Origin of the sequence: Paenibacillus sp. IHBB 3054 (assembly GCF_051594305.1) — a bacterium.
In the GTDB taxonomy this organism is placed as follows: domain Bacteria; phylum Bacillota; class Bacilli; order Paenibacillales; family Paenibacillaceae; genus Paenibacillus_AQ.
Window position 1 is genome coordinate 57,672 of record NZ_JBOFBG010000005.1, and the last position, 57,671, is coordinate 115,342.

Genomic DNA, 57,671 nt, shown 5'->3' on the forward strand with positions numbered 1-57,671 from the left:
TATCGGAACTGGACAGCCTGGCGTCGGGAACCCGGATGAAGTTCCGGAGCTGGCTTGAGGCTGCGGAGAGCTAACGACTGCTGATATCCATAACGGTGAATTTGATGGTATGCCAAGTCCCCCCGGACGCCTGTTACGGGGGGCTTGGTTTGTTATAAAAGATCTAAAATTCCGTTACATCCTGCCGGTTTGTATATGTCCCTCTGTTTAGCTCAGCAGCTTCCATTCACTGCGCAGCAGGCCGTATACCGCATGGTTCACATAGCCCGTAGGCAGCTTCTCCGCCTGGCGCAGAACCCCTTCGAATACGAAACCCAGCCGCTCGGGAATCGCCCGGCTGGGCTTGTTGCCCGTGGCGCAGCGGATTTCAATGCGGTTCAGCTCCATTTCCAGCAGCGCATAATCTACGAAAACCCGGCAGGCGCTGGTCATGTAGCCTTTGCCTTCATATCCTTCGCCAAGCCAATAGCCGATTCCGACGGAGCGGCTCTGCCAATCTATCTCATGATAGCCGATAATGCCGGCCAGTTCTCCCCGGACCCACAGTCCGGCGGTGAAGCCGCCGTTGTCGCTGCCCTGCTTGACGGCATTTTTGATAAATGTGGCGATGTGGTCCTGCTCGGTGACTCCGTCAACCCAAGGCAGCCACTGCCTGAGCCTGCTCCGCGAGCGCTCTACCAGCGCGAACATCTGGCGGGCCTGCTCCGGCATCAACAGTTTCAGGACAAGCTCTTCATCAATGACATAATTAAACAAGCGGCTGCCTCCCTCTGTGCCACTAGGGCCGGATGTTCTGATTAACGCTTCTTCCATTCCAGAGCGTAAATATCTTCTTCCAGCGACTGCATCCGCTGTCCTACAAGGGCGCGGCAATCGCTCAGCGCTCCATTGTATAGGGCCGGTCCCAGCTCCTTGAGGAAGAAATCCAACAAATTGTCGGCTGCGAGATGGCCGATGGTCTCCCCGCGTTCGGCTTCGAAGTAAGTGCGGATGTTCTCTGTAATAATGTCGCGCTGCTCTTTAGGCAGTTTCATCGGTTTCATAAGAAGGAGTCCCCCATTGTTAAGTTATTCGTTAATCATGCCTTATAATTTCCATGCTACTCTATCGCCGGGAGAGAAGTCAAAGCGTCCGGCAAGGCTGAGTGAGTCACCCATTTTATTGAACATTCTACGGTTAACGGGTATATTAGTAGGAAACATGTTCATACAAGGAAGTAGAACAATACAGAACGAGAGGTTGATAGCTGTGGAGAACCGTGGAACACCCTCCAATTTTATTAAGAATGTCATTACTGAAGATCTGAGCTCGGGGAAGGTTAAGGAGATCGTCACCCGTTTTCCGCCGGAGCCGAACGGTTACTTACATATCGGACATGCCAAGGCGATCTGGATTAACTTTACGCTGGCTGATGAATTCGGCGGAAAGACGAATCTGAGATTTGATGACACCAATCCGCTTAAAGAGGATACAGAATATGTGAATTCCATTCAAGAGGATGTAAAGTGGCTAGGCTATGAATGGGATGAACTGCGTTTTGCCTCCGATTATTTCGGAGAAATGTACGAGCGGGCAGAACTGCTTATCCAAAAAGGCAAAGCCTATGTCGATGACCTCAGCGCTGACGAAATCCGCCAGCTGCGCGGTACGCTGACCCAGCCGGGGCAGAACAGCCCTCACCGTGAACGCGGAATCGAAGAGAACCTGGATCTGTTCCGCCGTATGCGGGCAGGGGAATTCAAGGACGGCGAAAAGGTGCTCCGTGCCAAAATTGACATGTCCTCGCCGAACATCAACCTGCGCGATCCGGTCATTTACCGTATTTCCCACTCGCATCATCATAATACCGGCGATGCATGGTGCATCTATCCGATGTATACCTTTGCACATCCGCTGGAAGATGCTATTGAGAGTGTAACCCACTCCCTCTGCTCACTGGAATTTGAAGATCAGCGCCCGTTCTATGATTGGGTGGTAGCAGAATGCGAGATGCCGGCTGTGCCGCATCAGTATGAATTCGGCCGGCTGAACCTGGCCCAGACGGTAACGAGCAAGCGCAAGCTGAAACTGCTGGTGGACGAAGGCCATGTGGACGGCTGGGATGATCCCCGTATGCCGACAATTTCCGGGCTGCGCCGCCGCGGGTACACTCCGGAAGCCATCCGCAGCTTTGTGCACGAAACAGGCATTTCCAAAAGCCAGGGTCTCGTGGACCTGCAAATGCTGGAGCATTTCATCCGTGAAGACCTGAAGCTGACCGTTCCCCGGACGATGGCCGTGCTGCGGCCGCTGAAAGTGGTCATTACCAACTATCCGGAAGGTCAGACCGAATACTTCGAGATTGAGAACAACGTGGAGAATCCGGAAATGGGCAACCGGCAGATTCCGTTTTCCCGTGAAATCTACATTGAGCGCGATGACTTCATGGAGATTCCCCCGAACAAATATTTCCGTCTCTTTCCCGGCAACGAAGTGCGCTTGAAGAACGCCTATTTCATTAAGTGCAACGAGTTCATCAAGGATGAGAACGGCGAGGTTGTGGAGCTGCACTGCACGTATGATCCCGAGACGAAGAGCGGCAGCGGATTTACCGGCCGCAAGGTCAAGGGAACACTGCACTGGGTGGATGCCAGCCAGGCAGTACCGGCTGAATTCCGCCTCTATGAGCCGCTGATTTCCGCTGAAGAAGCGGATGCGGAGGCTGAGATCGAAGGAATGGAGCCTGTGGCCGACAAACCGGAGCCGAGTTTCCTCGATCAGCTGAACCCGCAATCCATTGAGATTTTGCAGGGCTTTGTAGAACCGGGTCTGAAGGACAGCGTGCCGCAGGACAAGTTCCAATTCTTCCGCCATGGCTATTTTAACGTGGACAGCAAATACTCCGCGCCGGGACATCTCGTGTTCAATCTTGTGGTATCCCTCAAAAGCTCATTTCAGCCGCCTAAACAGGGCTAATTCATAGCATTGTAATCTGGCAGGCTAACACAAAAGCAGGCTTGGCTTCCTTATCGGGAAGTCCAAGCCTGCTTTTGTGTTATGTCCTATGGGGTGTATCCGCTGCTTATGAGACTATTACTCGTGGCCCGCCAGCTCTTCCTCCTGCTCCGCCGGGTTCAGGTAGTCACCGCGGCTGACGAACAGCCACATTAAGCCGAAGCCAAGCGTTCCAATGAACGAGAGGAATACACCGGACTGGTACATGCTCTGGGCCCCGAGGGTCTGATACAGCCAACCGCCGAGAACACCGCCCAGAATGCCGGAAATGCCGCTCCAGGTCAGAGTGTAGAGGGCTTGTCCAGAGGAACGGTAGGGGCGTGGAACCAGCAGCATGGTCAGCTGCGTTCCCACGTAGAAGAAGCCGCCGAACGTAATGCAGTGCAGAATTTGAATAAAAGCCACCTGAAGCGGTGTTGTCGCACCGGCCATCAGCCACCAGCGCAGGACAAATAAGACGCTCACGAGTGCCAGCCAGCCCAGCAGCACCGAGACTTTGCGTTTCAGGAAACGGTTGCACAGCAGCAGCACACCCACCTCCAGGATAGAGGAGAGGAATACGGCAAGGCCGATCATTGTTTTGCTGCCCCCAAGCTCAGTAATGTAGAGCGACACGAAGGTGTTGTTCATCGTATTGGGGATGGAGACCAGAATGCCGAAGAAGATAAAACATAGAAAAAACGGATTATAAAAGATTTTTTGGAAGCCCTTGAACGGCAATGGCGCAACGCCTATGGAATGATCGAGCCTCGGCAGGGCAACCAGCGAGAGCATGGCCGCGCAGAGCAGTGCAGCAAAGAGATAAGACAAGATAGATACGCCGGCCCACTCAATAACGGGCCCGGCCAGGATCGCGGTCAGCGCCCATCCGAGCGAGCCCCAGAGCCGGAAAGAGCCGAACTTGTGATTCGTGCCGTCAATATAACTAAGAATCATTGTGTTGCTCTGGGCGAACAGCGGACCCTGGAAGAAATAGAAGAAAAGGATGGAAACATAAATCATTTCATATGTATGCGCCTGAAATACAAGCTGAGACAATACCAGTGTTCCCGTCAGCATGACGAGGACAATCCGCCGCATATTCTGATAACGGTCACTCCATATGCCCCAGAAAGGATTGGCGATAATTGAAACGAGTGCGCCTACCGACATTAAGCTCCCGATCTCCAACTTATTCATCCCTACATCCTGCAGATATAGTGGGAAGAAGCTGGTGAAGAGGACCACGGTTCCATATACGAAAAAATTGAACCATTTCAGAGAGCTGAAGGATGGATGCTTATTAAGGTACTCCCGCAAATTGGGCACTCCTTTCCCGCCAGATGTCTTGCATTCCTTGCTTCAGCCTTAAAATAGGCCGTTTCTAACACTGTAACACTTGTTGAAAAGGGATACAAACCAAGTTTTGAATGATTTTCCAGCCAGCTGTCTAATTTCTGCTCCCGTCAGCTTTTTAAGTGGAAAAAAGCCGATATCCTGGGATATCGGCGAGGAATTTAGCTTAGATATGGAAATGGTCAAAGTCCGCAAAGCCCCCGGACTGGACCGGGGCAAAGGAGGCTGCGAACAGGCCAACTTTGGCTCCGACCCACCGTCCTTCGGCAATCGTGAACGGCTCACCGAAATCGGTGTATTGTGAACCGTCCTTACTGAAGCTGAACCGGCAAAGGCAATCTTCCCCCAAGCTGAACCTTAAGTGCAGGCTGTCTGCACCGGTGAGTATCTCAGCTTTTTTAATATCCCCGGCTTCCGTGAGGTTCTCTGTAACATCACGGCTCTCATACTGGGTCAGTCGGAGCGCTCCGTCCTGGTCCATAGACAAGGCCAGATAGAAGGCCCGCTGTCCCAAGACCACGAGGCCCGCCCGTTCGTCGGAGGTGGCAAAGCTGGGTGTAATCTGTGCGGCTGCCGAAAAAACGGGAGCGGCGAACTTCTGCATGAGCAGCTGCGGGGCGTCATAAAGAGTGCGGCAGCCCTCTGGAAGTGCTGCGGCATACAGTCTCAAGCCGCCCCAGGGATTCAGGCTGTACCAGCCGGTGGCCGGATTGGCCTGCCACTGCCATTGCAGGCCGAGCGACGGTCCGCGGAAGTCATCTGCAGTTTGGGGAACGGCAATTTCTCCGGCGGCACGGATATTGGGCTTGCTCCAGAGCTCTACCGGCTCTCCGATGTCCTGCCCGGGTGCAAGCCGGCCCATCAGCGGCCAATCCTCCTGCCATTCCATGGGCTGCAAATGGACGATCCGCCCGTGGGCGCCTTTATCCTGGAAATGAATAAACCAGGATTCGCCGGACGCAAGCTCAACCCATCCTCCCTGATGCGGGCCGTTCACCGGGGTATCCCCTTGATGCAGCACGATTTTATCCTCATAAGGCCCTTCGATGGAGCTGGAGCGGAAGACCGCCTGCCAGCCTGTGGGCACTCCGCCCGCCGGTGCAAAGATATAATAATAGCCATTTCTTTTGTACAGCTTCGGACCTTCCAGTGTAGGATGCTTTACTGTCCCGTCGATGATAATCCGGCCTTCATCCAGCAGGCTTCTGCCGTCCGGGGACATCCTGCAGAGGCTCAGAATATGCTTCAGGCCGGAACGGCTATGGGCAAAGGCATGGACCAGATAGGCCTGCCCGTCTTCATCCCAGAAAGGGCAGGGGTCGATCCAGCCTTTGGCGGCCTTCACCAGATGCGGCGGTTCCCAGGCACCAAACGGGTTATCCGTCTTGGTCATAAAGATGCCTTCGTCGGGTGTTGCGTAGAAGATCCAGAACTGCCCGTCATGAAAGCGCAGGCTGGGCGCCCACACGCCTTTGCCATGCTGCACGCGCTCATAGCCGGGAAGCTCCAGCTGCGGCAGCGCATGATTGACGATGCTCCAGTTGACCAGATCCCGGGAATGAAGGATCGGCAGACCCGGCGTATGCGCAAAGCTGGAGGCGGTCATAAAGAAATCATCGCCTGCACGGATAACATCGGGATCAGAGTAATCGGCATAGATGATCGGATTTCTGTAAGTTCCGTCTCCCTGATCGGGAATCCAGCGTCCGGAACCTGTAACAGCATGAGTATTCATTCCAGCCCTCCCATTCGCGGCGGCGTATTATTTTTGAGTCTGATCATAGGACTGTTTCTCTGCCTCAAGCAGTTTAGCCCATTCGTCCAGCATTTCCGTTCCGGTCATTTTTTTAGCCATCACCTTTTGAATCATAGGCTCAATCTTTTTCTGGATATTGCTGTAGCCCGGTAGATAATACGGAGTGCCGGCAAAATGCGTATCGGCTGAATTCAGCAGCTCCGAAGCGGATTTCATATAAGGAATGTCCTGAATCCAGGCATCGGCGGCCGCCTCCTGATTGGCAGGGATTTCACCATAAAGCTTGGCGTACTGGCTGTTGATGTCATGGGACAGGTAGAAGGTCATGAATTTCCATACCGCGTCTTTGTTTTCGGCGGTTTTGGTCATGGTCAGACCCAGCGGCATGAGGCCGGGATGTTCACGATAGCCGTTGACACCCTTCGGAAACGGAACGGCTTCAAACTTGGTATAGTCTCCGTTGAATGCTTTTTCATGGGAGCTTGCCGAGCCGAGGTTATGCACAACAACAGCCGCTTTGTCCGATTGGAAGGTGGCGGCGAGCTCGCTCCAGCCCTTGTTGAGATCATCCTCTGGAGTATAGACATTATAGGCGCCTAAATATTTCTCCAGAAACTCTGCGTGAAGGGGATCATTGATCGTTGCTTTTCCTTCAGGCGTAAAATAATCAGCAATTCCGGAGTAGGAGTACATCAGCATTTCCAGCGTATTGGCACTTCCGGCACCACCGCGGATACTGAGCCCGTAGCGGTCTTTGGATTTATCGGTAAGCTTGGCAACATCCTCGAAGAATTGATCCCAGGTATCGGGGAGCGCAAGGCCGGCTTCTTTGAACCAGTCAGGGCGCAGCCAGAGATTCCAGGTCTGGGAGCTGTATGGTAGCGCATACAATTTTCCTTCTTTGGTATCCAGCTTGCGGTTGCTGGCAATCAGCTCAGCGGAAATCAGATCCTTGTCGGCCCAGCTGTCATAATAGGCATCGAGGGGCTCCAGCACATCTCTGGCGAGCAGGTCGGCCTTGAAATCATTCATGATATCCGGTGCCTGTTCTGCGGAGATCGCGACATTTACCTTTTGCTCGTAAGCGGACAAATCGCCGGGAACCCCGAGATAATCCACCTTAATGTCCGGGTTCTCTTCCTCAAACTGCTTGATGATCTTCTCGAAAAAAGCGTTGCGCTCCGTAGTCACCGCAGCTGCCCAGAAGCTGATGGTTGTCTGCTTAGCCTTATCCCCGTTCTTGCTGCCTTCGCCTGATGAGGCGGAGTTCGTTGTCTTGTTCGAGCCGCAGCCGGTCAATGCCAGTAGAAGCGAGGCGCCCACCAATACGGAACTCCGTAATTTTCTTGTCTTCATAAATCTTTAGACCTCCCTGAAAGTTATATTGTTGTATATATTAAGGACGTTTCCGGGAAAAGCCGGCCCGTCCCCGTCCTTAATGACTGGAGCCGGATTCAGCCCTTGACGGCACCGCCGAGGCCTTCCACCAAATAACGCTGGATGTACATGAACAGCAGCACAGGAGGGATCAGCCCGATAATGCTTCCCGCTGCCAATGAGGCATACTGTACACTGAATTCGCCGATCATAAATTTCAGCCCGATAGGAATTGTGAAGCGGTCCGGCGTTGTGATAAACGAGAAAGCGACCAGGAATTCATTCCAGACGCCGATGAATGCGAAGGCGCTGGTTGCCACGATGCCCGGAAGTACGATCGGCGCGATGATGGCGAAGATAATGCGGAATCTTCCCGCACCGTCGACCATGGCCGCTTCGTCAATCTCCTTCGGGGTGGAGGCGATGAAGCCGCGCATCAATATTGTATTGAACGGGACCTGCAGCACGATATAGAACAGGACGAGCGAGTAAGGCGTGTTGATTAGCCCGAGGTTCTTGAAAATCAGGAACAGCGGAATTACAAACAGGATGACGGGCATCATCTGTGTAGCCAGCAGGATCAGCATAAAGGCGCTTTTTCCCTTGAACTTGAACCGGCTCATCGCATAACCGTTCATCACCGACAGCAGTGTAATGACGATCACTGACAGGATGGAGACCAGCACACTGTTGAGGAAATATTGCGAGAAATTATTATCGTTCCATACATTGATATAATTCTCGAAGGTCAGCGGAGACGGAAGATATTGAATCGTCGAGCTCATAATATCCGTTTCTTTTTTTAGAGAGGTGGAGATAGCCCATAGAAAAGGAACGAGTACAAAGATCAGCGTTAAGGCCAGCGGAATGTAAAAGAGCAGCCTGCTGCCTATTTTGCGGCCGGTAGTCTTATTCATCCTGCATTCCTCCCCGGTTGAGTCTCAGGTACAGAATGACAAAGAGCATCAGGAACAGGAAGGTGACGACGCCAAGCGCCGAGCCGTATCCGTAATTTCCCTCAAGGATCGAGGTCTTCATCATATAAATCGGCAGCGTTGTCGTCATATCCATCGGGCCGCCGTTCGTCATCGTAAAGATCATGTCGATGGAGTTGAATTCCCAGATGGCTCTGAGCAGGGTGGCGAAAATAATGCTCTCCTTCAGATAAGGCAGAGTGATATGAAACAGCTTCTTCAGGGGCCCGGCACCGTCCACCTCGCAGGATTCGTACACTTCGTGCGGAATGGTCTGCAGCGCGGCGAGCAGTGTGATCGCAAAGAACGGAATGCCCCGCCACAGCTCGGCGAAGACTACGGAGCCGAACACAGTGCTCGGATTAGCCAGCCAGGCGATGGCTTCATCAATGATGCCAAGCTTCATCAGGATGTCGTTGATGATCCCGATATGCTGGTTGAACATGAGCGACCACAGCATGGTCGTTAACACGCCGGATACGGCCCAGGGAACCAGCACCAGCGAGCGGACCAGGCCGCGTAGCCGGAAGGACTGGTTCAGCAGCAGGGCAACAATCAGCCCGAAGACCAGCTGAAGGGCCACCTCGGAAAACACCCATTTTAGCGTAGTAACCAGTGTGGTGTAGAACAAATCGTCTTCCGTGAAGATATGGCGGAAGTTCTCCAGTCCGATATAGCCTGCTTCCTGCAGACGGGAGAAATCGTAGCTTTGAACACTCAGGTCGAATACCCGGAATATCGGAAAGATCAGGATGCCCGCAATGAGCAGGACCGTGGGGGCGATAAGCAAATAGGGAAGCCACCCGTCCCCTTTGATGCGTTTTCTTTTTCCCGGTTTGGATAAGGCAAGCTTGCCCCCGGTTTGTCGCGTAATATCCATAACTGCACCTCCAAAACAATCGTAATTCAGATAGCGGATCAGCTGAATAAGATATATTTCAAAGGTTGTTTGTTTTCTTTAACAGTTTGCGTATAAGTTAGCGGCTGCCGGCCTAACCCTGCTGAGCCTTACGGTAGTCCGAAGGGGACATGCCGAAGTGCTTTTTGAACAGCACGCTGAAGTATTGAGGATTAGGGTAGCCTACCTTTTCGCTAATTTCATAGGATTTGTAATCTGTCTGCTTCAGCAGCTCCGCCGCCTTTTCCATCCGGATGCCGGCGATATATTCGATTACGTTGATCTCTCTGTATTTTTTGAAAAGAGTACTTACGTACGATGGTGAGATATGAACTTCACCGGCAATTGCCGCGAGACTCAGCTTCTCATCAGCGTAATGTTTGATAATATACTGCTCCATTTGCTTCAGCAGCATGTGATGCGAATGCTGTGAATGGCGCATTTCATCACAGAAGAACAGGCCGGGTTCGCCGGCAACATCCTTCATATGCGCAGCCGTCAGGGCTTTATTGTAGGAGTAGGGGATCTGGGCGAAACCTTCGCACACGCTGCCTACACCGATGCTTACCGGAATTTTAAGACAGGCCTCAATCGTATTCCTCTTCTCCTCCAGCAATTGGGCAAAAGAACCGTCCGGTTGATCCGTCTCGCCCGGGTTCTCCAGGTTAAAGAGAATATTTATTCTGTGATTGTAATGGACGAAAAAAGGCTTTGGAGCCCGGCCGCTGAACTGTTCAACGCCTATATTGCGGATGGAGAACAGCAGCAGCTCAGCGTTCTCCTCAATGCCGGGCCGGGAGAAGCGCCGCAGATCTTCGGGCTGGATTACCGCGACCCGGAAGTAGTTGCCCTCCCAGCGGATGCCGAGAAGATCCATTTCGCGGCGTGCCCAGTCGATGCTGGGAACACCGGACAGCAGATCGGAGAAGAACTTGTTTTCAATCAGGGTTTGGCTTTTTTGAGCCTTCTCAGATTCCCGCAGCTCCTGTAGCAGACTGCGCCCGGCAGCCGCCACGGACTTCAGGATGGTATCATTGTCCTCGTATTTCAGAATGTAGTCGGAGGCCTGCAGGTGGAGAGCTTTCTTGGCATAGGAAAAATCATCATAGCCGGTCAGAAAAATAATCCGGGTCAGCGGATACGCCCTGTTCACCTTCTCCGCCAGCTGGAGCCCGTCCAGCAGGGGCATCTGAATATCGGTCAGCAGGATATCCGGACGGAGCTGCTGAACAAGCAGCCAGCCCTCTTCCCCGTTCGCGGCGGTTCCGGTCACCTCGATGTCTTCAGTACTCCATTTCACATTGGCCCGTATGCCTTCCCGGATCCATTTATCATCATCCACAATCAGCAGTTTCAGCATTATAATCGTTCTCCTTTCGTATCGCCTGTATAAGGGAGGTACACCTTTACCTGTGTGTACAGGCCCTCTTCGCTGTCGAGCGTTAATCCATAGCGGCTGCCGAAATGCAGGACAATCCTGCGGTGGGCGTTCCACAGCCCGTAGGTGATGGCTTCATGTCCTACCGTCTCTGATTCCAGCGAGGCGCGGAGCTGCGAGAGCTTGTCCCGGCTGATCCCGTGCCCGTTGTCATACACTTCAAAGACGGCATAGTCCCCCTCACGGCGGCCGGAAATGGAGAGGAAGCCGTGGCCGTGCTTGTTTTTGATTCCATGGTAAATGGCATTCTCCACCAGCGGCTGCAGCGTAAGCTTGAGAATGGGAAGCTCAAGCAGCTCGTCTTCGACTTTAATCTCGAAGTCAAATTCCTGGCTGTACCGGATGTTGAGTATCATCAGATAGCTGCGCACATGCTCCATCTCCTCACGGACCGGAATAATCTCACGGCCTTTGCTGATGCTGATCCGGAAATAGGAGGTCAATGCGCTGACCATGGTGGAAGCGCGCTGCCGCTCATTCATATCAATCAGATGTTTGATGGAGCTTAGCGTGTTGTAGAGAAAATGGGGCTGGATCTGGGCCTGCATAGCCTGCAGCTCGATCTGGCGTTTCTTCTCCTGCTCACTGCGTACTGTCTCGAGCAGCTGGGCTACCGAAGCCACCAGGCCGGAGAGCCCGCGGGCCAATACGCCGATTTCATTATGCTGGTCCAGCTCAAAGCTGACGCCGAGGTCTCCCCGCTCGAAACGTTTGACCTGCTTGGACAGGTAGCGGAGCGGGTTGCTGAGATTGCGGGCGACAACCGCCGCAGCCACGATGAACACAATTAGGATAAACAGGATCAGAACCAGGGAGATGTATTTGATGCGGGTCGCCCCCTCCAGAATATCCTTCTCCGGCACAACTGCTGCAAGCACCCAATGATTGAGCGGCAGGGTATTGTAGGCAATGGCCATTTTCCGGCCTGCCTTGCTGTCGGCTGTCAGGCTGCCGCTGTCCTGTGATCCGTTTCTTAGTGCGTTAATGGTTTCCCCGCTGAGTTCATATTCGGCATCCAAGGTCTTGGAGTAGAGCTCACCCTCCGGGCTGATCAGCATCAGCGTCCCGCCCGGACTGATCTTTACATTCTCCATAATCTCGAGAAAATAGCTTTCGCGTAAATTAATAAGGACAATGCCGCTGGCCGGGGAGTGTTCGGTGCCGATCATTTTGAAGCTGCTCATAACTCTCCGCTGCTCCACCGTCTCAAAGATCGTATCCTTATGGCTGTTTAGCCAATAGTAGCCTTTCTGCGAGGTATTATAGCGTCTGAGCCAATCGTTCAGATCAATATGGACCTGCCGGGGAACATATTCCTGCTGCAGGTTGAAGGATCTTCCGTTATTGAAAGCGACGAAGATGGAATCGATCATCTGGAAATAGGAATGGTACACATCGTCAAGCTGGTCGTGCAGCTTAATGAGATCGTCATACCGGTTCTGGTCGGCCGCCTGGCCTTCTCCCGAGAGAATGCTCTGCAGGGCATCATTATCCTCCAGGCGCACCAGCTGTTCGAAGATTGTGAGAAACTTGTCGTTCATGAACAGGGCTGTCTGATGAGTGGTGTCGGCGAGGGCGTAGAAAGCGTTTTCTTTTAATTGCCGACTGGACGAAAGATAAGAGAAGAATCCGGTCAGCACGACGGATAAGACCAAAATGGGCAAAAAGCAGATTAACAGCTTCGATTGGATAGGCCTATCTACGAGGTAACGTTTCATGGAATAACTCCTTTTTGCAGATAAGATTTCCATAATGTTTACGTGAACATTTATGGAATGAGCCTCGCTTATCCTTAGGCAGCTGCCGGAACCGGCGCTTAGGAGGCCTTGAATTTAGAGTCTAGCACAGACCTCCGCAAAATCAACCAGTGTCTATATTTTTTCGAATTTTGAAAAAGTTCGCCCGCGTAATAAATTTCATTTCTTTCCTGCAGCAAAGGATATTTGAAGTGATAACACGTCAGGCTTGCTGTTTTCGCGCTGTAAAGTTTGATACGATACCCATAGAGAACAGGAGATTTCAGCGGGAGGAAAAAAATGACACATTACACGGGGATTATTCTGACAGGGGGGGCTTCGAGGCGGATGGGCAGCGATAAAGCGCTGCTTACACTTGCCGGAGAACCTGTGATTGCCCGGCTGGCGGACGAACTGGCGAAGCTCGCCGAAAGTACGGTCATTGCCTGCGGCCCCCGGGAGCGCAGGGAGTACGACTTCTTGCAGCTTCCCCAGATCACGGACCATTATCAGGGCTGCGGCCCTCTGGCCGGTCTTCATGCGGCGCTCAGCCATTCACCGACGGAATGGAATCTGGTGGCGGCTTGCGATCTGCCGTTTGCTTCGGCGTTATTTCTGCAGTACATACTCAGCTGCCATGCGGCAGCGTATCCCGAGACAGTGAGTCATAGGGCCGATTTCGGCGCGTCTGCCGCTGTTCCGGTGTCCGCCTCCGGCCGGACGCAGCCCCTGCTCGGGCTGTACCATAAGCGGACACTTCCGGCGCTGGAAGCAGCGCTGAGCGGTGGAAGATTCAAAGTCATGGAGTGCCTGGAGAAGCTGGACGTTCTATATGTTCCAGAATCCGGCTTTACGCCTAGCCAGCCGATGCCCTCCCCTTTGTACAATATGAATACAACGGATGATTATTTGGCTGCCGTCAAGCTGCTGTCACAGCTCAAGGATCCTTGCTGAGAGCACTAATTTTTCCTTCGTTTAACTTCAGTTTACAAAGCGGCGTTAATGTGGAGAGGAAGACGGACAGGAGCGGAACAGCTCCGAGATCTATCCGTCAGAAAAGAGGAAGTTCTATGAATAAATCCAAATCTTCACGGAAGCAGGGAGCGGCCTTGAAGCCGTTCCTGAAGCTGCTGCATGAGACGAAACCCTCCTACGGGCTGCTTGCTCTGGCGGTAGGGCTTAGTATGATATCGACGCTGGTGGGCCTGGTCATTCCTATGTTCACCAAGAATCTGGTGGACGGCTTCTCGCTGGCCTCCATCAGCAAGCTGCAGATTGCGGGAATTGCCGGAGCTTTTGTAGCCCAGACGATTGCCGGAGGCGTCTCCATTTATTTGCTGAACTATGTAGGGCAGAAGATTGTCGCGGGACTGCGGGACCGGCTGTGGCGCAAATTTCTCGTGCTGCCGGTGGCCTACTACAATGATAACCGCACAGGTGAAAGCGTCAGCCGGATGACGAACGATACCGGAATTCTCAAGACGCTGATCTCCGAGCATTTGGCCAGCTTGTTTACCGGGGTAATCTCCATCGTCGGTTCGATATCGGTGCTGCTGTATCTGAACTGGAAAATGACGCTGGTGCTGTTCACGGTGCTTCCGCTGTCCGCACTCATTCTGGTGCCGCTGGGCCGGCAGATGTACAAAATCTCCAAGGGCACTCAGGATGAAACAGCGTCCTTTACCGCTACACTGAGTGGTGTGCTGTCCGAAATCCGGCTGGTGAAATCATCGGGCGCGGAGCAAAGGGAATACGAAGCCGGACGGACCGGAATTATGAATCTGCTGTCCTTCGGCATCCGGGAGGGCAAAATCAGTGCGATGATCAGTCCGCTAGTCTCGTTTGTGTTCATGATGCTGCTGGTCGTCATTATCGGCTATGGCGGCATGCAGGTATCCTCGGGTGCCTTGACTGCAGGTGAATTGGTAGCCTTTATTCTGTATTTGATCCAGATCGTAATGCCGCTCACCCAGCTGACCCAATTCTTCACCCAGGTGCAGAAGGCCAAAGGTGCCTCGGAACGGATCATTGAAACACTGGCTGCGGAAGAGGAGATTTACGAAGGGGCAGAGGAAGCGGATGGATTGCAGGGACCGATTGCTATAGAGGATTTAAGCTTTGGCTATAAAACAGGTGAGCAGGTGCTGGACAAGGTCAGCTTTTCCATGCTGCCGGGTCAGGTTACGGCGATTGTCGGACCAAGCGGAGGCGGCAAAACGACGTTATTCTCAATGCTGGAACGGTTCTATGAACCGCAGCATGGCGTCATCAAGCTGGGCGGTAAGCCGGTGTCGGCGTTTTCCCTGCGTTCCTGGCGCAAGCTGATCGGGTATGTCTCGCAGGAAAGCCCGCTGCTCTCCGGCACGATTGCCGATAATCTCGGCTATGGGCTGGACCGGAAGATCAGCGAGGAGGAGATGCGCCGTGCTGCAGCCATGGCCTATGCCGACGGCTTTATCCGTGAGCTTCCGGACGGCTATCAGACGGATGTGGGGGAACGGGGCGTGAAGCTGTCCGGCGGACAGCGCCAGCGGATTGCCATCGCGAGAGCGCTGCTGCGTGATCCGAAGATTCTGATGCTGGACGAAGCTACCTCCAGTCTCGACAGTCAATCCGAAGCAGTGGTGCAGAGTGCGTTATCGAACCTTATGCAAGGCCGGACCACGATTGTGATTGCCCACAGACTGGCAACCGTGGTGAATGCGGATCAGATTATCTTTATAGAGAAAGGCCGGATCACCGGCAAAGGAACGCACGAAGAGCTGCTGCGCAGTCACGAGTTGTACCGGGAATTCGCGGAACAGCAGCTGCAAATGAACACACCGCAGCTTTTGGAGGGCGGCAAAGAGGAGGCTACAGCAGAATATGGCCAAAATACTGGTAGTGGACGACGATCCGCACATCCGCGAATTGGTGGAGCTGTTTCTGAGAGCTGAGGGGATGGATGAGGTCTACGGCGCTTCCGATGGGGTGGAGGCGCTGCGGCTGCTTGAGGACAACAGCGTGGATCTGGCGATCATCGATGTGATGATGCCGAAGATGGATGGCTGGGAGCTGTGCCGCGCGCTGCGGGAAAGCTATGATTTTCCCATTCTGATGTTGACAGCCAAAGGGGAAACCTCACAAATTGTTAAAGGCTTCGAGCTGGGTACGGACGATTATCTGGTGAAGCCGTTTGAACCGCTGGTGCTGATCGCCAGAGTTAAAGCGTTGCTGAAGCGGTACCAGATTTCCTCCGCACAGAGTGTAAACGTCGGAAATTTGCGGATGAACCGCAAGACTTATGAAGCCTCCTCGGAGTTTGGGGAAATCACGCTGCCGTTGAAGGAATTCGAGCTGCTGTTCAAGCTGGCAAGCTATCCCGGGCAGACATTGACGCGCGACAGGCTGATTGAAGAAATCTGGGGTTATGATTTTGGGGGCAATGAACGGACGCTGGATGTGCATGTAGGCCGTCTGCGCGAACGTTTCCCCCGGGAAAAATATGGCTTCAATATCCGTACCATCCGTGGGCTGGGCTACCGTCTGGAGGTGGTTAATGGATGAGAAGACTTGGTAGGATTGTGAGAGAGATCCTTGGAATGGGGATATTGATCGCTGCCCTCTATGTTTCCTGGAATGGAGGATATTACGGAGTAAAGCTGCTGTCGGGACATTTTGAATGGTCCCTGTCCCCTTATAGATCGGGGCTGCTTATTATGGCGCTGCAGTTTCTCATTTTTTTCGTTGTGGGCGGTATCGTAGCTCTTATCGGACATGCCAGGGGGGATGAGAGAGCTTTCTATATTCCCATCCTGACAGCAATGCGGCAAATTTCCAAAGGCAATTTCAAGGTGGAGCTGGAAAACAGCAAGCGTTACGGGCAGTTTGGCGGAATCGTGGAGGGGATTAATGAAATGGCCAGCGAGCTGGGCCGGATGGAGATTATGCGCCAGGATTTCATCTCCAACGTCTCACATGAGATCCAGTCGCCGCTGACCTCGATTCGCGGATTCGCCCGTGCGCTGCGGGAAGAGGGCCTTAGTGCAGACAACCGGAGACATTATCTGGACATCATCGAAGCAGAGGGCAGCCGGCTCTCCGGGCTCAGCGACAATCTGCTGAAGCTGTCGGCATTGGAGGCGGGCAGCTTTCCGTTTGAAGTGAAGTCATACCGGCTGGACAAACAGCTGCAAGATATGATTCTGGCCTCGGAGCCGCAGTGGCTGGATAAAGAGATCGAGTTGGAAGCCGAGCTGGAGGAGGTTTCGGTGGACGCTGTGCAGGATCTGATGAGCCAGGTATGGACCAATCTGCTGCATAACAGTATCAAGTTTACCCCTGAGGGCGGGCATATCACCATACGCGTGCATCACGCAGAGGGTCAAGCCATTGTGGAAATCAGGGACAGCGGCATAGGCATCGCCGAGGAGGAGCTGCCCCGCATCTTTGAACGATTCTACAAGGCCGATAAAGCAAGAAGCGCCAGCGGAGGCGGGAGCGGACTGGGATTGTCACTGGTGAAGAAAATCGTAGATTTGCATAACGGGACGATAAACGTAACAAGCCGTCCCGGTGAGGGGACGGCTTGTACGGTGAGCCTGCCATTGCGGCTTAAATAAATCCGCCGTTTACGCGCAGCGTTTGTCCAGTAATCCACTGGGACTCTTCCCCGGCGAGGAAGCTGACGGCTCCGGCAATATCCTCAGGCTGGCCTAGGCGGCCATAAGCATTGGCTTTCTTCAGCCCTTCAAGCTGTGCCTCGGATTTGCCTTCGAGGAATAAATCCGTGGCAACCGGCCCCGGCGCAACTGCGTTGATCGTAATACCTTTGGCCCCGAATTCCTTGGCGAGCTGGCGGGTGAATTGTTCTACTGCACCTTTCGTTCCGGCATAGATGCTGTAAGCCGGGAACATTTGGCCATTGACCGAGGTGGAGAAATTAATGACCCGGCCGCCCTCTTCCAGATGGAAGAAAGCCTGCTGGCAGGAGAAGTAGGTCCCTTTGACATTGATGGCAAACTGCTTGTCGAATTCCTCCTCAGTAGCTGCACCAATGAGGCTGTTTATCATAATTCCGGCGTTGTTGACCACGATATCAATCTTGCCGAACAGCTCCTTGGTATCCTTGAACAACTGCTCAATCTGCGCGGGTTTGCTGATGTCGGCCTGAAGGGCGGCTGCCTTTCCGCCTTTTCCCTGAATACCTTGCACCACAGCCTCAGCTTGTTTAGGACTGCTGGAATAGTTAATGATTACAGCGGCCCCTTGCTCCGCCAATCTCTCCGCAACGCTCCGTCCGATCCCTCTAGAGGACCCCGTAATGATAGCTACCTTACCCTGCAGGTTTTGATTCATGAATTCTTCCTCCTCAAAGTTTTGTTAGCATTACTTCATAAGAATCTGCTTCGGACAAAACTGACATCGGAAGCATTCACTTAGTTTTGTATAAGATACCGGGTTTAACTGGTGACAGCCGCGAGTCCTCTGGCAAGTATTGTCCAGAGCTGTTCGAATTCCTGTCCGATGCTCCCGCTATGCCATTCATAGGCATGGGAGGGATGATGGAACCGGGCCGTCGCGTAAAAAAGTGAACGGGCAATCGCCTCCGTACCGGCGATTGGCGTAATCGTGCCTTCCTGAATGCCTTTGTCGATTACACTGCCCATCTGGCTGATGATCCGCTGAATATGGGTGTCAATGAGCTCGGCGGCTTCTTCCGTAACGGATGCATACATCTTGAACATTTCGCTGTCCTGCTCGGCATAGTGCTGTTTAAGCTCGATTAGCTTCGCGATATATCTCCTTAGCTGCTCCAAGGCATTGCTGGCTGCTGCTCCCGCGATCTCTGTCAGAGGGGCAAGAATCAACTCGTCCAGCCATCTTTCCGTTACAGCCTCCCGCAATGCCGCTTTGCTGGGAAAGTGTCGATACAAGGTACCATGGCTGACGCCCAGCAGCTTGGCTACATCGGTCACTGAGGTTTTGTCGGGTCCGAACCTGCGCAAGGTCTGTTCAGCGGCGTCCAAAATTTCCGTCTTGCTTAAAAAAGCGCTTGGTTTGTTCACGGGTGGATTCTCCCTTCGGTAGGTACAGCTTAACATAGCGAATGACAAATGACAAATATTAAATTATGTCATTTGATTATTTATGATATTTGCCAAGGCTGCTATTCCGTGTTCCATCTCATCCTCAGAGGCATAGGCGAAGGACAGGCGGAGATGTCTGCTGTCGCTGCGGTCATACAGATCCCCTGTATTCAGGAGTACTCCGGCCTGTAGTGCAGCCTTGAAGAGCCGGCGCAGCGAAAGAGGGCCGTTCAGAGAGAGCCAGATGTAGAAACCTCCGGCCGGAATACTCCAGGAAGCCAGCCCCGCAAAATGGATATCAAGCAGCTGCAGCATGAAATCACGCCGCTGACGCAGTTTTCCGCGCAACAGGGCGAGATGCTGCTCATGATAACCGTCTTCCAGCCAGCACGCGGCGGCGAGCTGCGACAGGGAGCTTGCGCCGTAATCAGTCTGCATCTTGATATCGGCCAGCCGGCGGACTACCGGCTCAGGGCCGACAATCCAGCCGATGCGCAGGCCGGGGCTCGCCGCCTTCGACAGCGTGCCCAGATGGAGCACTCTTCCCTCGCGGTCCCGGGCTTTCAGGGGGTTGGGCGGGCGGTCATCCAGCCATAGATCCTGATAAGCCCCATCCTCGAGAATGGGCAGTCCAAGTCCGCCTGCAATGTCCATTAAGGCGTCCCGTCGTCCCGCATCCATCAGAATTCCGGTGGGATTATGGAAGCTGGGGATGGTATAGAGCATGGCCGCCTTGCTCCGGATGGCTGCGGCTGCCAGCTGATCCGGTAAGAGGCCGTCTTTGTCCATCGGCAGGCCGCTGAATTTCACCCCCGCTGACTGGAAGGCGTGGATGGAATACAGGTAGGAGGGCTTCTCCAGCAGCACCGTCGAGCCGCGCGGCAGCAGGCCCAGCGCAATGAGCTGCAGACCCTGCAGCGCGCCCGAGGTAATGAGGATGGAAGACGGATCGGCCTCTATTCCGTTCTTCGACAGCTTCTGGCTGACCGCTCTGCGAAGACTAAGGCTGCCAAGCGGCTCCACGTAGGAGAGCGGCGGAAGCGGGTTCTGTGCCAGCTCGAGCAGCACCTGGCGCATCGACTCGCCGGGCAGCAGCCCGGGCGCAGGCTCACCGGTGCCGAGACGGATCAGCCCCGCTTCATATTCAAGCCTGTTGATGGCTTGTACCGCAGGCAGGTTAGGGTAGTGGATGCCTTCCTCCACGTAGTCATTCCAGTTGCCGCCAAGCTGGCCCGCAGCTCCAGTGGAGCGGGCCGCTGCATCCGGCCCGGAGGCTCCAGCCCTGCTTGAAGCGGCAACCCGGGTTCCTCCGCCCCGACTGCCTTCGATCAGGCCGAGTGCAGCGAGCTGCCCGAGCGCGGTGACAACTGTGCTGCGGTTGACGCCAAGCTGACGGCATAGCTCGCGCTGCGGGACAAGCCGCATGCCGGGAGGCCAGGCGCCGCTGGAGATTTTGCCGATGAAATAGGCCGAGATTTGTCTGTGCAGCGGCAGCGGTGAAGAGGGGTCCGGCTTCCAATGGCCGCTTAAGCTTGCAGAATCATCAAGGGAAGCGGATTGGACAGGGGGAACTGCTGAGGGTGAGGCTGTAAGTGGATGGTCTGATTGGCGTTGGCGCGTCAAAGGACTAGCTCCTTTTTATAGGGTGTAAATGCTGTTGGAACAAGAGTTTTGTTACTTGGAGTATACCACGCTTCGTCCGGGCTTCTATATTTGGTTGGGTAGTATCCTATGGATTTGGAGGGTTACCTGAGCCGTTAGTGGGAGTAGCATCAATAGTGCAGCGAAGGACGTGTATGCTGCTGCCATACGTTGATTTGAAATAGACAGCAGGCTGGAAGGAGCCGGATGATGACGGAAGCAATAGTGCATGGAATAATATTGGCTTTTGGGCTTATTTTACCGCTGGGGGTACAGAATATATTCGTCTTTAATCAAGGAGCACTGCATCCGAAATTTCGAAGTGCCCTGCCCGTTATTCTGACGGCTGGCCTGTGCGATAGTCTGCTTATTGCCGCTGCTGTCGGCGGGTTGTCGCTGGTTCTGCTCTCACTGGATTGGCTGACGCCGGTCGTCTTGGGGGCGGGCATCCTATTTCTTTGCTTTATGGGCTGGAAAATATGGTCCGCCGCTCCGGCAAAAGGAGAAGCAAAACGGCTATCGCTGAAAGGGCAGGTGGGTTATACCTTGTCGGTGTCCCTGTTGAATCCGCATGCTCTGATGGACACGGTTGGTGTTATCGGCACCAATGCACTGCAATATGCCGGGAGTGAACGCTGGGTGTTCGCGGCAGCTGCCGCAGGGGTATCCTGGGTATGGTTCATCGGACTAGCGGCGGCAGGGAGAATGCTCGGGAAAGCCGACTCCTCCGGCAAGGCGGTCAGGCTGATGAACAAGGCTTCGGCGTTGCTGATCTGGGGAATTGCCCTCTATATGGGCTTTCAATTGTGGGAAAGCTTTTAGCTCCGATTCTGCTGTTGTGAGTTGTTTTCTCGAAAAAAAACGGATACCCTGCTGCCTGCAGGGTATCCGTTTTGACTGTGCAATCATAAAGGCTAGCCGCCGATTTGCGACATGCGGCGAACCGTCGGAGTATGGCTCTGCGCCTTTTTCTCCAGCGCCAGCGCCATCTCATGGTTATGCGGCTTGTTGCCGAGGGCCTGGCGGAACAGGGCTTGCACCGCCGCCGGATCAGCGGTCAGAGGCCGTACGTTATACTCATCCGCCCAATACAGGCAGGCTTTGATATGACCGTCCGCAGTGAGCCGTAGCCGGTTGCAGTTATCGCAGAAATGCTCGCTGACCGGGTGGATCAGCCCGAAGGTTCCCTGCGCTCCGACCACCCGCCGGTTCTGCGAAGGGCCGTTGCCCGAGGGCATCTCCGCTTCCTCGGTTGCCCAGCCTGCTTCGGTACAGGCTTCTACGACCGTCTCCAGAGGCAAATAAGTCTGGCGCCAGGAATCGCTTGCGCTGCCGATCGGCATATATTCGATGAACCGCACATTCAGCGGGCTGTGCAGGGTCAGCGAGATGAAATCCTTAATTTCATCATCATTGATGCCTTTCATCAGCACAACATTCAGCTTGATCGGGGAGAGCCCCGCCGCTTCAGCGGCTTCTATGCCTTTCAGCACCTTGGCGACATCTCCGCCGCGGGTAATCATCGCGAAGCGCTCCTGTTTGAGCGAATCGAGGCTGATATTCACCCGCGACAAGCCTGCCTGTTTTAGCAGGGCAGCTTTAGCCGGAAGCATGAGACCATTCGTGGTTAATGATATATCTTTAATACCCGGTATGGCGGAAATCATGGAGACAAGCTTCTCCAGATCCTTGCGGACCAGCGGTTCTCCCCCGGTCAGCCGGACTTTACTCAGTCCCAGGGGCGCCAGCGCCTCCACCACAGCGGTAATTTCTTCATAGCTCATAATCTCGTCCTGCGGTTGGAATTGCATTCCTTCCGCCGGCATACAATAAATGCAGCGGAGGTTGCAGCGGTCTGTAACCGAAATGCGGATATAGTCATGTAAACGTCCAAAAGGGTCCGTCAGCGGTTCCATAGCGTTGCTCCCTTCATTTGTGTATCTTATTTAAATTTTAAAGATTGCTTTCGCTGCCGTCAATGGTGCCATACGTTGTTAGCTCTCTCTCCGTACGCTCTGCGGGAGTGTATCGGTTGTACGGCAGGCAAAAAGGACAACCTAAATAATAGGGGACAAAAGAGGAACGGCAAAGTCTAAATTTGACAATAGTACGACAATTACGGGGAATGGTCATAAAATGCTCACTGAAAGCGTTTTACAATTTCGATATAATTTAGGTGTGAAAGATTCATCTCTATTCTATGTTCACTTTTGCGCAGCTCACAGCTATGATACCGGGGCATGCACGCGGCAATAACAACGGGTACGGCATCCGGTCAAACCAAGTAGGGAGGATTTGCAAAATGACGATAACAACAGTTCCATCACTTGTCGTGCCGGAGGCATTTAGCCGCTGGCTGGAGAGCCGGGGATTAATATATCAGATTTTAGTTGATTTTTACGGGAGAAAACCAACGCTTTCGCTGGTTGCCCAGTGGAGCCGCAACCGCCAGATGAGCGTAGCGGCGGAAATGACGGAGGGCGGAAGAGAGCTGAAGCGTTATCTGTGCAGCCAGGAGCCTGCCCAGCTTCCGCTGATCTGCGAGAAGGAGAACCGCGAATACAAACGGCTGATGAACGAACTGCCGCGTGAAGCTGCCCAGTTGGGCCGTGAGCAAGAATTCTGCAACGTGCTCTCCGATGTGTACGCTTCGGCGGGGATCGTGTTCAAGAAATGCGGCGGCGAAGCCGATGACCATATCGCTATTGAGCTGGAATTCATGGCCGTGCTGCATGAACGGATGTTATATAACAGCTTCTCGGTGAGAAGCGCCATGGAATTGCTGGAAATCCAGGAGAACTTCCTTGAAGAGCACTTACTGAGATGGACACCACAATTCTGCGAAAGACTGAATGCAGCTACAGACAGTCCTTTATATCTGGGGCTCAGCCATATGCTGGAGGAATTTCTGCCGCAGGATCTGCAGATGCTGCGCGCCTGGAAGTCTTCGCTGGAGAGCAGCGCGGCAGCCATGGTTTAGCCTGGACCAAGTAACGGTAACCGGCCGCTATCTATAGACTATGTTTACTTTCATATTAAGCACAAACAAAAGGCGCCTCTCCAATTGTGGAAGGCGCCTTGTTTATGAACTTTTGGTTAGTGTTCTTGAGTTCTATTCAATAACCTTTTTGCTGCGGAATTTCATCAGGAATTCATAGACTACAGGTACAACGACCAGTGTCAGCAGGGTGGAGCTGATCAGACCGCCAATAACGGTCACGCCAAGTCCTTTAGAGATAATGCCGGCGCTGTTCTCAAGTCCTGTAACCAGCGGCAGCAAAGCGCCAATCGTGGCGAGAGCCGTCATTAGAATTGGACGCAAGCGGGTGCCTCCGGCTTCAAGCAGTGCCTGACGGGTAGACATCCCTTCTTTTTCCTTGTGAATTACCCGGTCAATCAGTACGATCGCATTCGTTACGACGATACCGATCAGCATCAGTGCCCCCATCAGTGAAGAGACGTTCAGGGTCTCTCCTGCCAGCAACAGAGCGACGAGTGCTCCGATCACAGTGAATGGCAGTGAGAACAGGATCGCGAACGGTGCCAGACCGCCGCCGAAAGTAACAACAAGCACAAAATATACAATGGCAATAGCGGCCGCCATCGCAAGTCCGAGCTGGCCGAAGGTTTCATTGATTTGTTCGGTAACGCCGCCGAAGGAGATGGTAACTCCGTCAGGCAGCTCCAGGGCTTCGATCTTTTCCTTCACGTCATTTGAAGCGCTGTTTACATCGGTAGCAATGATTTCAGCGGTCACATTAACGCTCATTTTACCGTCAATGCGGGTAATCGAGTCCGGCGATGTGCCGTTCTCAATCTTCGCTACTTCGCCGATCGGCACTGTAAAGCCCAGCGGTGAGGTCAGCGTAGCCTCTTCCATTTCCTGAATACTGCTGTACGTATGAGTGTCGGCTTCAATATAGACATTATAGTTTTTGCCATCCACTTCCACCTCTGTCATTACAGGGCGGGCATTAACCGGACTCAGCTTCATGGCAATCTGTCCGGCAGTGAGGCCAAGCGAACTTAGCTTCGCTTGATCGGCAACCACGGTGTATTGTTCGTAACCTTCAGCAAGGCTGGTTTCCCCATCCTTGAAATTAGCGGTATCTGCATTCACGATGCCTGCTATCTCATCGGCTACCGGTTTCAACTGATCCAGGGTGTCGCCAAAAATATTCACGGTCAGCGTATTGCCGCCAAGGCCTCCGCCCATCATGCCGGACATATCGCCCCACGCGCCTTCCGGCACCTCTTTGGTCAGCCCTTCAATCAGATTTTCCTTAACTGTGTCGAAATCTGGAGTATCACTGTCATAGGTAATATAGAAGAGACCTGAATTGCTGGAGCCCATTCCCATAAATCCACCGCCACCGATGGAGTATTGCATGTTGTCGATATGCTCTTGGGCCAGAATGTATTTCTCAGCCTTCAGTCCTTGTTCCTGGACATCTTCAGCAGTTTGTCCGGCTTTAGGTGCATAGGTCATGATGACACTCTTATCTTCCTGTGAAGGCATGAAGCTTACCCCGATTGGTTTGATCAGGAACAAGCTGCCAACCAGCAACAGAACCGCGACCCCGAAAGTAACCAGCTTATGGGAAAGGCACCAGTTCAGAATCTTCTGATAACCCAGAGCCATTTTGCCCGGTTTCTCTTCATGGTTTTTCTTGCCTTTCTTCAGTCCGTTACGGAACAGCGTGTGCGCCAGTGCCGGCACAAGTGTAATCGCCACAACCAGAGAAGCGAGCAGGGAGAATACCATGGTCAGTGCAAACGGCAGGAACAGTTCGCCCACCATGCCGCTAACAAAAGCAAGCGGAAGGAATACGGCGATCGTTACAATTGTAGAAGACATAATCGGCACGAACATTTCGCTTGTAGCCGCGCTGATCAGCTCCCGGCCGCGCAGCTTCTCACCCGACAACGTCATACGCCGGTATATATTCTCAATGACGACAATCGAGTCATCGACAACCCGCCCGATAGCGACGGTCATCGCGCCTAGCGTCATCATATTGAGCGTGATATCCATTTGCCGCAGGCATAGAACAGCGATAAGCAGCGACAAGGGAATAGAAATGATCGAGATGATAGTTGAACGGATATTCCGCAGGAACAGCAGAATGATCAGTACGGCGAACAGGGCGCCAAAGACTGCCTTGGACAACATAGTATTTACGGAATCCTCAATCGGCTTGCCTTGGTCGAGCAGAACCGTAAGATCCATTGATTTATACTGCTGCTTCAATTCTTCCGTTGTATCCTTAACGCTGTTTACAACTTCAACGGTGTTGGCGTCATTGGACTTAACAATTTGAATCCCGATAGATTCTTTGCCGTTGGTACGGGAGATGGATTCAGACTTGCCGATAACCTCAATGGAGGCAAGCTCACCCAGCTTCACCGTCGGCAGGCCTGTTGGTACTGCAGCACCTACGCCCGCGCCTGTTCCAGCGGCACCAGTACCAGTACCGGCTGCACCGGCACCACCGGCAACAGCACCACCACCACCGGCACTAGCAGCACCACCAGCAGCACCTGAACCTGCTTGTGCGCCCGCAGCTGAAGGCACAAGCGGAATCGTCAAATTCTTAAGATCATCTACTGTGGTAATATTGCCGTCTACAACAACGGCCTTTTGTGATTTCTCCATTTCGAACAGTCCCAGCGGAACACGCAGAGAGGAGGCTTGAACGAGGCCTTTAATGGTATCCTCTGTCAGCCCGTATTGCTTCAGTTTGTCCTGGTTGAATTTCAGAGAGACTTCCTTGACGTATTGTCCGGAAATCTGCACAGAAGCAACACCTTCGATATCCTCCAGGGCAGGACGGATATCATTCTCCGCGATGCGGGTCAGCTCTTCCAGATCCCCGGATTTGTCATCGGACAGACTCAGCGAGATAACCGGCAGTGAGCTAAGGCTGAAGCGGGAAATGGTCGGCTTCTGGGCATCATCCGGCAGAGCGACATCGTTCAAGGCTTCACGAACGGCTGCTGTGGCATTATCCAGATTCGCGCCGTAATCAAACTCGATTTGGATGTTGGAAGCATTCTCGAGCGAGGTGGAAGTGATCATCTTGACGCCATCCACATTGCGGAGCTTCTGCTCCAGCGGCTTGCTGACATCATTCACAACACCCTCCGGTGCTGCACCTGGATAAATCGTTGTTACACTGAGATAAGGAATACTGATATTAGGCAGGGTTTCCTGTTTCATGGTCAGGCCGCTGTACAAACCGGCGAATACGATAATAATGGTTAGCAGCCATATCGCGAATTTGTTCTTAAGCGAGAAATTAATTAAGCTTTTCATAAGTAGCGTTTCTGCTCCTCTCGGACTTTCCTATGGAAAGCCTCTATTTATAATTTACTGGCACTGCCTATCCGGACTACCTCTCTCTGTTTCCACTTCCTTTGGTCTTAAGGGTTAATATAAACCGCATGTGTTCTGCATGTAAGGTGAAATCAGCTTATTCAAATCCTGCAGTTCCTTGTCCAGTGCAGGGTAGCTCTGCAGGTTGGCCAGCATTCCCCGGATAATTGCCTTACGTGGATGTGGCATGAGAATCTCACTTTCCAGAATCCCCAAAGATTCAAGCCCATCTTCCAGACTTTGCGTGTCTACAGCGGAAGTAGCGCTGATTAGCACCTTCATTTCTTTAATCAGCTGCAGCGGACTTTTGCGCGGGTTGTCTCCATGTTCTTCCAGCCACTGTGTGAGGAAAGCGGAGGAGATCAGGGGATCAGGCTTGCCGGCAAGCAGGCCAGAGACGACGATGTCCAGCAGATCCACAAGATGGTCGGCCATACGTGCGATAGATACAGGCGATCCTTGATTGAAAATAACCCGGATATAGGAGTGGATCATCCCGCTTCCAAGCAGGCATAGGTCTCCTGTATAAGCCAGAATATCGGGCCCGTACAGGGTTTCGAGTTTATTCTGGAACCAGGTCAGCAGGGGAGCGTTGCTTTTGCGCAGCCATTCCGGCACTTCCATTACGCCTTTTCCGGCAAATTCCTGAATTTGACGCTGCAAAAACTCGCGAAGCTCGTATACATGATTAAGCAGGATCTCGACCTGGTTGCGCAGCTTCTCCCGCGGGCTTCTCCGGCTCTCCAATTCCTCGCGCTGCAGGGGATCACGAATCATGCGGAAGCAATATATGTAAATGCTGCGTTCCAGCTCTTCCTTGGACTTGAACACCAGGTACAGGCTGCCCTTGGAGATTCCGCATAGCTCAGCAATTTCCTGCATGGAGGTGGAGGATGAGCCTTTTACAGCGAATAGCTGCATGGCTGTTTTGATAATCTGTTCTTTTTTGTTTGCGTTTTTGTCAATCACAAAGAGGTATAACTCCTTTCCTGACTATTGGGTTCTGTAAATGACTCAAAGGTCAAGCCGATTATATTATATATTTTGCGGCAATACAAATTTCTGTATGGAGAGTTTAGCTTATTATTGTAATTTTTGTTTTGCAGACGATTCCAGTAGGAAGAAAGAGATTATTCATGTAATATATAAATGTGTCATTTTAGTGATGTACGGAAGAAAGAGAAGGTAGGTTGCATATGAGAAGAGGATTGCAGGCGATAATCATTATCGGGGCTTTGCTGGCATTTTATTATTTTGGTTTTGGTTTACTTGGAAGTACCGCCGGTACGATCATCAGTATTTTCTCCACGTTGACCGTCATTTCGATCGGGCTGGGGATTTTTATGGAGAATCGCAACCCCTCCACAACGATGGCCTGGATTCTGCTGCTTGCCCTGATTCCGGTAGTGGGACTCGTCTTTTATTTCCTGTTCGGACAAAATGTGTTCAAACGGCGTAAATATGATAAGAAGGCCCAGCGGGACCTCATGGCTTATGAACGGATTGAAAATGATGCCCTGCGCATGCACCAGGACTGGTCGGTCTTTGATCCTGCCCACCAGAAGCTGCTGGGATTATCACAAAGGCTCGCGCGGACGCCGGTTTCTTTTAATTCAGAAACGCGGATTCTTACCAATGGGGAAGAAACCTTCGGCACCCTGCTGCTGGAGCTGCGGCAGGCTCAGCATCATATTCATATGGAATATTATATTTTTCGGGCCGACCATATCGGCACCCGTATTCAGCAGATTCTGATCGAGAAGGCCCGTGCGGGCGTTACGGTCAGATTTATGTACGACGCCGTAGGAAGTATTCAGCTTTCCAAAGCGTTTCTTAAGGAATTAAGCGATGCAGGAGTACAGGTTGCCTCATACGGCAATTCCACCTCTTTTTTCTCCAGCAGGGTTAATTACCGGAATCACCGCAAAATTGTTGTCATAGACGGCGATGTCGGATTTATGGGCGGGCTTAATGTTGGTGATGAATACTTAAGCCGCAGCAAGACGTACGGCTTCTGGCGCGATACCCACATGCTGCTTAGAGGTGAGGCAGTACGTACGATGCAGATTATCTTTCTGCAGGACTGGATGCATACAACGGGTGAGAAAATACTGGAGCAGGACTACCTCTCGCCACAGCTGCGGTTCACAGCCGGGGATGGAGCTGTGCAGATTATTGCCAGCGGACCGGATAACGAACGGCGTGCGCTGAAGAATATCTTCTTCTCCATGATTACTTCCGCCGAGAAATCGGTCTGGATTGCCAGCCCTTACTTTATTCCGGATGAGGATATCTTGACCGCACTGCGTGTAGCGGCAATGTCCGGGCTTGATGTGCGGTTGCTGTTCCCCGCCAAACCGGATAAATGGCTGCCGTTTCTGGCGTCGCATTCCTATTTTCCGGCCTTGCTGGAATCGGGTGTGAAGATCTACGAATACGAGAAGGGCTTCATTCACTCCAAGCTGCTGATTACCGATGGGGCGATAGCCACAATTGGTACAGCAAACATGGACATGCGCAGCTTCCACTTGAACTTCGAGGTCAATGCGCTGCTGCTGCAGACAGAGAGCGTTTCCCGGATCGTTGCTGATTTTGAACGCGATCTGCTGTCAACCCGCCAGATTGTACATGAGACCTTCATGAATAAACGTCTCCTGGAGCGGATGCTGGAATCTGCAGCCCGGCTGATGTCGCCGCTGCTCTGAGTACGGAAAGATAACGGACAAGTAAAAACCGCCGGAAGAAGCTGATTGCAGCTTTCCGGCGTTTTTTTGAAAATATAAGAATTTATATGTTTCACGCTATAAATTATCCTTCTATTTCTCGCTGAAACGGATACCGTCCTGTTGAGGACGGCAAGCCGTTTCCACTTGTATGCGGTGAACCTTGCTGCACTGCATCAGTTAACAGGAACTGCTTCATGTTTCTGTAGATCAGAATGTTGTCAGACCCAAGCGGGTCTGCATACGGTAAATAATATATTTGAGCCAGGTCACATCGCTTTGGTAATCCTCCAAGGGCAGACTGTATTCCGCCCCCTCATTGTTCCAAAGTGTGTTGAAGTAGCTCTCCATCTCCGCATAGAGCGGCTGATCCTGCGGCACGGATACCCAGAGATTATTCTCCAGATTGTAATCGTCCAGGTTGCGGGCTGTGAAGTTGGTGGAGCCGCCCAGAACGATTGAGTTGCCGGTCGCTTTGGCAATGAACATGAGTTTGGCGTGATACTGCTCCTTGCCCGTATTGTACCAGCGGATGGCAATGTTGCCATCGGAACGCCGGTTCAATTCCCAGGCCACCGGACGGTTCGGGATGCCGATTTTATCACGGCCGAAGGCGTTTTGGTTGGGGTCCAGCAGGAGGCGCACCTCTGCGCCGCGTGCGGATGCTTCCTGCAGTGCATCAATAATGGTGTCGTCGGCAAGATAGAACATGCCCATCCAAAGGATGTCGCCCTTCTGGGCCGCACGGATTCCTTCAAGGGCGTATTTGTTTACCTTGCCCTCGGTTAAATATCGTACCTCCAGCGGACCGCCTGCTGCAGTTTCACTCCCCGTGAGAACGGGTTCTTTGCCAAGCAGCGGCCCTGCTCCGGACAGGTCTGCGGCGGCCTGCTCAGTCTTCAGGATATCGGCGATAACGGGACCGCTTACCTCCAGCGCGATATTGGAATGGTAAGCACTGGCATCGTGGACATTGCCGGAGGAGATCAAAGCTGTATTCTCGCTGACTACAACTTTGCGGTGATTGGCCTTTACATTCAGCAGCTTCATATATGACCGGGCTGTGATATCAGGCCCTCCGCTGGCCATAAGATTAGGAATCCAGCCTGTACCGGTCTGTCCAAACCACTGTATAAAGGTCCGCCATGCGGCAGAGTAGGCAGGAGTGGAGTCTCGCAGCGCGTCTACATCAGTCAGAATGACTTTGATTCCCGCGGCTTTCATCTCTTCCAGCAGAGGATTGGGGGCAGAGCCGTAATTAGTGTTGACCTCATCGGTGATAAAGACAACATCCATAGCGGGGTACGCTATTTTCTGCGCGATAAGCTTATCAGAAAGCTCCCGGCTGACCGCAGGAAACTGCTGATCCTTATGGGTATACCCATTGAACAGAAATAAGTCAACGACCAGAAACTCCCGCGACTCTTCGATAATTTGCAGCATCCTTGGCAGGATCTGCTCTTCCCGGTGCTGCGACCCGTTGTCGCCCTGGTAGGTCAAATCATGCCAAAAGTGCACATTTTGAACCTTGTACACCGGGCTTTCAGAAGAAAGGCCCGGAGGCAGCGGTTTATGGGTCTGGTAAATCATTACACCGGCTAACCATAACACGAGCACAGCAGCAGCAAGCAGCCATAAGCGGCGGCGTGGGAGGCGGCGTTTTTTTGCAGCAAAGGATGAATCCAATTCCATATTATAAGTAGACTGAAGGGTTCCGGGCATAATGGGATGTTTGCGTCGATTCATGGGTTAATCCTCCTGAGTGTGCCGCAGTGTCAAGCCAGTTCTTGTAGCCTGCGTTGGCATTGTAACAACCTATTAACGCCTGTGGGGGAGAAGTGAAGCAACAACTGCAAAATCGACCAATCTATAGTTTGGCTGAACCGCTGATACCTTATGCCATTGTCCTGACGTGATACAAGGGGGGACCCCTTTCTGTAAATTGCTCTGCGGCGATGCTATAATGAAGCATGCTATGGAAATGGAGGGAGTCAGGATGAATCATATGCCGCAGGATGAAGGGCCACAGCAAGTAAAGGAACGGTTCAGCCCGGAGCCTGGCGGAGATCCGCAGACTGCAGACAGTGCAGGGCATACATCTCTGCTGCCTTCATCCACAACGGGTGAGCGCAAAATTGAGCATGTGCGCCTCTGCCTGAACGAGGAGGTTGGCGGCACCGGGATAACGAGCGGGTTCGAGCATTACCGGTTCCGGCATAATGCGCTTCCGGAGCTGAACTTTGACGATATCGCGCTGCGTACGACCTTCTTGGGGAGGGAGCTGAGCACACCGCTGCTGATCAGCTCCATGACCGGCGGGAGCAAGGCTACCGGGGCAATCAATGCCCGGCTGGCGGAAGCGGCTGAGCGCCGGGGCTGGGCGCTAGGTGTAGGTTCGGTGCGTGCGGCTGTGGAACGCTCCGAGCTGGCCGGGACCTTTTATGTACGCAGCATGGCCCCGGGGATTCCGGTCATCGCCAATATTGGCGCTGTGCAGCTAAGCTATGGCTTTGGCGTGGAAGAATGCCGCCGGGCGGTGGAGATTGCCGGCGCCGACTGGCTGGTGCTGCACCTGAACGGGCTGCAGGAGGTGTTTCAGCCGGAAGGCAACACGGGTTTTGCTTCCCTGCTTCAAGAGATCGAGAAGGTATGCCGGATGCTTGAGGTGCCGGTAGGCGTGAAAGAAGTCGGCTGGGGCATCGATGGCGAGACAGCGGTCCGGCTGTACAATGCCGGGGCGGCTTTTATCGATGTGGCCGGTGCAGGCGGCACCTCCTGGAGCCAGGTCGAGAAGTTCCGCAGCAGCGATCCGGTACGGCGCGCAGCGGCGGAGGCCTTCGCCGACTGGGGAATTCCCACCGCCGAATGCATTGCCGAGGTGCGGGCGGCTTCACCGCAGGGCGCGCTTATCGGCAGCGGCGGGCTAAGGCATGGGGTGGACGCAGCGAAGGCGCTGGCGCTTGGCGCTGATCTGGCCGGCTTCGGCCGGAATCTGCTGGGCCCGGCGGTGCAGTCCGAGGAAGCGCTGGACCATGCGCTGGCACAGGTGGAGCTGGAGCTAAGGACGGCGATGTTCGGCATTGGCGCGCCGGATCTTGCAGCTCTGCGCGGCAACCCGCGCCTGATACGCAAGTAGGGGCGAGCGAAGATTATGGAGTAAGGAAGGATTACAAATCATGATTAAATTAGTCCAAATGGACGAAATTGCTTTTCAATTTTTCTGGAGTCAATCGACCCGCGATTATGCGGAGGATAAGATCAAAGCAGGGGCATGGGATGCCGAGACTGCACTCAGGCAGTCACAGGAAGAAATGGTGCGTTTCCTGCCCCAAGGACTTCACACCGACGGGGCCTATCTGTATTCTGTTATGGAAACAGAAAGCAATACTCAGGCTGGTTATATCTGGTTTAATGTAACGGAAGCACGCACGGGACGGGAAGCTTTCATCTATGATATTTATATTTTTGAGCCGTATCAGGGCAAAGGTTATGGTAAACAGGCCCTGCTTGCGCTTGATGAGTCCGCCCGGGAGATGGGTGTTTCCAAAATCGGCCTGCATGTCTTCGGACAGAACAACCGCGCTTTCGAGTTGTACAAAAAGATGGGCTACCTCGTTACGGACATCACCATGTCCAAAACGCTTTAAGAAGCCCGGCTCATCGCAGCACACAGAGACCTCGTAAAGGGGTCTTTTTGGCGTTCTCCAGAACGCTTTGGATTAGAAAAATGTGACTTATCTGATTTAATTCGGATGAAAAGGATAATATGATTGTCTTTATTAAGGAGAGATAAATTATGCAAAAGACAATTCATTCTAACAGAGCAACGGTATGTTCAAGCCTTATTCTCTTATTGGCCTTGACCGGCTGTAATGGCGGGAATTCGGGCAATCCGGATGGTGCTGCCGCGTATCCTGATTCAGGATCCGGTTCCGGGACCGCTGCGGCAGAGGTTGCGGCTGCACCTTCTGCAGTTCCGGCAACCGCACTTTCGGCCGAATCCACCTTGACCAGGGAGCAGAAGCATGAGGATTTTGAATACATGTACAAGATTCTGCAGGAAAACTATCCGTTTTTTGAAGTGAATAAGCGGGCAAATGGTGTAGATTGGCTGGCGGACAAAGATAAGTATTTGGAGAAAGCTGAAGAAACTCCGACGGACCTTCAGTTCTATGGGGCATTAAATGAAATCCTCGCGGATTTGCACAATGGACATACCTATATGCTGGAAAGAGAAATGTACCAGTATTACCGGCAGATCTTTGATGGCAATCCTGTCTATAAACCATGGAGCGATATCTTGGAGCAGAAACAGGTAAAGGATCGTTACGGAGCTGTCGAAGCCGCGGCCATACCTGAGGAGAGCAGCCGTGGAAGTCAGGATGAATTCACAGAATCCTTAAACCTTTTCCACCGAATCCTTGAACCCGGGAAATCGGCTTATTTGCAGGTGGAAAGTTTCGGGACGGAATACACAGAACAGGATGGGCCGGCCATTGCGGACTTTTTAAGCGAGATCAAGGACTATCCAACGCTTATCCTCGACATACGGGGCAACGGTGGTGGAGATCAGTGGTACTGGATGAGCAATATTGTAGCAAAGCTTACGGATAAAAAACTCCCCTATAAAGAATATTTGCTCTTCAGAGGCGGGGATTACGAGCAGCCGTTTCTGGCAAGCAGAGGGTTTGGGGAGGTGCCCGTTAAGGGACTGGAGCAGGAAAAGCTGCCGAAGCTTCCACCTGAAGCTATGACGGATTTCAAATCTTATTTTGTGAATACCTATGATATTACTCCCGACCCTGTAGGGTTTAAAGGCGAGATCTATTTGCTCGTTGACAGGAATGTTTACTCCTCATCGGAGAGCTTTGCGACCTTTGCCAAAAGCACGGGGTTTGCTACCCTGGTGGGCGAGAAAACGGGCGGGGACGGGATCGGGGCCACACCGCTTATCGCCGCTTTGCCCATTAGCGGATTTGTGCTCAACTTTCCGGTGGTGCTCGGTCTGACTGCAGATGGATCAGCAAATGATGAATTCAAGACCTTGCCCGATGCTGCTGTGAATGCCGAAAAAAACAGAGACTGGCACAAAGACGAAGCGATCCAGAAGGCACTGGAGCTGGCTGCTTCCAAGTAAACAGCCTGCCGCCTCCGCCCTTTATCTGACACATCCCCCGGACATCCGCTGTTGCTGGAGATTTTGTTCTAATATATAATGGTTTAGATCAAGTCAGTAATTATGCGGGCGATCAATACAACCGAAAATAGGAGTTGTCATATAAATGGCTTTGAAAGCTGGAATTGTTGGACTTCCAAACGTTGGTAAATCCACTTTATTTAATGCAATTACGCAAGCGGGAGCAGAATCCGCTAACTATCCTTTCTGTACAATTGACCCTAACGTCGGTGTTGTAGAAGTGCCGGATGAACGTCTGGATAAGCTGACTGAGCTGGTGCAGCCGAACAAGACAGTTCCGACTGCTTTTGAATTTGTGGATATTGCCGGACTTGTGCGCGGTGCGAGTAAAGGCGAAGGTCTTGGCAACAAGTTTCTGGCCCACATCCGTGAAGTGGATGCCATTGTTCATGTCGTACGCTGCTTTGTGGATGAGAATGTAACGCATGTGGACGGCAAAGTGAACCCGATCAGCGATATCCAGACGATTAACCTGGAGCTGATTCTGGCAGATCTGGAAAGCCTTGAGAAACGGATTGAGCGCTCCCGCAAAAATATCAAGGGCGGCGACAAGAAGTATGCCCAGGAAGTTGAACTGCTGGAACGGATCAAGGAAGCCCTGTACGAAGATAAACCAGCACGCAGTGTAGAATTGTCCGATGATGAGCTCCTGATCGTGCGCGATCTGCATCTGTTGACCTTGAAGCCGGTGCTGTATGCGGCGAATGTGGGCGAAGATGAAGTGTCCAGTGCCGACAATAACCCGTATGTCCAACAGGTCCGTGAATTTGCCGCTGCCGAGAATGCAGAGGTTGTGCCTATCAGCGCCAAAGTGGAAGCGGAAATTGCCGAGCTGGAAGGTGAAGACAAGGCGATGTTCCTTGAAGAGCTGGGCCTGCAGGAATCCGGCCTGAACCGCCTGATCAAAGCAGCCTACAAGCTGCTGGGATTGTATACGTATTTCACAGCTGGCGTGCAAGAGGTTCGTGCCTGGACCATCCGCCGCGGAACAAAAGCGCCTGGCGCAGCCGGTGTCATTCATACCGACTTCGAGCGCGGTTTCATCCGGGCGGAAGTTGTAGCGTATGCTGATCTGGTAGCCGCAGGTTCGATGAACGGTGCCAAGGAACGCGGACAGCTGCGTCTGGAAGGTAAGGAATATCTGGTACAGGACGGCGATGTCATGCATTTCCGTTTCAACGTATAACACGTATAAACAGTTTTTGTTTTGCGTTTAAACGTCAAGAAGGGGAGCCATTTCGGGGTGAATGTTCACCTTCGGATGGCTCCTTTTTATAAAAAATAGAAGTGTTTATATGCTTCAAGCTATAAATTATCCTTCTATTTCTCGCTGGAACGGCAGAATAACCTCACCGCAGGTTCTGCATAATAAGGTGCGGAAGCTCCGTGTTAAAAAATCCCTCAAATCTATACGGGGGCAATGTAGCCAATTGGCATAATCGGTGGTATAATATAAAGTCGTATATCTATTTTTATTGTATCTAATAATGCAAACATTATTTATTGAATATGAAATTGAATCAGGAGAGGTGAATTCCCTTGTTGGACCGATTGCAATCCCTGGCGGACCGCTATGAGAAACTCAGTGAACTGCTTTGTGACCCGGATGTTGCAAACGACAGTAAGAAACTGAGGGACTATTCCAAAGAACAATCTGATTTGCAGCCTGCTTTTGAGGCTTATACCGAATATAAGAATGTAATGGAAGAGCTGGAAGCGGCAAAGATGATGCAGGCTGAGAAGCTCGATGATGAAATGAAGGAAATGGTCAAGATGGAAATCGACGACCTGTCCTCACGCCAGACCGTGCTGGAGGAGAAGATCCGCCTTCTGCTGCTACCTAAAGATCCTAATGATGAGAAGAACGTAATTGTGGAAATCCGCGGCGCTGCCGGCGGAGATGAAGCGGCTCTGTTCGCTTCCGATCTCTACCGCATGTATACCCGTTATGCAGACGCACAAGGCTGGCGCGTAGAGCTGATGGATGTGAATACAAATGACCTTGGCGGCTTCAAGGAGGTCATCTTCCTTATTAACGGCCGTGGTGCTTACAGCAAGATGAAATTCGAAAGCGGAGCACACCGTGTGCAGCGCATTCCAACGACGGAATCAGGCGGACGTATCCATACGTCTACTTCTACCGTTGCAGTTATGCCTGAAGCTGAAGAATTTGAGATCGAGATTCATGATAAAGACATCCGTGTCGACACCTTCTGCTCCAGTGGTGCGGGCGGACAGTCCGTTAATACTACCAAGTCTGCCGTACGCGTAACCCATGTGCCTACAGGCATCGTGGCTACCTGTCAGGATGGTAAATCGCAGAACTCCAATAAGGAAAAAGCGCTGCAAGTGTTGCGTGCCCGGATCTCAGACTTGAAACGCCAGGAAGAGGAAGCTAAATATTCCGGCGAGCGGAAGAGCAAGGTCGGCACAGGTGACCGCAGTGAGCGTATCCGTACGTACAACTTCCCGCAGAGCCGGGTTACCGATCACCGGATCGGACTTACGCTGCACCGTCTGGAACAAGTAATGAACGGAGATATTACCGAAATTATCTCAGCACTGTCTATTGCGGAACAAGCGGAATTGATGGAAAAAGGAGAATAATGCTTTGAAACACGACTCTTATGTCATGCCTTACGTGCAAAGCATCCGGGAAGCCTTTGCGGAGGCTTCTTCTTTTTTGGCCGGACATGGATGCGTTGAGCCGCAGCGCAGTGCGCAGCTTCTGCTGGAGCATGTGCTGGGCCTGACCGGGGCGGCGTATTATATGGCGCTGGCTGATCCTTTTCCGGCAGCGGTGAAGGATGCCTGGGAAGCCGGAGTTACCCGCCGTGCAGCTGGGGAACCGGTGCAGTATATTATTGGCGAGCAGGAATTTTACGGACGGGCCTTTGAGGTGACGCCGGATGTGCTAATCCCCCGGCCGGAGACGGAGCTGCTCGTCGAAGCCATCCTGCGCTACGCTGCGGAGCTGTGGCCGGACGGGATGGTGAATGCAGGAGCGGGAGAAGCGCAGGGAGCTGCGGACAGCTCCGTGCATACAGGCAGTGCAGCCGGAGTTGAAGCGGCTGCACCCAGCGTAGAGGCCGGCGGCAAGGAAGCCAGCCCCGGCAGCGGCGCAGGGGAAGCACGCGCCGCCCGTCCGCTGACCGCCGTCGATATCGGCGCCGGCAGCGGAGCGATCTCCGTCACGCTGGCGGCGGAAGCGCCGGCGTGGGTGGTCTGCGCCGGCGATATCTCGCCGGGCGCACTGGCGGTGGCCGCGCGCAACGCGGTGCGGCACGGCGCGGCAGTGGACCTGCGGCTCGGCGATCTGCTCGAGCCGTTTGCGGGGATGGAGACGGATATTCTCGTCTCCAACCCGCCGTATATTCCCGGCGGCGACATCGCCGGGCTGCAGCGCGAAGTGCGCGACCATGAGCCGCGCACCGCGCTGGATGGCGGCGATGACGGGCTTGACCCTTACCGCCGCATGATGGAGCAGCTGCCGCTGCTCCCGGCCCCGCCGCGGCTGGTCGGCTTTGAGCTCGGCCAAGGCCAGGCTGGGCAGGTGGCCGCGCTGCTTGCGGCGGCGGGCCACTGGAACGAGATCGTGACCGTTGACGATCTCGCCGGAATTCCGCGCCATGTGCTGGGCATCGCAAGATAGGAAGCAGGAAAGTTAAGTGTTAGAAGATGGAATTTTATTTTTGCTGCCCCTTCCTTTACAATAGATTTTGACGGAACTTCCCTGCAGGCATGAATCTGGAAGAACCAGTACAAAGTAAGGAGACAGAATATGCTTCAGAAGATTAAAAAGATTGACGGCGTCATCGTAATAATTCTAGTGCTATTGATGGTCGTCAGCATTTTTTCCATATACAGCGTCACGCATGGAAGGGAAAAACTGGACGGGGCGCATCTCCGGATGATCAAGTTTTATGTGTTGGGCATTATTGCTTTTGTCGGACTGACGTTTGTGGATTACCGGATACTTGTTAAATACGCTTTGTATATTTATATAACAGGGATCGGAATTCTGGTTCTGGTCAGCTTTGTTGGCGCAGAGCAGAATGGCGCCCAGGGCTGGATTAAGTTCGGAGGATTCAGTCTACAGCCGGCGGAGCTGTTCAAGCTGATCCTGATTCTTTTTCTAGCGGCCGTGCTTGTCCGCAAGAACAGAAACAAACTCCGTTTCTGGAGTGATGTCGTGCCATTGGGCCTGCTTACATTGCTGCCGTTTATGATTGTCATCAGCCAGAATGATCTGGGTAACGCGCTCTCTTATCTTGTGATTCTGGTGGGGCTGCTATGGATCGGTAATATCAAATTCTCACATGCGCTTATTGGACTGCTCGTAATAGCCAGCGCTGCTACCGCAGGGATTATGAGCTATATTCACTATCACGATGAGATTAAGGGGTTCCTTGACGATATTGGGCGTTCACACTGGATTGAACGGTTTGATCCTTGGCTTGTGCCCGATAAAGCAACGGCCAAAGCGAGCTATCATACCAAAAACGCCAAATTGGCAATTGCCTCGGGCGGCATGAGCGGCGAAGGGTATATGCAGGGGACTTCCGTACAGACGGACCGTGTGCCGTACACCTATTCCGACTCCATCTTTGTTGCGATTGCCGAGGAATTCGGCTTTGTCGGTTCGGCGCTGCTGCTGCTGCTTTATTTTATTCTGATTCACCGGATGATCCTGATTGCGCTGGAGTGCAAAGACCGGGGCGGGCCTTTCCTGATTGTAGGGATTGTCGCAATGATGCTATATCAAATCTTCGAGAATATCGGGGCTTTTATCGGTTTAATGCCGCTTACCGGAATCACCCTGCCGTTTGTCAGCTACGGGGGCACCTCGCTTATGATTAATATGGCCAGTATTGGCCTCGTCATGAGCGTGCGGCTGCATGGACAGGATATTGAGGAGGATTTGCCGACATCTACTTTATACCCTTCCCCTGCCAAGCAAGGATAGTTTCGCTACTAAATAACAAACCGCTGGAGAACATCTATGCAGATGAACTCCGGCGGTTTTTTTTGTATGATTAAGTTTAAAATGGGAGTGTGAGTGATCAGGAAGATTATGGGCCTAAGCTATAAAATTGTATCCGGGCTGTAAAATGTTTTACAATGGGAATAAGTGGCTGTTATACTGTGCGGTTATGTTGTACATAAGTCCAAAATCCAGATAACTTAAGGAGTTCGCCCTATGCTGCAAAGGCTCAAAAAAATTGACGGCGTCATCATTGTTATTCTGCTCTTGCTGATGTGTATCAGTATCTTTTCTATATATAGTGTCACTCAGGGAAGAGAAGGCATGGGCGGAATGCATATTCGAATGATCAAATATTATGGGGTGGGTTTTGTTGGCTTTGCCGTGCTGATGATATTTGATTATCGCCTGCTCGTTAAATATGCGCTGTTTATTTATATTATGGGCATTGGGATCCTGCTGATGGTCAGCTTCTTTGGCAAGGTGAAGAACGGGGGCCAGGGGTGGATCGGAGTCGGTGAATTAAGCTTTCAGCCGGCCGAGCTATTTAAGCTGATTTTGATTATTTTTCTGGCTGCTGTGCTGGTACGCAAAAATAAAAATCAGCTGCTGTTCTGGCGGGATGTCGTGCCGCTCAGTCTGGTCGCACTGGTTCCCTTTCTTCTCGTCATCAGCCAGAACGACCTTGGCAATGCGCTGAGCTATCTCATCATTCTGCTGGGCGTCCTGTGGATTGGCCATATTAAATTTTCACATGCCCTGATTGGGCTGCTTATTATCGGAGGCTCCGCGACCGGCTTTATTTTGACCTATATTAACTATCATGATCAAGCAGTAGTTTTTATTAAAGAAACTCTGGGGCGCGATCATTTTATCAGACGCTTCGATCCTTGGCTCGTTCCTGATGTGGCGAGCAAGGATGCGAGTTATCAGACCCGGAATGCCAAGATTGCCATTGCTTCCGGAGGGATGAACGGAGAGGGGTACCTGGAGGGAAGCTCCGTGCAGGACAATATGGTGCCTTATTTGTATTCGGAATCGATTTTTGTGCAGATCGCGGAGGAATTTGGATTTGTTGGATCGGCTGTACTGCTGCTGCTCTATTTTATCCTGATTCACCGGTTGATTCTGATAGCCCTTGTCAGCAGGGACCGCGCAGGGCCGTTTCTCATCGTAGGGATTGTAGCCATGCTGTTGTATCAGATTCTGGAGAATATCGGGGCTTATATCGGTTTAATGCCGCTGACGGGAATTACCCTGCCCTTCATCAGCTATGGAGGAACTTCGATTCTGATTAATATGGCCAGCATGGGCATTGCCATGAGTGTGCTTTTATACGGACAGGATATGGAAGAGGATCTGCCGATGCTTGCCGCTCCCTCAGCCCCTGCCGGCAAATTAAGCAGCATGATTCCGTTCGTGAAATAGCGGATATCGAACTGCTATATAGATTGAATTAAAGATTTCCCCATTGAGGCGAGGACGTATCTACGGTGAATATTTGGACTTCCGGCCGCTGTTGTCCCCGGATTTCTTGATTTAACCTATTCGGTTGAAATCCGGAGACAAAGGCGGTCGCTGACGCTCCTACAGTTCCAAATTTCCCCTCCGCTACTTTTGCCCTTTTGGGTAGTTATTAAGTTCACTCTATATAATTATAAATTAATAGATTGCTAGGTTTGCAGCCTCTCTTCCCTGGACATACTAGGGACATAAGAGTTTCATAGGGAGAGGGGCTGCTGGAGATGGATGTCAATAAACCGGGAATACAGGATTCCTTGCGCGTAACCGTTAAGTATACTGCCATTTTAGTTTGTTTTTTTATGATCCTGATGATGGCCTGGGAAGGGCAAAAAAGTGATGCGGCGATAGCGGAGGTTACCATTCCTCAGGATTCGATCCGTTTGCGCATTCTGGCGAACTCGGATATGGCGGGCGATCAGCTGGTCAAACGCCAGATCCGGGACTCCATTGTTGAACAAATGAACCAGTGGGTAGCGGAACTGGAAGATCCCCAGAGCCTGGAGCAGGCGCGGACATTGATCCGGGGTCATCTGCCGGAACTGAATGCACTTGTCGCGGGCGAACTGGAGAAGCGGGGGATTGAGTACACCTACAAGGTGGAACTGGGTGTGGTTCCTTTCCCGACCAAAATGTACGGTGGTACGGTGTATCCGGCCGGGGAATATGAAGCGGTACGGGTTACGCTCGGTGCAGGCAAAGGGCAGAACTGGTGGTGCGTACTGTTTCCGCCGTTATGCTTCATTGATGCAGGCTCGGGAGATGCGGCTGCCTCCTCCAAAGGAGCAAAGACTGTTTCCGCTGCGGGAGCTGAGGATGGAGCCAAGGTGAAGGCTGCGGAAGCGGGCAAGGTGACAACCGTTTCGGCTGAGAATGGCAATGGGGATGAACAAGCTTCGGCCCCAAAAGTGCGGTTTTTTATCTGGGAACTGCTGCACAATCTATGGAGCTGGATCAGCGGATTATGGTCTTGAGCAGATATTAGTCTTTCTGGCTCGTGGTTGCGAGATATGTTACGATATAGGATGAACTTGAGCGGATTTGCTGCGGCCCCACCTGGTGGGGCCGTTTTTGATATTTAAAGAGATGATAAGGTGATGAAAAATGACAGAGCAGAAAGATTACCCGTTCGCGGCCCAGCGCCGGAGCGGAAACATAAAGAATACGGTTTACTGGGAACTGGATTCCGTAAAGGAAACTGGAGATCATCCGGCTGTGGCTCCGGTGCTGCGGAGTGAGGCGGATGAGCGAGCGATTATAGCGGCTGCAGCCATGCTGCGCGAAGGCGGCACGGTCGCATTTCCGACCGAAACGGTGTACGGGCTTGGCGCGGATGCCCGGAATACCTCTGCAGTAGAGGCAGTTTTTGCGGCCAAAGGGCGCCCTTCCGACAATCCTCTAATCGTGCATATTGCGCAGCGGGCGGATCTGGAAGACCTTGTGACGGAAGTGCATCCGGTGGGCGTGGCATTGATCGACGCATTTTGGCCCGGTCCGCTGACGCTCGTACTCCCGGTTCGGCCCGGCGTGTTGTCTCCGCTGGTGACGGCCGGGCTTGATACGGTCGGGGTGCGCATGCCTGACCACCCGCTTGCGCTCGCGCTGCTGAGCGCAGCCGGCTGCCCGGTTGCCGCGCCCAGCGCCAACCGTTCCGGGCGGCCAAGTCCGACACTGGCCGCCCATGTGATGGAAGACCTCGCCGGATACATCGGCGGGGTTCTGGACGGCGGCGCCGCCGGGGTCGGCCTGGAGTCGACCGTCGTGCAGGTGCAGCCGGACGGGACGGTCGCTGTGCTCCGTCCCGGCGGCATTACCGCCGAGCAGCTGGCTGCGGTTGCGGGTGCCGGGGCTGTGGACACCGCCCCGGCCGCTGCCGTGGACTTTGCCGGCGCTGCAGCCGGCCCGTCCACGGCCCGAGCCGAAGCGGACGCCGGTACCGGCTCCGCCTCCGGCCAGCCTGTCGGCGCGGCGCAGGCCGCCGATAACAGCAGCCCGGCGCCGCGCGCGCCGGGCATGAAGTACACGCACTACGCCCCGCGCGGCTGGCTAGGCGTAGTGCGCGGCGTTTCCCCGCAGCGCGTGGCGGAAACCGCCGCAGATCTGCTACAGGCGGCGCAGCGGAACGGCGAAGTGACGGGCCTGCTCCTCTTCGAGGAGCATAGGGCCCTGTATCCCGCCGTTCCGGCCGCCTGCGTCGTTTCCCTCGGCTCGCTGGACTCGCCGGAGGAAGGGGCGCGCTCCCTGTATGCCGCGTTGCGGCGCTTCGATGAAGCGGGAGCCACCTACATCCTGGCCGAGGCTTGCCCGGAGGCCGGTCTCGGCGCAGCCATCATGAACCGGCTGATGAAAGCAGCCGGTGGATCCGTGATCGACGCCGGATAATTTCCGGCTCCGCTCACAGAGTGCCCTGCGTTGAAGTCCCGCATGGGCACCCCGGTCCGGTGCAATGCCGGTCGAGTCCCTCCCGCCTGATTTTTAACCAAATTCCTTTCAACCAGCGGTTTCCCCGCCTCCGGCCTCTCCCGCTCAGTCATGATTGCCGTCTTGTCCGCATATCGTTGTTGTACAAGACTATCGGACTTTGGGGGTATGGGTATGGGCATGGGCATAGCAGGGGAATATGCTGGCTGGGGACAGCTTGTAACGATTGCCATAATGGCAATCGCACTTGGGATGGACGCATTTTCACTCGGTGTAGGAATCGGGATGAAAGGCATCCGTCTTTTGCATGTGCTGCATCTCAGCCTGCTTATTGCTTTTTTTCATGTGCTGATGCCGCTGCTTGGCTTGTTTACCGGCAGCTATGTGGGACATCTGCTTGGCCAGGTAACAACTTTCGCAGCCGGGGGACTATTGATCCTGCTCGGCGGACATATGGTGTTCAACTCTTTCCGGGCCGGTCATAATGGAACACGGTCTATGGATCACCAGACCTTCTGGGGCATGCTGCTTATCTCACTGAGTGTAAGCGTGGACTCTTTTTCTGTTGGGGTATCGCTTGGCATGTTTGTGAATAACATAGTTTTAACTGTTCTAGCTTTTGGGGCCTGCGGGGGACTTATGGCGATTACCGGTCTGCTGCTGGGCAGGCGGGTCAGCCGTGGACTGGGCGATTACGGGGAGGCGCTGGGCGGAGCGATCCTGCTGGCGTTTGGATTGCTGTTCATCTTCTGATACAATAACGGCAAAAGAACTTTAATTTATATTTTATTTGGAGGTGGAAAGCATGCTGCATATTTTATTCGTCTGCACCGGGAATACATGCCGCAGTCCTATGGCTGAAGGGCTTCTGCGGAAACTTGCGAAGGAACGCGGAATCGAGCTGGAAGTGCGGTCTGCAGGCGTATCTGCCATTTCCGGCACTTCCATATCCAGACACGCTGGAGCAATCTTGCGGGAAGAGGGCATTAATGATCAGATTATTTCCTCACAGCTGAACGCAGAGATGGTGTCCTGGGCGGATCTGGTGCTGACCCTGACGGGCGGGCATAAACGGCATTTGCTGCAATATTTTCCTAGCGCGGTTACGAAGACGTATACCTTGAAAGAATATGTCCATGATGAAGAGGCGGTTAATAGCGATATTCAGGAGCTGGACAGCTTGTATGCAGATGCGGAACTAAGCATAGCATTGGGCGGAGAGCCGAAGGCGACCGATTTGCAGCGGATAATCGAGATCCGCCAGCGCATTCCAAGCTTTGATATTACCGACCCTTATGGCGGTTCCCGTGAGGATTATGAGCTGGCAGCGGCGGAAATCCGTACCGCTCTTTACAATCTGCTCGATAAATTGGAATCCTTACGCCGTTTGTAAAGAAGGTTGATTTTTCGCAGCCTTTCCTTTAAGATGAAATAAATATTATCCGGTTCCGGTGTAACTGGCGACAAATGTGGATCAAACCACGATGGAGCACTGGAATAAACGGCCGGTCGCCTGGGCAAAAGAGCACATCCGCAGCTTCCTGCGGACTGCTCTTTTTTGTTTAAAATATATGTAAGATTAAGCTGCGCACTATCTTTCAGCGTTCATTCCCTGCTGTGGCGCAGCGGTACCTCTGCAGTAGAAACACAGTTTTGGCTTGAAATGAGTTGCAGTCAACGTTGAGGAGGCAGAAGTGATGAATGAAGTCATGAAGCAGGACTCTTGGGAAGAACGCGCTCCCGGCAGTCCAGCCGGGGAAGTGGTGGAACCGGCGGGGACTGAGCTTTCCTTGGCTGCTGCCACTGCAGCAGTCGTAGGCGAACTGGCGGAAGCCGGCAAGCTGGGGCCGGGAAAAATCCTGGTCGTCGGAGTCAGTACAAGCGAAGTAGCCGGCGTCCGGATTGGAACCGGCGGGGCGCTTGAAGTGGCAGAGCAACTGCTGCAGGGTATTCGCCAGGTTGCTGATAAATGGGGGTTTCATCCCGTATACCAATGCTGTGAGCATTTGAACCGTTCGCTTGTCATGGAACGTTCTTTGCTGGAGTCGCTCGGACTGAGGGAGGTTTCGGCGGTGCCGATACCGGGAGCCGGCGGTTCAATGGCTGCCGCAGCGTACCGCTCGATGTCCGACCCTGTTTTGGCTGAAACGGTGGAAGCCCACGCCGGGATTGACATTGGTGAGACGCTGATCGGCATGCATCTGCGCCGGGTAGCGGTTCCGTTTCGCCCGAGTTTGCGCTATATCGGTTCGGCCAGAGTCAATGCGGCCTGGAGCAGACCGCCTCTTATCGGCGGCGAACGTGCGGTATACCGTACACCGGAAACCAGTGGTGCACAGCTCTGCGATTAAGCAGGGCAGCAGCTTTTAGGCAATACATTAACAATCAGGGATTAAATAAGTACAACATAAACTAAAGCACCAGGGAGGAAATCAAAAATTATGGAACAATTGCGTAAGAGTGACCCTGCAGTACTGGAAGCCATGGGACTGGAATTAAGCCGTCAGCGTGCCAACATTGAGCTTATCGCTTCGGAAAATATCGTCAGTGAAGCAGTAATGGAGGCCATGGGCTCCGTACTTACGAATAAATACGCCGAAGGTTATCCTGGCAAACGTTACTATGGCGGTTGTGAAGATGTAGATATCGTGGAGAATCTGGCCCGCGACCGTGCCAAGCAGCTGTTTGGCGCCGAACATGTCAATGTGCAGCCGCATTCCGGCGCTCAGGCCAATATGGCGGTTTATCTTGCCGCACTAAATCCTGGCGATACTGTACTGGGGATGAACCTGGCGCATGGCGGCCATTTGACACACGGCAGTCCTGTGAATGCCTCCGGCTTGCTTTATAACTTTGTTGCTTATGGTGTGCAGGAAGACACATTCCTGATCGATTATGCTGAAGTGCGCAAAGCCGCCTTCAAACACCGTCCTAAATTGATTGTAGCCGGTGCAAGTGCGTATCCGCGGACGATTGATTTTGCAGCACTCGGTTCCATTGCGAATGACGTAGGTGCACTGTTCATGGTCGATATGGCTCATATCGCCGGGCTGGTTGCTGCGGGTATTCATCCGAGTCCGGTTCCGCATGCCCACTTCGTCACTACAACAACGCACAAAACCTTGCGTGGTCCGCGCGGAGGTATGATTCTCTGCAGACAGCCATGGGCCGCGGCCATTGATAAAGCTGTATTCCCTGGTTCCCAAGGTGGACCGCTGATGCATGTGATTGCCTCCAAAGCGGTTTCCTTCGGCGAAGCATTGCAGCCATCCTTCAAGACCTATGCCGAGAATGTGGTGAAGAACGCTAAAGTACTTGCGGAGACGCTGATCGGAGAAGGAGTTAACATCGTTTCCGGCGGTACGGACAACCATCTGATGCTGCTGGATACCCGCAATCTTAGCATTACCGGAAAAGATGCGGAGAAAGTACTGGATTCCATCGGTATTACCGTGAACAAAAATGCAATCCCGTTTGATCCTACCAGCCCATTTGTAACCAGCGGCATCCGGATCGGAACACCTGCGGTTACTTCGCGCGGCATGGACGAGCAGGCTATGGTAACAATCGGCCGCATTATCGCAAACGTGCTGAAGAATCCGAAGGATGAAGCTAAATTGACTGAAGCGGCCCGTGAGGTCGCCCAGCTTACAGATCAATACCCGATTTATCCGGGTCTCCAGTACTAAATATCCACTTTGCGGCCAGACTATTCCGAGCTTAAAGCTTTCGCCTCCGTTGCGCCGGTATCCCGGCTGCTTCGGGGGTTTTTTTGGAAGATGATATAAAGAAGCGAAATCTTCATGTTGACATAATGTTCACATATTAAAATTGAAAACAGACTGATGTTGTCATGAAATATTCATGAAAGTTCATGGAGTTTTCAATAAAATAAGTGAAAAAAATGTGAATAGTATTAAATGCATCAAATAGAACAAACTAAAGCGCACTCTATTTCCAAAGTACTCGGGATTTTCCTGACTGTACTGGAAGGAATAGCTTGCCTTTGTTTATGCTTCCATGAAAAGGACTGAGTCATCGTAGGTGAAAAGAGCCTCCGGTGATGATATAATAGACAGGATTTAGCCACGGAAGAAGCAAAAGCGCTTTCTATGGCGAACAAGACTCACAATTACCGGAGGGACAGAAATGGGAAAATTGGTGATTTGCGATCATCCTTTGATTCAGCACAAACTAACATTTATTCGCGATGTGCGGACCAACACGAAAGAATTCAGAGAGCATGTCGATGAAGTTGCTACACTGATGGCTTACGAAATCACGCGGGATATTCCGCTGGAGACAATTACTGTGCAGACGCCGGTGGCCGAAACACAGGGCAAGGTTATCTCAGGAAGAATGCTTGGCTTGGTACCGATCCTGCGGGCCGGGCTGGGAATGCTTGAAGGCGTTCTGAAGCTGCTTCCGGCAGCTAAAGTAGGACATGTCGGCTTGTTCCGTGATCCGGAAACCCTTCAGCCTGTCGAATATTACATTAAGCTTCCTACGGATGTGCAGGAACGGGAATTGATCGTTATCGACCCGATGCTGGCAACAGGCGGCTCTGCAATTGCAGCAATCACTTCTTTGAAGAACCGCGGCTGTACCCAAATTAAGATGATGAATCTGATTGCCGCCCCTGAAGGTGTCGCCGCTGTACAAGCAGCCCATCCTGATGTGGATATCTATGTGGCAGCACTGGATGACCATCTGAATGAACACGGGTATATCATTCCGGGGCTTGGCGATGCCGGAGACCGGTTATATGGAACCAAATAATCTCTAGAGAAGTAATATAGAATAAACGTAAAACAAGCATCTATTTTAGAAGAGAGGGTGGGGGTTATGTCCAAAATTAAAGTAATGACGATTTTCGGAGTGCGCCCCGAGGCGATCAAGATGGCGCCTCTGGTCCTGGAACTGAACAGGCATCCCGAGCACATCGAATCTGTTGTATGTGTGACCGCGCAGCACCGTGAGCTGCTGGATCAGGTGCTCGAGGTCTTTAAAATTACTCCTGACTACGATCTGGATGTGATGAAGGACCGCCAGACATTGAATGAAATCACCATTCGGGTGCTGGAAGGGCTTGAACCTGTACTGCGGGAGGCCAAACCTGATCTCGTGCTGGTGCATGGAGATACACTGACGACTTTCCTGGCCAGTTATGCCTCTTTCCTACAGCAAATTCAAGTAGGACATGTTGAGGCGGGACTTCGGACCTGGAATAAATTGTCCCCGTATCCTGAGGAAATGAACCGCCAGCTTACGGGAGTCCTCGCGGATCTGCACTTTGCTCCGACAGATTTGTCGGCAGGGAATTTGAGACACGAGAACAAAAAAGAGTCAAGCATTTATATCACAGGCAATACAGTAACCGATGTGTTTCAATATACCGTACAGCCGGACTACCGGCATCCTGTACTGGATTTTGCTTCAGGAAAAAGACTAATTTTAATGACGGCGCACCGCAGAGAATCTCAAGGCGAACCGCACCGTCATATTTTCCGTGCTGTCAAAAGAATCGCTGATGAATTTGAAGATGTAGCCATTGTTTATCCTGTGCATCCGAGTCCGGCAGTCAAGGAACCGGCACATGAGATACTGGGCGGACACCCGAGAATTAAGCTGATTGATCCGCTGGATGTCGTTGATCTGCATAATTTTTATCCGCATACCCACCTGATTTTGACCGACTCCGGCGGCCTGCAGGAGGAAGCTCCCTCCTTTGGAGTTCCTGTGCTTGTGCTGCGTGATACAACCGAGCGCCCGGAAGGGATCGAAGCCGGAACATTGGAGCTTGTGGGAACGGACGAGGAGAAGGTGTATCAACGGACACATGCTCTTTTGACCGATCAGAATCTGTATCAGTCGATGAGCCGGGCCGCCAACCCGTATGGAGACGGCAAAGCCTCCGAGAGAATTGTCAATGCGATTTTGCACCATTTTGGAGCCGTTGAAGAGCGTCCTGAGGAATTTCACAGAATGTTCACAACTAATAATTAAAGGCACAACGACTAATATACTAAAGTGAATAAAAACAGCATACAGTGAAACTGTACGGTTTATATGGTTTTGGTAGGCTTTGCTGTGATTATTTTCATGTTTTCAAGCACTTTTGAGCAATTTTCAATGAATTGACAAAGAGTCTGGATATTCAGTAAAATTAGTTGGGATTGTAGCCTATGAAGGAACAAAAGGACGAAGCCGGACTGGGACGGACCGCTTTAGTCATCGGAAGTGCAGGCACTTTGCTTGCCGCTTACATTATTATAGGTTTTTTTGCGGCAAGATGGCTGCAGAACCAGATGGACGGCCCCAAATCCTGGCTGGCCATCGGTACAATCACCGGGATGCTTCTCGGGATCGTTAACGTCGTCCTGCTAATCAAAAAATTTCTGGGGGAGCAAAATGGATAATATGACTCCCATGATCAATTCCGTTACAAGGATTACTCTCGTTGTGATGGCCGGATTGTTAATGGGATGGGCACTTCATCATGAGACCCGTACCGTGACACTGGGAATGACGCTTGGTTTGTTAGCGGGATTGGTCAACTTTCGTTATCTTGCCGCCAAAGTAAGGCGGGTAACAAAGTCGGCTGCAAACCACGAGGGGAAGGCATTCAGCCTTGGTTTTCTTACACGGATCTGTTTTGCGATTCTGGTCACCATGTTTTCGGTCAAGATCGAGCATTTCTCGCTGGAGGCAACCATTGCCGGCCTGTTCATTCCCCAGCTTCTCTCTATTCCTGTGGGGATATATTTAGGTATTAGGAATAAGTTGTAGCCAGATTAAAGAGAAAGGGGGATGATACTATGCATGAAATGCCATTAATCTATTTCGGCGGAATACCGATTGATTTATCCGCTGTTCTGATGCTTTTAATCAGTTCGCTGGTAGTGTTCATATTGGTAATGATGTCTGTCCGCAACCTGTCCGTTGAGAATCCGTCCAAACTTCAGAACTTTATGGAGTGGGTGGTGGAATTTGTACAGGGAGTCATCAGCAGTGCCATGGACCTGAAGAAAGGGAAACCTTACATTTCACTGGGGTTGACGCTGATATTGTTTATCTTTGTCTCCAATCTCCTGGGTCTGCCGTTTTCCTTCATCACTGAAGCTGATAAACCGGTGTACATCTTCGGACATGTAATCGAAGCGACCAAAAACTTGGCGCATGGCGAGCATGCGGAGATCTTGTGGTATAAATCGCCGACTGCCGATATCAATGTCACCGCAGGGCTGGCGATCATCGTGTTTGTATTGATGAACTACCTCGGCGTTAAGCTGAATGGCAAACATTATTTCAAACACTACATTGAGCCGTTTCCAATTTTCTTGCCGCTGAACATTATTGAGAACCTGTCAAAGCCGGTGGCGCTTGCCATCCGTCTATTTGCCAACATTTTTGCCGGTGAGGTTTTGATCACGGTTATTCTGAAGCTGGGATTCCTCGGTATTCCATTCTTGGCAGTCTGGCAAGGCTTCAGTATCTTTATAGGAGCGCTTCAGGCATTTATCTTTACGATTCTGACGATGGTGTACATCGCGCAGATGACGATCCACGAGGAAGAAGCACATTAATGAACTGCCGTGAGGAAAGCGGCAGCCGCCGGAACACTCTTCGCGGGAGATTTTTATATCATTAAACAAATACTAAATGATTCAAAATTAAAGGAGGATATTTACAAATGGAATTTTTGGCAGCAGCAATCGCGGTTGGTTTGGGCGCACTCGGTGCAGGTCTTGGTAACGGTATGATCGTCAGCAAAACGGTAGAATCCATCGCTCGTCAACCGGAAGCACGTAACGCACTGCAAACAACAATGTTTATCGGTGTAGGTATCGTCGAAGTAATTCCGTTGGCCGCAACAGTTATTGCATTCCTGATCATGTTTACTTAATAAACCGTTCTTACGGTTTGGCGGGGAGGGCAAGTGCCATCCGCGCCTTACTTTTGTATATGTCCGCACACCGCGGTAACGGAAAGGAGTGACCACAGTGACTATAGTTTGGACGAATATAGTTTTTTCAATTGCCGCATTTGTACTTCTCTACTTCCTGCTCAGCAAATTTGCATTCAGCAAATTATTCGCAGTTATGGAGAAACGCCGTGAACTGGTGATGCAGCAAATGGATGAAGCAGCTAAGACCAGAGAGCAGGCGGTCGCTTATGTAGAAGAACAGAAGCAGGCTCTGCAGCAGGCGCGTCAAGAGGCACAACAGATCATTCAACAATCCCAGGCCACAAGCAGCAACCAGGCAGACCGGCTTATGGATCAAGCTAAAGCTGAGGCTGCACGTCTTAAGGACGAGGCTGTCCGCGATATTTCCAATGAAAAGAACAAGGCTGTGGAAGCCCTGCGCAGCGAGCTTGGAACGGCTTCGGTCCGCATTGCTTCCAAGCTGCTTGAAAAAGAAGTCAAGGCTGACGGCGAGCAGGAACAGCTTGTCGATCAATACCTCAAAGAGGTAGGAGGCCGCTCATGAGCCGCGATACGGTAGTTGCTGGGCGCTACGCCAGAGCATTGTACGGTGCAGCGGTGGAGAAAGGCATTACGCTTGAAGTGGAAGAACAGCTGAAGACAGTGGTCGAGGTGCTGCATCTTGATCAAGAGGTGAAACGGTTCATTCATGCACCGCGCATCTCCAAGTCCGATAAGCTGAAGGTGCTTCGCACAGCATTTCAGGATAAGCTCTCTCCAACGGTGATGAACATGGTGGAATTGCTGGTTGAGCGGGGCAGAACCGATATTTTTGCTGAGCTGCTGGAAACATACATCAAAATTGAAGGAGACGCCCTCGGTATCGGCGATGCTACTGTGTACTCTGCTTATGCGCTTAGTCAAGAAGAGCAGGATACTGTGGCCGCAGAATTCAGCGAGCTTACTAAACGCAAGATTCGTGTTACGAATCTCGTGGATAAGAGCCTGCTGGGCGGACTTAAGGTCGTAATCGGCGATACGCTGTATGACGGCAGTTTGTCCGGCAAACTGGAGCGTCTCGAGAAATCTTTTAACGATAAGCATAGAAGATAGGGGTGAGGATATTGGGCATCAGACCTGAAGAGATCAGCACTTTGATCAAAAGTCAAATTGAGCAATATAAAGCCGATATCGAAGTGGCCGAAATTGGCACCGTCATTCAAGTCGGAGATGGTATCGCCCGTGTCTACGGTCTGGAAAACGCAATGGCAGGCGAGTTGCTGGAGTTCTCCAACGGAGTAGTGGGCATGGCGCTCAATCTGGAAGAAAGCAACGTCGGTGTTGTTATTCTGGGTGAGTATACGGCGATTCGTGAAGGCGATCAAGTTAAACGTACGGGACAAATTATGCAGGTACCGGTGGGCGAAGCCCTGCTGGGCCGTGTAGTGAATGCCCTCGGCCAGCCGCTGGACGGCAAAGGTCCGATTGATACGACAGAATTCCGTCCGGTAGAGAACAATGCACCGGGTGTTATCGACCGTAAATCGGTTCATGAGCCGATGCAGACCGGTCTTAAAGCGATTGACGCGATGGTGCCGATTGGCCGCGGACAACGCGAGCTTATCATTGGTGACCGTCAAACCGGTAAAACAGCTATCGCAATTGATGCGATCATCAACCAAAAGGGCAACGGCATGAAATGTATCTATGTTGCCATTGGTCAAAAACAATCCACAGTGGCGCAGGTTGTAGAAACACTCCGCCGCCATGGTGCTTTGGAGTATACAATTATTGTAACCGCGTCGGCCTCCGAGCCGTCCCCACTGCTGTATATCGCTCCATACGCAGGTTGTGCAATGGGCGAGTACTTCATGTACAAAGGCGAGCATGTCCTTGTCATTTATGATGACCTTTCGAAGCAAGCCTCCGCTTACCGCGAATTGTCCCTGCTGCTCCGTCGTCCACCAGGCCGCGAAGCATTCCCGGGTGACGTTTTCTATCTGCACTCCCGTCTTTTGGAACGTGCGGCTAAGCTCAGCGATGAGCTGGGTGGTGGTTCATTAACCGCACTGCCTTTCATTGAAACCCAAGCCTCTGACGTTTCGGCCTACATTCCTACGAATGTAATTTCGATTACAGACGGCCAAATCTTCCTTGAATCCGACCTATTCAACTCCGGTCAGCGTCCGGCGATCAACGTCGGTATCTCTGTATCCCGTGTAGGGGGATCAGCGCAGATCAAAGCTATGAAGAAGGTTGCTGGCTCACTCCGTCTGGATCTGGCCCAATACCGCGAACTTCAGGCATTCTCCCAGTTTGGTTCCGATCTCGATAAGTCTACGCAAGCCCGTCTGAACCGCGGTGCCCGTATGATGGAGATTCTGAAACAGGGCGTAAACCAGCCGTTGTCTGTTGAGCATCAGGTGCTCAGCTTGTATACCGCTGTTAAAGGCCACCTGGATGATATTCCTGTCAAAGACGTAAAACGCTTCGAGAAGGAATTCCTGGCGTTCATCGACAGCAGCGCTGCCGGCATTATTAAATCCATCACTGATACAAAGGATTTGACGGCAGACAACGAGACAGCACTGAAAGAAGCGATCGAGAAGTTCAAAAGAGGCTTCGCGACCAGCTAATCGCAAATAACTGTCTACCCATGCTTTGAAACGGGCTTTGGCTCTGCCAAAGCTCTGATATATGCTTACGAAGTTAACTTTGACTTCTTCAAAGCTCAGTTTATGCTTACGAGGTCAGCTTTGACTTCGTCAAAGCTTTAAGGTGGTGAAATCATGGCAAGAAGTATGCGTGATATTAAACGTCAAATCAAGAGCGTTCAAAACACCAGACAGATCACTAAAGCAATGGAGATGGTAGCCGCCTCCAAGCTGCGCAAAGCGCAGGAGAAAGCGGAAGCTGCCCGTCCGTACTCACAGAAGCTGAAAGAGGTCGTATCGAGTATTGCTGCCGGTACACAGGACTTGCAGCATCCGATGCTGGTCAGCCGTCCCGTGAAGAAGACCGCCTATATTATTGTTACTTCCGATAGAGGTCTCGCGGGTGGATACAATGCCAATATCCTGCGTAAAGTGACGATGCTTCTGGCAGAGCGGCATAATTCCAAGGACGAATATGCGCTCTTCGTCATCGGCCGTAAGGGCCGTGATTTCTTGCGGCGCCGTGAATACCCGATTGTAGAGGAAGTTACCGAGCTGTCCGATACACCGAAATTCTCTGATATTAAGTCAATCGCCTACTCGGCGGTTCAGCAGTTTGAGACAGGTGTATATGATGAGCTTTATATCTGCTATAACCGGTTTCTGAATGCCATCAGCCAAGTGCCAACCGTTGACCGTCTGCTCCCAATGGATGCAGTGGCTGAGGGGCACACAGGCGCAAGTGCAGCCTATGAATACGAACCTTCACCGGAAGGCGTACTGCAAGTGCTGCTTCCAAAATATGCCGAAACTTTGATTTATAGCGCAATTCTGGACGGTAAAGCCAGTGAGCTGGGTGCGAAGATGACAGCGATGGGCAGTGCCACTAAGAACGCGTCGAAAATGATCGGAGACCTTAGACTTACGTACAACCGTGCCCGTCAGGCGGCGATTACGCAGGAAATTACTGAGATCGTTGCCGGAGCAAATGCGCAGTCTTGATCTATAAGAAACGGGTGCCGTAGAGCGATACAACGTACCGCTCGCTTCAGGGGCATAGACTCCTGAAGACAGCACTGCCGTTTCTTCTCAATGTAACAGCTTTCGAGGAGGGAAATGAAGATGAACAAAGGACGCGTTGTAAGCATTATGGGTCCGGTTGTTGATATTGAATTCGAACGCGGCCAGTTGCCCGAGATTTTCAACGCTATCAAGATTGAAACCAGCTTGGAGAACGGCCGCATTATTGATCTGACGCTTGAAGTTTCCAATCACCTGGGTGACAATCTGGTCCGTTGTATCGCCATGTCGTCCACGGATGGTCTGGTTCGCGGATTGGACGCGATTGACCAGGGTGGACCGATTTCGGTTCCCGTTGGCGCAGCTACACTCGGCCGGGTATTTAATGTACTTGGCAACCCTATTGATAACGGTGCTGAGGTTGTCGCAGAGAAGAATCCGATTCACCGTCTTGCCCCGACTTATGATGAACTGTCGACCCAAGCGGAAATTCTGGAAACCGGGATCAAGGTTATCGACCTGCTGGCCCCATACGCCAAAGGCGGTAAAATCGGCCTCTTCGGCGGTGCCGGTGTAGGTAAAACGGTAACCATCCAGGAACTGATCAACAACATCGCTCAAGAGCACGGCGGTATTTCTGTATTCGCCGGTGTTGGTGAACGGACCCGTGAAGGTAATGACCTTTATCATGAAATGACCGACTCCGGCGTTATCAAGAAGACGGCCATGGTGTTTGGACAAATGAATGAGCCGCCGGGCGCACGTCTTCGTGTAGCCTTGACCGGTCTGACCATGGCGGAATATTTCCGTGATGTGGAAGGCCGCGATACGCTGCTCTTTATCGATAATATATTCCGCTTTACCCAAGCAGGTTCCGAAGTATCAGCCCTGCTCGGCCGTATGCCTTCAGCGGTAGGTTACCAGCCAACGCTGGCAACAGAAATGGGCCAATTGCAGGAGCGCATCACTTCCACCAAAAAAGGCTCCGTTACCTCCATTCAAGCGATCTACGTACCGGCGGACGATTACACTGACCCGGCTCCGGCAACGGCATTTGCCCACTTGGATGCAACGACCAACCTGGAGCGTAAAATCTCCGAGAAGGGGATTTTCCCTGCGGTAGATCCACTGGCTTCCAGTTCGCGTATGCTGGCTCCCGAAATTGTCGGCGAAGAGCATTACAACGTCGCACAAGGCGTTAAGCAACTGCTGCAGCGCTACACCGAGCTTCAGGACATCATCGCCATCCTGGGGATGGATGAGCTGAGTGAAGAAGACAAGGTTATTGTAGCCCGTGCCCGTAAAGTTGAACGCTTCCTGTCCCAGCCTTTCCATGTGGCAGAGCAGTTTACCGGCTTTAAAGGCAAATATGTGCCGATCAAAGAAACTGTGCGCAGTTTCAAAGAGATTCTGGAAGGCAAGCACGATGATCTTCCGGAGGCAGCTTTCCTGTTTGTAGGTACGATTGAAGAAGCGGTCGAAAAAGCGAAATCCATGTAATTCTGAGCTTTAGATCATGCTTTCGATGCGAGCTTTACTGGGTAAAGCTTTGAGGAGGAATGGAAGTGAATACCTTTTTGTTGGAAATTGTCACGCCGGAGCGTCTTGTCTACTCCAAACAGGTTAACAGCCTGACTGTACGGGGAGTCAATGGCGAGCTGGGCATTTTGCCGGGACACATTCCGCTTGTGACTCCACTTCAGGTTGCTCCGCTCACTGTAAAATCGGACGGTGTTTCCGTCACTATCGCCGTTCATGGCGGGTTCGTAGAAGTGCATAAAGACAAGGTGACAGTTCTGGCTGAAAGTGCCGAGCTGCCTAAGGATATCGATGTTGAACGCGCCGAAGCGGCTAAAGAACGGGCACAACGCCGTCTTCAGACCCGCAGCAAACAGGATGAGATTGATCACCGCCGTGCGGAGCTGGCGCTGCAACGCGCCGTTACACGGATTAAAGTGTCCACCGGAAAAGGACAACAGTAGCACGAAATGCAGTCAAGCCTATAGCTTGGCTGCATTTTTTTTGGAATAAAAAACCTGTAAAAAATGAACATATTGTCATGAACCTGGGGCTTAATGGGCGAAATGTTTAAAAATTCGTAAAAGTACTGGATTCTTTTCATCTGCGCAAGTATGATATAAGAGTCGATTTCCAAGTAACATTCACACGGGAGGTAACATGGAACAAATGATCTACGATGATTTATCCAGCGCGATCGGTACCAGCGGTTTGGTTTCAATGATCGTTTCTTTGCTCTGTGTCGTATTATCTTGGTGGGCACTTCAGAACCTTAAGCTCGATTTGGTCATAAGATATCCCAAGAGCCCTCAAGGAAGACTGCTCCATCTGTTGCTGGCTATCGTCCTCGGTCATTTCGTGGCTGGGTTTCTGCTGGATTACCTGGGCTGGAGCGGGCTGCTCCGCAATGTGTTTTAATGCAAGTGAGTTTGGTTATATCTGTATAGGTCTATGGATGCGAAAAAGGTGTCGAATAATAAGGTTTTATTATGTCAACACTGAAGTTTAAGGAACGTGCCCGCACATCGGGCGCACAGACGGAATATCCGATATTTTAACAAATGAATCTTAAATTCAAAATTATTTCAGAAATATGGACGCGGAGGGAAACCG

The 57,671-nt window shown here is 52.2% G+C and carries 52 protein-coding genes and 1 riboswitch (1 of these 53 only partly in view); of the genes, 36 read left to right on the forward strand and 16 right to left on the reverse strand.

The genetic code is table 11. The features are described from left to right. A protein-coding gene (locus ACQ76X_RS08295; protein WP_438492922.1) for an MOSC domain-containing protein crosses the window boundary here: on the forward strand, positions 1–74 show its end. Its footprint begins 571 nt before the window's first position; only the last 74 of its 645 coding nucleotides appear in the window; the start codon falls outside the window, past its left edge; its stop codon occupies positions 72–74. A 133-nt stretch (positions 75–207) separates the two neighbouring features. On the opposite strand, the gene ACQ76X_RS08300 is transcribed toward ACQ76X_RS08295, so the two are convergent. Beyond that, positions 208–756 (reverse strand): GNAT family N-acetyltransferase, encoded by a 549-nt coding sequence (locus ACQ76X_RS08300; protein WP_438492924.1) that lies wholly within the window; start codon positions 754–756, stop codon positions 208–210. 41 nt (positions 757–797) lie between these two features. After that, positions 798–1,043 (reverse strand): DUF2164 domain-containing protein, encoded by a 246-nt coding sequence (locus tag ACQ76X_RS08305; RefSeq protein ID WP_038597516.1) that lies wholly within the window; start codon positions 1,041–1,043, stop codon positions 798–800. A 205-nt stretch (positions 1,044–1,248) separates the two neighbouring features. Between ACQ76X_RS08305 and ACQ76X_RS08310 the strand changes: the two genes are divergently transcribed. Beyond that, on the forward strand, positions 1,249–2,955 hold the full coding sequence (locus tag ACQ76X_RS08310) for a glutamine--tRNA ligase/YqeY domain fusion protein (RefSeq protein ID WP_038597513.1): 1,707 nt from the start codon (positions 1,249–1,251) through the stop codon (positions 2,953–2,955). Between the two features lie 117 nt (positions 2,956–3,072). Here the strand turns inward: ACQ76X_RS08310 and ACQ76X_RS08315 are convergent, their stop codons facing one another. From ACQ76X_RS08315 to ACQ76X_RS08345, 7 genes are all read right to left on the reverse strand, one after another. Then, positions 3,073–4,293, reverse strand: a complete 1,221-nt coding sequence (locus ACQ76X_RS08315; protein ID WP_438492926.1) for an MFS transporter — start codon at positions 4,291–4,293, stop codon at positions 3,073–3,075. A 202-nt stretch (positions 4,294–4,495) separates the two neighbouring features. Beyond that, positions 4,496–6,064, reverse strand: a complete 1,569-nt coding sequence (locus tag ACQ76X_RS08320; RefSeq protein WP_438492928.1) for a glycoside hydrolase family 43 protein — start codon at positions 6,062–6,064, stop codon at positions 4,496–4,498. A gap of 27 nt (positions 6,065–6,091) precedes the next feature. After that, positions 6,092–7,441, reverse strand: coding sequence for an ABC transporter substrate-binding protein (locus ACQ76X_RS08325; protein WP_438492930.1), 1,350 nt, complete (start codon positions 7,439–7,441; stop codon positions 6,092–6,094). 98 nt (positions 7,442–7,539) lie between these two features. Further along, positions 7,540–8,379, reverse strand: coding sequence for a carbohydrate ABC transporter permease (locus tag ACQ76X_RS08330; protein ID WP_038597501.1), 840 nt, complete (start codon positions 8,377–8,379; stop codon positions 7,540–7,542). Beyond that, positions 8,372–9,316 (reverse strand): carbohydrate ABC transporter permease, encoded by a 945-nt coding sequence (locus ACQ76X_RS08335; protein WP_438492932.1) that lies wholly within the window; start codon positions 9,314–9,316, stop codon positions 8,372–8,374. The genes ACQ76X_RS08330 and ACQ76X_RS08335 overlap by 8 nt, the downstream gene beginning before the upstream one ends. A gap of 112 nt (positions 9,317–9,428) precedes the next feature. Beyond that, positions 9,429–10,694 carry a response regulator gene (locus tag ACQ76X_RS08340; protein WP_438492934.1) on the reverse strand — a complete coding sequence of 422 codons (1,266 nt, stop codon included), beginning with the start codon at positions 10,692–10,694 and terminating at the stop codon, positions 9,429–9,431. Next, positions 10,694–12,490, reverse strand: a complete 1,797-nt coding sequence (locus tag ACQ76X_RS08345; RefSeq protein WP_438492935.1) for a sensor histidine kinase — start codon at positions 12,488–12,490, stop codon at positions 10,694–10,696. The genes ACQ76X_RS08340 and ACQ76X_RS08345 overlap by 1 nt, the downstream gene beginning before the upstream one ends. Before the next feature lie 318 nt (positions 12,491–12,808). Between ACQ76X_RS08345 and mobA the strand changes: the two genes are divergently transcribed. From mobA to ACQ76X_RS08365, 4 genes are all read left to right on the forward strand, one after another. Then, the gene (gene mobA / locus ACQ76X_RS08350) at positions 12,809–13,462 is read left to right on the forward strand and encodes a molybdenum cofactor guanylyltransferase (protein WP_438492937.1); all 654 of its coding nucleotides are present in this window, start codon (positions 12,809–12,811) and stop codon (positions 13,460–13,462) included. A 116-nt stretch (positions 13,463–13,578) separates the two neighbouring features. After that, complete coding sequence (locus ACQ76X_RS08355) at positions 13,579–15,444, forward strand: ABC transporter ATP-binding protein (protein ID WP_438492939.1); 1,866 nt, start codon at positions 13,579–13,581, stop codon at positions 15,442–15,444. Next, complete coding sequence (locus tag ACQ76X_RS08360) at positions 15,374–16,054, forward strand: response regulator transcription factor (RefSeq protein ID WP_340896200.1); 681 nt, start codon at positions 15,374–15,376, stop codon at positions 16,052–16,054. Before ACQ76X_RS08355 ends, ACQ76X_RS08360 begins: the two co-directional genes overlap by 71 nt. Beyond that, positions 16,051–17,109, forward strand: coding sequence for a sensor histidine kinase (locus ACQ76X_RS08365; RefSeq protein WP_438492941.1), 1,059 nt, complete (start codon positions 16,051–16,053; stop codon positions 17,107–17,109). Before ACQ76X_RS08360 ends, ACQ76X_RS08365 begins: the two co-directional genes overlap by 4 nt. Here ACQ76X_RS08365 and ACQ76X_RS08370 read toward each other — a convergent pair. The 3 genes from ACQ76X_RS08370 to ACQ76X_RS08380 form a co-directional block, all read right to left on the reverse strand. Beyond that, positions 17,102–17,845 (reverse strand): SDR family oxidoreductase, encoded by a 744-nt coding sequence (locus tag ACQ76X_RS08370; RefSeq protein WP_438492943.1) that lies wholly within the window; start codon positions 17,843–17,845, stop codon positions 17,102–17,104. The genes ACQ76X_RS08365 and ACQ76X_RS08370 overlap by 8 nt on opposite strands. A 104-nt stretch (positions 17,846–17,949) precedes the next feature. Then, the gene (locus tag ACQ76X_RS08375) at positions 17,950–18,555 is read right to left on the reverse strand and encodes a TetR family transcriptional regulator (RefSeq protein WP_438492945.1); all 606 of its coding nucleotides are present in this window, start codon (positions 18,553–18,555) and stop codon (positions 17,950–17,952) included. A 63-nt stretch (positions 18,556–18,618) separates the two neighbouring features. Beyond that, a complete protein-coding gene (locus tag ACQ76X_RS08380) occupies positions 18,619–20,199 on the reverse strand; it encodes a PLP-dependent aminotransferase family protein (protein WP_438492946.1) in 1,581 nt (526 codons plus the stop codon). Positions 20,200–20,427: 228 nt separating this feature from the next. Between ACQ76X_RS08380 and ACQ76X_RS08385 the strand changes: the two genes are divergently transcribed. Next, complete coding sequence (locus ACQ76X_RS08385) at positions 20,428–21,039, forward strand: LysE/ArgO family amino acid transporter (RefSeq protein ID WP_438492948.1); 612 nt, start codon at positions 20,428–20,430, stop codon at positions 21,037–21,039. 92 nt (positions 21,040–21,131) lie between these two features. Here ACQ76X_RS08385 and moaA read toward each other — a convergent pair whose 3' ends face one another. Beyond that, complete coding sequence (gene moaA, locus ACQ76X_RS08390; RefSeq protein WP_076109673.1) at positions 21,132–22,133, reverse strand: GTP 3',8-cyclase MoaA; 1,002 nt, start codon at positions 22,131–22,133, stop codon at positions 21,132–21,134. Between the two features lie 386 nt (positions 22,134–22,519). On the opposite strand from moaA, the gene ACQ76X_RS08395 reads away from it, so the two are divergent. Then, the gene (locus ACQ76X_RS08395) at positions 22,520–23,197 is read left to right on the forward strand and encodes a TorD/DmsD family molecular chaperone (RefSeq protein WP_038597471.1); all 678 of its coding nucleotides are present in this window, start codon (positions 22,520–22,522) and stop codon (positions 23,195–23,197) included. Positions 23,198–23,329: 132 nt separating this feature from the next. On the opposite strand, the gene ACQ76X_RS08400 is transcribed toward ACQ76X_RS08395, so the two are convergent. Together ACQ76X_RS08400 and ACQ76X_RS08405 are read right to left on the reverse strand one after the other, a co-directional pair. Beyond that, complete coding sequence (locus ACQ76X_RS08400) at positions 23,330–26,533, reverse strand: efflux RND transporter permease subunit (protein WP_438492951.1); 3,204 nt, start codon at positions 26,531–26,533, stop codon at positions 23,330–23,332. 114 nt (positions 26,534–26,647) lie between these two features. Continuing rightward, positions 26,648–27,562: a TetR/AcrR family transcriptional regulator gene (locus tag ACQ76X_RS08405; protein WP_438492953.1), complete on the reverse strand. Its 915-nt coding sequence runs from the start codon at positions 27,560–27,562 to the stop codon at positions 26,648–26,650. A gap of 227 nt (positions 27,563–27,789) precedes the next feature. Between ACQ76X_RS08405 and cls the strand changes: the two genes are divergently transcribed. Then, positions 27,790–29,298, forward strand: coding sequence for a cardiolipin synthase (gene cls, locus ACQ76X_RS08410; RefSeq protein ID WP_438492954.1), 1,509 nt, complete (start codon positions 27,790–27,792; stop codon positions 29,296–29,298). 228 nt (positions 29,299–29,526) lie between these two features. Here cls and ACQ76X_RS08415 read toward each other — a convergent pair whose 3' ends face one another. After that, positions 29,527–31,062 (reverse strand): phospholipase D family protein, encoded by a 1,536-nt coding sequence (locus ACQ76X_RS08415; protein WP_438492956.1) that lies wholly within the window; start codon positions 31,060–31,062, stop codon positions 29,527–29,529. Between the two features lie 259 nt (positions 31,063–31,321). Here ACQ76X_RS08415 and fni point away from each other — a divergent pair, with 259 nt between their 5' ends. From fni to ACQ76X_RS08550, 27 genes are all read left to right on the forward strand, one after another. Continuing rightward, the gene (gene fni / locus ACQ76X_RS08420) at positions 31,322–32,452 is read left to right on the forward strand and encodes a type 2 isopentenyl-diphosphate Delta-isomerase (protein ID WP_438493160.1); all 1,131 of its coding nucleotides are present in this window, start codon (positions 31,322–31,324) and stop codon (positions 32,450–32,452) included. Between the two features lie 40 nt (positions 32,453–32,492). Beyond that, positions 32,493–32,963, forward strand: coding sequence for a GNAT family N-acetyltransferase (locus tag ACQ76X_RS08425; RefSeq protein WP_438492958.1), 471 nt, complete (start codon positions 32,493–32,495; stop codon positions 32,961–32,963). 149 nt (positions 32,964–33,112) lie between these two features. After that, positions 33,113–34,453, forward strand: coding sequence for a S41 family peptidase (locus ACQ76X_RS08430; RefSeq protein WP_438492959.1), 1,341 nt, complete (start codon positions 33,113–33,115; stop codon positions 34,451–34,453). 145 nt (positions 34,454–34,598) lie between these two features. Beyond that, positions 34,599–35,699 (forward strand): redox-regulated ATPase YchF, encoded by a 1,101-nt coding sequence (gene ychF, locus ACQ76X_RS08435; RefSeq protein WP_038597457.1) that lies wholly within the window; start codon positions 34,599–34,601, stop codon positions 35,697–35,699. 353 nt (positions 35,700–36,052) lie between these two features. Next, entirely contained in the window at positions 36,053–37,120 is a 1,068-nt protein-coding gene (prfA, locus tag ACQ76X_RS08440) for a peptide chain release factor 1 (protein WP_076109669.1), read from the forward strand. A 25-nt stretch (positions 37,121–37,145) separates the two neighbouring features. Beyond that, positions 37,146–38,165 (forward strand): N5-glutamine methyltransferase family protein, encoded by a 1,020-nt coding sequence (locus ACQ76X_RS08445; protein WP_438493162.1) that lies wholly within the window; start codon positions 37,146–37,148, stop codon positions 38,163–38,165. Between the two features lie 129 nt (positions 38,166–38,294). Then, the gene (locus tag ACQ76X_RS08450) at positions 38,295–39,479 is read left to right on the forward strand and encodes an FtsW/RodA/SpoVE family cell cycle protein (RefSeq protein WP_076109667.1); all 1,185 of its coding nucleotides are present in this window, start codon (positions 38,295–38,297) and stop codon (positions 39,477–39,479) included. Between the two features lie 234 nt (positions 39,480–39,713). Further along, the gene (locus tag ACQ76X_RS08455) at positions 39,714–40,925 is read left to right on the forward strand and encodes an FtsW/RodA/SpoVE family cell cycle protein (protein WP_438492961.1); all 1,212 of its coding nucleotides are present in this window, start codon (positions 39,714–39,716) and stop codon (positions 40,923–40,925) included. Between the two features lie 317 nt (positions 40,926–41,242). Next, a complete protein-coding gene (gene spoIIR / locus ACQ76X_RS08460) occupies positions 41,243–41,992 on the forward strand; it encodes a stage II sporulation protein R (RefSeq protein WP_438492963.1) in 750 nt (249 codons plus the stop codon). A 130-nt stretch (positions 41,993–42,122) separates the two neighbouring features. Further along, positions 42,123–43,400: an L-threonylcarbamoyladenylate synthase gene (locus ACQ76X_RS08465; protein WP_438492965.1), complete on the forward strand. Its 1,278-nt coding sequence runs from the start codon at positions 42,123–42,125 to the stop codon at positions 43,398–43,400. A gap of 219 nt (positions 43,401–43,619) precedes the next feature. After that, complete coding sequence (locus tag ACQ76X_RS08470; RefSeq protein WP_438493164.1) at positions 43,620–44,192, forward strand: manganese efflux pump MntP; 573 nt, start codon at positions 43,620–43,622, stop codon at positions 44,190–44,192. A 52-nt stretch (positions 44,193–44,244) separates the two neighbouring features. After that, entirely contained in the window at positions 44,245–44,832 is a 588-nt protein-coding gene (locus ACQ76X_RS08475; RefSeq protein WP_076109662.1) for a low molecular weight protein arginine phosphatase, read from the forward strand. A gap of 50 nt (positions 44,833–44,882) precedes the next feature. Further along, positions 44,883–44,965, forward strand: a riboswitch (ZMP/ZTP riboswitch). A 234-nt stretch (positions 44,966–45,199) separates the two neighbouring features. Beyond that, complete coding sequence (locus ACQ76X_RS08480; RefSeq protein WP_438493165.1) at positions 45,200–45,790, forward strand: TIGR01440 family protein; 591 nt, start codon at positions 45,200–45,202, stop codon at positions 45,788–45,790. Between the two features lie 87 nt (positions 45,791–45,877). Beyond that, positions 45,878–47,128 carry a serine hydroxymethyltransferase gene (glyA, locus tag ACQ76X_RS08485; protein WP_438493166.1) on the forward strand — a complete coding sequence of 417 codons (1,251 nt, stop codon included), beginning with the start codon at positions 45,878–45,880 and terminating at the stop codon, positions 47,126–47,128. A 460-nt stretch (positions 47,129–47,588) separates the two neighbouring features. After that, positions 47,589–48,218, forward strand: a complete 630-nt coding sequence (gene upp, locus ACQ76X_RS08490; RefSeq protein WP_038597434.1) for a uracil phosphoribosyltransferase — start codon at positions 47,589–47,591, stop codon at positions 48,216–48,218. A 66-nt stretch (positions 48,219–48,284) separates the two neighbouring features. Continuing rightward, complete coding sequence (gene wecB, locus ACQ76X_RS08495) at positions 48,285–49,445, forward strand: non-hydrolyzing UDP-N-acetylglucosamine 2-epimerase (protein WP_038597431.1); 1,161 nt, start codon at positions 48,285–48,287, stop codon at positions 49,443–49,445. Positions 49,446–49,624: 179 nt separating this feature from the next. After that, positions 49,625–49,858, forward strand: a complete 234-nt coding sequence (locus tag ACQ76X_RS08500) for an AtpZ/AtpI family protein (protein ID WP_052092354.1) — start codon at positions 49,625–49,627, stop codon at positions 49,856–49,858. Further along, positions 49,851–50,228, forward strand: a complete 378-nt coding sequence (locus ACQ76X_RS08505) for an ATP synthase subunit I (protein WP_342437453.1) — start codon at positions 49,851–49,853, stop codon at positions 50,226–50,228. The genes ACQ76X_RS08500 and ACQ76X_RS08505 overlap by 8 nt, the downstream gene beginning before the upstream one ends. 29 nt (positions 50,229–50,257) lie before the next feature. After that, complete coding sequence (gene atpB / locus ACQ76X_RS08510) at positions 50,258–51,025, forward strand: F0F1 ATP synthase subunit A (protein WP_076109661.1); 768 nt, start codon at positions 50,258–50,260, stop codon at positions 51,023–51,025. Between the two features lie 107 nt (positions 51,026–51,132). Continuing rightward, a complete protein-coding gene (gene atpE, locus ACQ76X_RS08515) occupies positions 51,133–51,345 on the forward strand; it encodes a F0F1 ATP synthase subunit C (protein WP_036699216.1) in 213 nt (70 codons plus the stop codon). Between the two features lie 97 nt (positions 51,346–51,442). Continuing rightward, positions 51,443–51,931: a F0F1 ATP synthase subunit B gene (gene atpF, locus ACQ76X_RS08520; RefSeq protein WP_076109660.1), complete on the forward strand. Its 489-nt coding sequence runs from the start codon at positions 51,443–51,445 to the stop codon at positions 51,929–51,931. Beyond that, positions 51,928–52,479 carry a F0F1 ATP synthase subunit delta gene (locus ACQ76X_RS08525; protein ID WP_038597419.1) on the forward strand — a complete coding sequence of 184 codons (552 nt, stop codon included), beginning with the start codon at positions 51,928–51,930 and terminating at the stop codon, positions 52,477–52,479. The genes atpF and ACQ76X_RS08525 overlap by 4 nt, the downstream gene beginning before the upstream one ends. Positions 52,480–52,490: 11 nt before the next feature. Further along, on the forward strand, positions 52,491–54,002 hold the full coding sequence (atpA, locus tag ACQ76X_RS08530; protein WP_438492969.1) for a F0F1 ATP synthase subunit alpha: 1,512 nt from the start codon (positions 52,491–52,493) through the stop codon (positions 54,000–54,002). A gap of 153 nt (positions 54,003–54,155) precedes the next feature. Beyond that, positions 54,156–55,022, forward strand: a complete 867-nt coding sequence (gene atpG / locus ACQ76X_RS08535) for an ATP synthase F1 subunit gamma (protein WP_438492971.1) — start codon at positions 54,156–54,158, stop codon at positions 55,020–55,022. 120 nt (positions 55,023–55,142) lie between these two features. After that, positions 55,143–56,540: a F0F1 ATP synthase subunit beta gene (gene atpD, locus ACQ76X_RS08540; protein ID WP_038597411.1), complete on the forward strand. Its 1,398-nt coding sequence runs from the start codon at positions 55,143–55,145 to the stop codon at positions 56,538–56,540. A gap of 65 nt (positions 56,541–56,605) precedes the next feature. Continuing rightward, on the forward strand, positions 56,606–57,022 hold the full coding sequence (locus tag ACQ76X_RS08545) for a F0F1 ATP synthase subunit epsilon (protein WP_038597409.1): 417 nt from the start codon (positions 56,606–56,608) through the stop codon (positions 57,020–57,022). Between the two features lie 196 nt (positions 57,023–57,218). Continuing rightward, positions 57,219–57,476, forward strand: a complete 258-nt coding sequence (locus ACQ76X_RS08550; RefSeq protein ID WP_038597407.1) for a DUF1146 family protein — start codon at positions 57,219–57,221, stop codon at positions 57,474–57,476. The last annotated feature ends 195 nt before the right edge of the window (positions 57,477–57,671 follow it).

Excerpts from the sequence above, each read along its gene's own strand:
- atpE (WP_036699216.1), top strand. The coding sequence starts at position 51,133 with ATGGAATTTTTGGCAGCAGCAATCGCGGTTGGTTTGGGCGCACTCGGT.
- ACQ76X_RS08370 (WP_438492943.1), bottom strand. The coding sequence starts at position 17,845 with ATGAATCAAAACCTGCAGGGTAAGGTAGCTATCATTACGGGGTCCTCT.
- ACQ76X_RS08525 (WP_038597419.1), top strand. The coding sequence starts at position 51,928 with ATGAGCCGCGATACGGTAGTTGCTGGGCGCTACGCCAGAGCATTGTAC.
- spoIIR (WP_438492963.1), top strand. The coding sequence starts at position 41,243 with ATGGATGTCAATAAACCGGGAATACAGGATTCCTTGCGCGTAACCGTT.
- atpD (WP_038597411.1), top strand. The coding sequence starts at position 55,143 with ATGAACAAAGGACGCGTTGTAAGCATTATGGGTCCGGTTGTTGATATT.
- ACQ76X_RS08355 (WP_438492939.1), top strand. The coding sequence starts at position 13,579 with ATGAATAAATCCAAATCTTCACGGAAGCAGGGAGCGGCCTTGAAGCCG.
- ACQ76X_RS08365 (WP_438492941.1), top strand. The coding sequence starts at position 16,051 with ATGAGAAGACTTGGTAGGATTGTGAGAGAGATCCTTGGAATGGGGATA.
- ACQ76X_RS08335 (WP_438492932.1), bottom strand. The coding sequence starts at position 9,316 with ATGGATATTACGCGACAAACCGGGGGCAAGCTTGCCTTATCCAAACCG.
- ACQ76X_RS08470 (WP_438493164.1), top strand. The coding sequence starts at position 43,620 with ATGGGCATAGCAGGGGAATATGCTGGCTGGGGACAGCTTGTAACGATT.
- upp (WP_038597434.1), top strand. The coding sequence starts at position 47,589 with ATGGGAAAATTGGTGATTTGCGATCATCCTTTGATTCAGCACAAACTA.
- ACQ76X_RS08465 (WP_438492965.1), top strand. The coding sequence starts at position 42,123 with ATGACAGAGCAGAAAGATTACCCGTTCGCGGCCCAGCGCCGGAGCGGA.
- ACQ76X_RS08415 (WP_438492956.1), bottom strand. The coding sequence starts at position 31,062 with ATGAATCGACGCAAACATCCCATTATGCCCGGAACCCTTCAGTCTACT.
- mobA (WP_438492937.1), top strand. The coding sequence starts at position 12,809 with ATGACACATTACACGGGGATTATTCTGACAGGGGGGGCTTCGAGGCGG.
- ACQ76X_RS08505 (WP_342437453.1), top strand. The coding sequence starts at position 49,851 with ATGGATAATATGACTCCCATGATCAATTCCGTTACAAGGATTACTCTC.
- ychF (WP_038597457.1), top strand. The coding sequence starts at position 34,599 with ATGGCTTTGAAAGCTGGAATTGTTGGACTTCCAAACGTTGGTAAATCC.
- atpB (WP_076109661.1), top strand. The coding sequence starts at position 50,258 with ATGCATGAAATGCCATTAATCTATTTCGGCGGAATACCGATTGATTTA.
- ACQ76X_RS08385 (WP_438492948.1), top strand. The coding sequence starts at position 20,428 with ATGACGGAAGCAATAGTGCATGGAATAATATTGGCTTTTGGGCTTATT.
- ACQ76X_RS08340 (WP_438492934.1), bottom strand. The coding sequence starts at position 10,694 with ATGCTGAAACTGCTGATTGTGGATGATGATAAATGGATCCGGGAAGGC.
- cls (WP_438492954.1), top strand. The coding sequence starts at position 27,790 with ATGAGAAGAGGATTGCAGGCGATAATCATTATCGGGGCTTTGCTGGCA.
- ACQ76X_RS08345 (WP_438492935.1), bottom strand. The coding sequence starts at position 12,490 with ATGAAACGTTACCTCGTAGATAGGCCTATCCAATCGAAGCTGTTAATC.
- moaA (WP_076109673.1), bottom strand. The coding sequence starts at position 22,133 with ATGGAACCGCTGACGGACCCTTTTGGACGTTTACATGACTATATCCGC.
- ACQ76X_RS08305 (WP_038597516.1), bottom strand. The coding sequence starts at position 1,043 with ATGAAACCGATGAAACTGCCTAAAGAGCAGCGCGACATTATTACAGAG.
- ACQ76X_RS08445 (WP_438493162.1), top strand. The coding sequence starts at position 37,146 with ATGCCTTACGTGCAAAGCATCCGGGAAGCCTTTGCGGAGGCTTCTTCT.
- ACQ76X_RS08475 (WP_076109662.1), top strand. The coding sequence starts at position 44,245 with ATGCTGCATATTTTATTCGTCTGCACCGGGAATACATGCCGCAGTCCT.
- fni (WP_438493160.1), top strand. The coding sequence starts at position 31,322 with ATGCCGCAGGATGAAGGGCCACAGCAAGTAAAGGAACGGTTCAGCCCG.
- wecB (WP_038597431.1), top strand. The coding sequence starts at position 48,285 with ATGTCCAAAATTAAAGTAATGACGATTTTCGGAGTGCGCCCCGAGGCG.
- ACQ76X_RS08500 (WP_052092354.1), top strand. The coding sequence starts at position 49,625 with ATGAAGGAACAAAAGGACGAAGCCGGACTGGGACGGACCGCTTTAGTC.
- ACQ76X_RS08325 (WP_438492930.1), bottom strand. The coding sequence starts at position 7,441 with ATGAAGACAAGAAAATTACGGAGTTCCGTATTGGTGGGCGCCTCGCTT.
- ACQ76X_RS08360 (WP_340896200.1), top strand. The coding sequence starts at position 15,374 with ATGGCCAAAATACTGGTAGTGGACGACGATCCGCACATCCGCGAATTG.
- ACQ76X_RS08400 (WP_438492951.1), bottom strand. The coding sequence starts at position 26,533 with ATGAAAAGCTTAATTAATTTCTCGCTTAAGAACAAATTCGCGATATGG.
- ACQ76X_RS08330 (WP_038597501.1), bottom strand. The coding sequence starts at position 8,379 with ATGAATAAGACTACCGGCCGCAAAATAGGCAGCAGGCTGCTCTTTTAC.
- ACQ76X_RS08455 (WP_438492961.1), top strand. The coding sequence starts at position 39,714 with ATGCTGCAAAGGCTCAAAAAAATTGACGGCGTCATCATTGTTATTCTG.
- ACQ76X_RS08550 (WP_038597407.1), top strand. The coding sequence starts at position 57,219 with ATGGAACAAATGATCTACGATGATTTATCCAGCGCGATCGGTACCAGC.
- ACQ76X_RS08450 (WP_076109667.1), top strand. The coding sequence starts at position 38,295 with ATGCTTCAGAAGATTAAAAAGATTGACGGCGTCATCGTAATAATTCTA.
- ACQ76X_RS08430 (WP_438492959.1), top strand. The coding sequence starts at position 33,113 with ATGCAAAAGACAATTCATTCTAACAGAGCAACGGTATGTTCAAGCCTT.
- atpG (WP_438492971.1), top strand. The coding sequence starts at position 54,156 with ATGGCAAGAAGTATGCGTGATATTAAACGTCAAATCAAGAGCGTTCAA.
- ACQ76X_RS08395 (WP_038597471.1), top strand. The coding sequence starts at position 22,520 with ATGACGATAACAACAGTTCCATCACTTGTCGTGCCGGAGGCATTTAGC.
- ACQ76X_RS08425 (WP_438492958.1), top strand. The coding sequence starts at position 32,493 with ATGATTAAATTAGTCCAAATGGACGAAATTGCTTTTCAATTTTTCTGG.
- ACQ76X_RS08320 (WP_438492928.1), bottom strand. The coding sequence starts at position 6,064 with ATGAATACTCATGCTGTTACAGGTTCCGGACGCTGGATTCCCGATCAG.